The sequence below is a fragment of the Pseudoalteromonas sp. SR44-2 genome, from assembly GCF_014163745.1.
GTDB classification, from domain to species: Bacteria; Pseudomonadota; Gammaproteobacteria; order Enterobacterales; family Alteromonadaceae; genus Pseudoalteromonas; species Pseudoalteromonas distincta.
Window position 1 is genome coordinate 1 of record NZ_JACJDW010000009.1, and the last position, 57,671, is coordinate 57,671.

The following is a 57,671-nucleotide window of genomic DNA, read 5'->3' on the forward strand; positions in this document are numbered from 1 at the left end:
CCAGTTCGAGTCTGGGAGGGGCCACCACTTTTACAAATTTCCCAAGTAAATACCTATCCAAATTATTTAAAGCTACATTAATTTAATATTGTGTAATTTTTATTCTTTAGTTACCCCTAATAATAAACGTAATCTAAATAAAATTAATCTATAGATTAAGTTAAGCTTTCTTAAATTTGGAATAGTGCGAATGCACTATTAAATTCCAGCGTTAGATCAGATGCTTTGCTTTATAAGTGACAGTGTTCAGCATTTAATTTCAGAAGACAAAAAAGCCCCTATTGGGGCTTTTTACTTACTAGTGTTTACTTTTATTGCTCAAAACTACAAGAGTTAACTAATTTTTACGGTATATCTCATGCTCAATATCGTAAATATTTACGCTTAGACTGTCTGATGCTCTGCAATATGTTTTTAAACATGAAAGTAGCAGTTCGCTTAACATTTGTTTTTGCTCAATTGAGCGTCCTGCCAAAATATGTACCGCGATATGTATAAACCCTGATTTTCCTGCGCCAAGTTGATATTGCTGATAAGCAATAGCACGTGTTTTTATGGTTTCTAATTCAAACAAGTTACTTTCGAAAGCGGTAGTATGAATTTTTTCTACCAGTACTTGAGGTAAAACGGGGAGGTCTTCTGAGTGTTCAATAATAATGTGCGGCATTTAGGCGTTTCCTATTATGAGTTACTACATGAGCGAGAGGTAATTGTACCAAATACAAGAGGGGTCACTAAACCCTGAGCTATCTAAAATCTTTACTTTAAACTAATTTAGTCGTATTTATTTTTGATGTTAGTATAAAAACAAACAGGTGAACCTTCGCTTAGTAACTTATCTACTAAGTTACCTATATATTGATTAAGGATAAGTATGAAATTACCACAAAAATTTAAACGTTTAGCTTTACTTGCAGGTGCAATTGTTACGTTAAGTGCTTGCTCTGACGATGTTGCGTCGGTAAGCCTTGGGTTATTTACAACTAAAGATGTTGTGGTGAATTCGCAGCAAGATCCTATTGTTGAGGGCGTTACTTGTCATATTAGTCATATAGAGGCTAATTTGGACTTTTCTGATCCCTCTGATATGTCTATAGCGTGTCGTCAAACGGGGCCAATTACAGCGCAGCAGCTACAAAAAATAGACCGTAGCAAGTCGGGCGAAGTGATCTTTAAATCATCTAAAAGTATATTATTTAAATCACTAAAAGTGCGTCGTATTTACGATGCTGAAAATCGTACTTTATTGTACTTATCGTACTCAACTAAAGAGTCCAGTGGTAGCCACCACCATGCGCTATCAACAGTGCCGCTATACAATACTCAAGCGTGGGACTGGGCGCTTACACAAAAAGACTAAGTTAGCACCTACGTAAGCACCTAAACTAAAACCTAAAAGAGCACACTATGTTAGCTTTATTTAAATCAAAGCCATTATTAGAGCAGCAAGAGCAGCAATGGCTTATTGATACATTTATTTGGGCTGTAGAAAACTTTGATGCTGAGTTTTTTACAAAGCACACTCAAATAATACTGCCAACGGCCACTTTTTTCCCTGATTCGGTATCGAGCATTGAAGAAATGGCGAGCAATGTTTTTAACCGCGTTACTAATTACGCGGGTATGAACGCATGGCCTATCCAACTAGTTGCACCGCAGCAATTACAACCGCAAGTTTTTCCACACTTCGAATTTAGCAATGAAATACGTGGCGAAGGCAGCCATTTAATTGTGCCGCCAAGCCATACGATTAATATTTCTTTTAATCCTAATCAGATTAATCAGCCACAAGATTTAGTGGCAAGTTATGCGGGTACTCTGGCCACCATACTTATTCATCACGTTGGGGTGCTGCCGCCTGGTGGTAGGGAGTATTTACCACAAGCTGCTGATGCACTTGCTTGTTTTTTAGGGTTTGGTGTGATGATGAGCAACACGGTGTATCAGTTTAAAGGCGGGTGTGGCTCTTGCTATAACCCATACGCTAACCGTGAAGCTAAGTTAAGTGAAACGCATACGGTATTTATGCATGCCCTAATTAGTTACTTTAAAAACGATAAGGTGTCTAAAAAACATTTAAAGCCGCATTTACGTGGCCAGTTTAAAAAAGCACAAAAAGAAATTAAAGCATTGGTAAATAACTCGGCCAACCCGCTGTTATTAGCTTATTCGCCAAACTAGCAAGGATTTGCGTGGAATACTTAGATGAATTTTTACTGATTGTTATTGCTCATTTTTTTGCAGTAGCAAGCCCTGGGCCCGACTTTGCCGTAGTACTTAAGCAAAGTGTGCAACAAGGAAGGCGCAATGCATTGTGGACAAGCGCCGGTGTTGGCGCTGCTATTTTACTGCACGTTGCCTATTGCGTTTTAGGTGTTGCGCTTATTTTAACGCAATCGCCTAGTTTATTTATGGCGCTGAAGTACCTTGCTGGTGCATATTTAGCTTACTTAGGCGTACAAGCTCTTAGAGCTGCAAAACCGCCTGCAAGTAATGAAGGCGAGGCTGTAAAAGATGTTGAAAACAAAACCGTTCAAGAGGAACCCGTTTGGGTGGCTTTTAGGCGCGGCTTTTTCACCAATGCATTAAACCCAAAAGCCACGTTATTTTTTATGTCGTTATTTACACTCGTGATTAGCCCAACAACACCTACTAGCGTACAGGTCGGCTACGGCGTGTACATGGCATTGGCTACTTGGGCGTGGTTTTCAATGCTTTCAATGATGCTTTCTCGCGATAATGTAAGGGGCTTTTTCCAACAACGCGGTTATTGGTTTGACCGTGGAATTGGCATTATTTTAATTGCACTTGCAGTACGTGTTGTTATTTAACTTATTCAAAAAGCGCAGGAGATAAAAATGCCGCTATATAATTTCTCGTTTGGTTCTAATATGTCATCTACCCGTTTGTTAGCGCGCTTGCCCAATGTAAAGCGTGTAGGAACTGCGGTACTTAAAGGCTACGAGCTTACTTTTGATATGCTATTTAAAGATGGCTCAGGTAAATGCAGTATTTGTCCAAGCGATAAAGAAGATGCATTGGTTTACGGCGTTATTTATGAGCTCAATGAAGAAGAAAAAGCTATTTTAGACAGTATTGAAGGGCCAGGTTACGATTGTGTAGATATAGCCCCAACGCTTTTAACGGGTGAGACTGTAGCCGCACATTGTTATATAGCTAATACCCATGACAGCGATGTACTCCCATATGATTGGTATATAAAACACGTTCATCGCGGTTCACTTGAAGCGGGCGTACCAAAAGAATACAGTGATGCCATATTAAATCGCGCACAAAAAAGCGACACCAATCAAGAGCGCGCAGCAATTGAATTTGCAGTTCATCAAAAATAATAAAATAGGATTGATATGAAATTAACCAAACTTGCCGCAATTGCACTATTAGCAGGCACTACGTTTAGCAGCTGGGCACAAGTTGATACCAACAAAATTGACGACGTAATTAAAGCGTCAATGGCACGTTTTGACGTACCCGGTATGGCAGTTGCCATTGTTGAAAATGATAAAGTAATATTTGCTAAAGGCTTTGGTGTAACTAATCTCGATACCAACAAAAAAGTAAACAAAGACACTTTATTTGGTATTGCTTCAAACACAAAAGCATTCACTACTGCGGCACTGGCAAAGTTGGTTGATGAAGGTAAATTAAGCTGGGATGACCGCGTAATTGATCATTTACCAGAGTTTAGATTGTACGATTCGTACGTAACACGCGAAATGCGTATTCGTGACTTATTAAGTCATCGCAGTGGGCTAGGGCTTGGGCAAGGCGATTTAATGATTTGGCCAAGCACGGATAAGCCCGTTGATGAAATTTTAGCGGGATTACAGTATTTAAAACCAGCGAGCAGCTTTCGTAGTAAGTACGCTTATAACAACTTGATGTTTGTTACCGCTGGCGAAGTGGTTGCACGTGTGTCGGGTATGAGCTGGAACGATTACATCGAAAAAAATATATTACAGCCGCTACACATGGACAACTCACGCGCAGGTTTTTCACGCATCCCAAAAAGCAACACTAACTGGGCAACAGGTCATATTCCTATGGATGGCTCACTTCATCCCTTTTTTGTGAACTACCTTGAGGACTTTAGAGGCGCAGGCGCCATTGCTTCAAGTGTAAGCGATATGAGTCAATGGCTACGTACGCAATTAGCAGGCGGTAAAATGCCAAGTGGCGAGCAGCTATTTAGTGAAAAGCAACAAGCGCAAATGTGGCACCCACATATTACGTCTATGGCGTCTAAAAGTGCGTTTGAATCGTATCATCAGCTGTTTAGGGGTTATGGGTTAGGCTGGAGTATTGAAGACTACCACGGCTTTAAAAAGCTAGGTCACGGCGGTGGTATTTTGGGAATGGTATCGCAAGTTACTTTACTGCCTGAGAAAAAACTCGGTATTGTTATTTTATCTAATCAACAAGCTTTTGGTGCGCTTTCGGCAGTAACCCATGAAGTGCTTGAAGATGCACTTGAGCTTGAAGATAAAGACTGGGTAGAAGATTTAGCTAAAAGTCATTTTGAAGGCAAACAGCAAGCATATGCTAATTCAAAACCAGAAGCGCCCGCTGACTACCAACCACAATTACCAAATATTAATTACACCGGAACATTGCACGATGACTGGTATGGCGATGTAATTATTGAGCAGCTTGATAGTAAATTGCATATTGATTTTACGCATACCAAGCGCTTAAAAGGCACACTTGAGCATTACACTGGTAATACATTTATAGTTAAGTGGGATGAAAAACTGCTTGAAGCGGATGCGTTTATTCGTTTTGAAATGAGCTCACAAAACCGTGTAAACAGCGCTAAAATGCGTGCAGTATCAACACAAGTTACCGACTTTAGCTTTGACTTTAGAAACCTACATTTAAAAGCAAAATAGCTAATAATATTGATATTCAAGGTATCGATATTTAAAGTATTGATATAAACCAAAGTCGCAAAGCCACCCATCGGTGGCTTTGCTATATTAAGTTTTTACACCTTGTAAGGGACTTTTTATGCGTACCGCTGTTATTTCTCATCCTCATTGCCGTAAGCATAAAATGATAGACGACCACCCCGAGTGCCCAGAGCGTCTAGATGCCATAACCGATAGATTACTTGCCAGCGGCGTAGATGTTGGCTTAACACACCTACAAGCACCCAAGGCCGAGCGTGAACATTATTTACTTGCTCACGATGAAGCTTTACTTAAACACGTAGAAAATACGCTACCAACAGAAGGGCTCGCTAATTTAGATGGCGATACGTGGCTGTGCCCCGATTCGTTTAAAGCGATTGAGCGGGCAGTAGGTGCAGGATTGTTAGCGGTTGATGAAATACTTGCCGATAAACTCGATGCTGCTTTTTGCTCAGTGCGCCCGCCAGGGCATCACGCTAATAAAAACTCATCATCTGGGTTTTGTGTGTTTAATAACTTAGCTATTGCTGTTAAGTACGCACAAAGCAAAGGGGTTAAGCGCATTGCTATTGCGGATTTTGATGTACACCACGGTAATGGCACGCAAGATATTTTTATTGATGACGAAAATGTACTCCTTTGTTCGTTATTTCAGTATCCGTTTTATCCAAATACAGCGGTTAAAAATAATAGTCATATAGTTAATTCACCTCTGCCAATTGCCAGTAATGGCGACGATTTAAAAGAGGTGTTTGCTCAGCAATGGCTACCAAAATTAAAAGCGTTTAAACCTGAATTACTTTTTATAAGCGCAGGGTTCGATGCTCACCTAGAAGATGATATGGCAAGCTTAAAATTTGTTGAAGATGACTATATTTGGCTTACCGAGCAACTATGTGGTGTTGCTAAAGAGGGCGGTTGTAAAGGGGTTATTTCGTATTTAGAAGGTGGCTATGCGCTATCAGCTTTAGGTCGCAGTGCTGTAGCGCATATAAAAGTGCTTACTGAGGTTTAAATAAAGAGAGTGTTTATAGCCCTAGTAAATCAAACGCCTGCGCTGTGCTCAGGGTTTTGACTTTACCAAGGCAGCATTGTCCTTCATTTAATAAGTAAGCTGTAACAAGCTGTGCTAGTTGCTCGCCATTCAATTTAGGGCAAACAGTGCCTTGTAAATTAAGGTAGTCACCTTGCTTGTTAAGTACTCGCACATCGCTTAGCTCACTTTGCGTAACGCTGTGCAAGCACTCTTGTTGCTCTTGTTGGTTATGGGCTATCTCAAGCTCATTATAAATAACCAATAATTGTGGGTAGCTGTTTAACATGGCCCGTTAGCCTACGGTGACTTCATAAGACGTAAATTTACGTATATTAATAACGCCCTTTTCAAAGATTAAGTACTGACCTTTAATACCTTGTAAAACACCACTTACAACAGGGTCTTTGTCAAAGTTAAATGAGCTAATTTTTGTTGGGTATTCGGTTACTGGAAAGTTTAAATTAACCACATCTTCATCAAGTTGCTCTATTGCTGTTGCGCCAAATAATTCACTGAGCTCGTTTAGCTTTTCACTAATTTGTGGTATCAGCTCGGCTGCCGCTGCCTTTAAGTCAATTGCGTCGTTTTGACCTTTTAGCATATTGCGCCAATTAGTTTTGTCGGCAATAAATTCAGCCAATGCAACTTCTACTAAACCAGATTGCAGGCGAGTTTGCACTTTAAAAATAGGTAATGCCTGAGTCGCGCCTTGATCAACCCAGCGAGTCGGTATTTGTGTGTGGCGGGTAATACCTACTTTTAATCCAGAGGTATTAGCGAGATACACATAGTGTGGGATCATGCAGTTTTCTTCGCCCCACTGTGGCTCTCGGCAAGTGCCTTGATCGTAGTGGCAGGTTTCTGGTTTCATTATGCACATATCGCAACTAGCAAGCTTTCGCATACATACAAAACAGTGACCTTGAGAATAGCTTTTTTTGGTTTTTTTACCGCAGTTAGAACATAAAATAGTGCCACTAAAGGTAAGCGTAAGCTCCTTACCTATAAATGCATTTAAGTCTACTAAGTGTTCACCTACAGGTAAGTGATATTGTACTGGTTCGGTTAAGCTCGATTTTAGTTTACGCAGTGTGCCTTGCATCTTTACTTGGCCCCTAAAGATGTTAAAAAGAGGAGTCTAACATTTTTAAGCTATATTGGCTTTTTAAGAAGTGTAAATAGTCGGTGTAAGGCAGTGCTTTTGCGTATAAATAACCTTGGGCGGAATCAGCGTTCATATCTTTGAGCAAGTGATGGATTTCTTGGGTTTCTACTCCCTCAATTGTTATTGATAAATTGAGGTTATGCGCCATATCAATGGCAGTTTGTACAATAACTTGGTGAGTTGGGTTATTAGGCAAATCAAAAACAAATGACTTATCTATTTTAAGCTCACTAAAGTGATAATTAACTAAGTAGCTAAGTGACGCGTAGCCTGTCCCAAAGTCATCCAGTACTACTTTAATACCTAATGAGGTTAGCTCATCAACTAACTTTATAAGTGCATCCTGGCTATCTACGAAGGCCGATTCGGTTAGTTCAAATTTAAGTAAGTGTGCCGGCACTTGGTATTTAATTAAAATATTTTCTACTTTTTCGGCTAAATTATTTATGGTTAAGTTTTTAGCACTTAAATTTACGCTAATTGTGTGCTCGTTATAGCCATTTTTTGTAAGCTCAACTATGTCTTTACAGGCTTGCTCTATTACCCACAGTGTTAGCTCGTTAATAATACCTGTGTGTTCAGCAAGTGTTATTAGCTCTTCAATTGATAAGTTGCTGTAAGTTGGGTCGGGCCAACGTAATAAAGCTTCAGCACCACTTACGTGGTTACTTAATAAGTTTATTTGAGGTTGGTAATAAAGCGCCAGTTGATTTGTTTTGATTGCTTGTTGCAGCTTAGCGGCTAGAGCAACGTCCATCATCAGATTATTACCGTTTGACGATGACCCAACTTGATTAACGCTACCTTTTGCTTTTTTAAGCGCTAAATAACCACGCTTTAACCAATATTCAAAGTCGTTAGTCTTGCCTGCACTACTAATACCTATACTGTAACTAAGCTGCAGGTTTAGCCCTTTAATTTCATATTGTTTTGGTAGGCTACTAATTATTTTAGTCAGTAGTGCTTCTAGCATTTCTTGGTTTTGTGTTTTTGTAGAAATACAGGCAAATACACCACTGCTTAAATCGGCTAAGCGAGGACTGGTGTTTAAATCTGTTTCGAGGTTTGTAAATTCACGTTCATGGCTGAGTTCTAATTCAAGCTCTTTGGCTATATGCTTTATAAGTGTGTAGCCCTGAGAAGAGGTAATAATCGTATTGAGTGAATTAAAGTGACGTATTTTTATTAAACATAACGTTGTTGAGCGGTTTTGGCTCTGTAGTGCCATAAATGCTTGTTTTAGCTTGGAGCTATTAAGTAATCGTGTTTGTTGTGTATGCGTGGCATGATAAAGCGCACGTTCTCGCTGATACCTTACCCTGTCTGCTAATGCCATCGCCATTAAAATAACTTCACACAAAATAGCGACTAAAAAGGCATGGCGGGTTGCAAAGGTATACGGTAAAACACCAGTGAGTTCCATAGGTTGAATTGCCGCACCAAAAATTAGCGGTATCCATGATAAAACATAAAATTTAGCCCACCTAAAACCACTGCGTAACTTGTTATATATTAAAATAATACAGGTAATATAAAGCAGTACCATTACACCAAAAAAGATAGGAGCCGCTATATTTTCAGGAATAAACAAGCTACATACAGCAAAAGTAAACATAAGCCAAAGTAGAGCTATGCTCATTTTGTAACGCCAACATTTATCTTTATGATAGCGCAAAAACATGGTGCAAAAAGCAAGGGTGAAAAAGGCGACCCCATAATTACTAAATACAATTTGTTCGTGAATAAAGAGCTGCCATTGCTTAGGCCATAAATAAAAACCAAAGCCCAGTACTGCACCCATTAGTGTAATAGCGCTGACGATGTAGCCAATATAAATTAAATAAACACGGTCTTTTATACCAAAATAAAGCACCAAGTTATAAAGCGCAGCCATCAATAGCACGCCTACAAAAATACCCCAGATCCCAGTTTGAGATCGCACTAAGTCAATAAACTCTTTATCACGATACAAGTTTACAGGTGTTTTACTTATGCCGATTGTGTCTATTTTTATTACTAGGCGTTGTGATGATTTTCTTTCTACTAAAAAGCGAATATGCGGTACGCTGTATTCAAACAAAGAGAGGGCTTCTTCTTTATCGCCGAGTTTGTATGTTTCAACTAGTTTGTTATTTTTATCGAGGCGATAAACTGTAAGGTGATCGACCATAGGGTTGTCAAAATGTGCCACAACATTTTGCTTGTTAAGGCTTTTATTTTCTAAATCAAGAAACAACCAATAATTTTGTTGGCTAAAGCTCCATGGAACATCTGAAAATGGTTGATGAGTAAGTAATTCAGGTTGGTTAATGATGGTATCGAATGTTTTAGTTTTGGTTTTGTCAATATAGTAGGCGTAATCGAGGTACATTGGAGCCGTTTTATCAATTGTATATCGTGTAGGCACGACTAAGTTTGATGCCAATGTACTGATTATAAAAAATATAAAAATCAGTATGGCAACAGCAATTGCATGGTAACGTAAAGCTCTTAGTTCCAACGTTAATTTACTTTTAAAAAACCTTTTAATTAGTGTAGCACTAAAAAAGCGCAGGGAAACTGCGCTTTTTTAGTTAAATTAATTGGTTATACCAATGAATAGGTATTATAGGCTATTGCTCGCGTGCAATAGCACGGTAAGCTATATCTGTACGATATTCCATACCATCCCAGCTAATTTGTTTAACAAGCTCATAGGCGCGTTGCTGCGCTTGCGTAACAGTGTTACCAAGTGCTGTTGCGCATAATACGCGACCGCCTGCGGTTACAACGTCATTGCCACTTTGTTTAGTACCCGCATGAAACACTTTTTCACCTGCAGGGTAATCCACTTTTAGCCCCGAAATAGCGTCACCTTTAGGGTAATCACCAGGGTAGCCTTTAGCGGCAAGTACAACACCAACGGCTGCGCGTGGGTCAAACTCAATTGTTGTTTTATCAAGTTCTACACGGTTAGCAGCTTCAATCAATTCAACCAAATCTGATTGCAAACGTAGCATCATTGGTTGAGTTTCAGGATCGCCAAAGCGACAATTGTACTCAATTACTTTAGGGGTGCCTGTTTCGTCAATCATTAAACCTGCATATAAAAAGCCGGTGTACGGATGGCCTTCGCTTGCCATGCCTTCTACCGTAGGGTAGATCACTTCGTTCATAATACGCTGGTGGATTTCATCAGTAACAACTGGTGCAGGTGAGTATGCACCCATGCCACCCGTGTTAGGACCCGCATCGCCATTGTAAGCGCGTTTATGATCTTGGCTGGTTGCAAATGGTAATACGTTTTTACCATCAACCATTACGATGAAAGACGCTTCTTCACCGTCTAAAAACTCTTCAATAACAACACGACTTCCCGCATCGCCAAAAGCATTACCCGCAAGCATATCGCGAATCGCTTCTTCGGCATCGGCCTCCGTCATGGCTACAATTACGCCTTTACCCGCAGCCAAACCATCTGCTTTTACAACAATTGGCGCGCCTTTCTCTTTTAAATAAGCAATGGCAGGCTCAATTTGTTCAAACGTTTGGTAGTCGCCCGTTGGGATTTTATGACGTGCTAAAAAGTCTTTAGTAAACGATTTCGAACCTTCAAGCTGAGCTGCGCCCGCCGTTGGTCCAAAAATAGCCATGTTATGTTCACGAAACTTATCAACAACACCCAGTACTAACGGTATTTCTGGACCTACAATAGTAAGCTCTACCTTATTTTGCTGTGCAAAATTAAGTAAACCATCTAAGTCGTCAACGTTTATTGCTACGTTTTCAAGTTTTGGTTCAAGTGCAGTACCTGCATTACCAGGGGCTACAAATACAGTATTTACTTTGGTGTTTTGAGCGGCTTTAAACGCAAGTGCGTGTTCGCGGCCGCCGCTGCCAATGACTAAAACATTCATGGCGAAAATTCCTATTTAAAGCGGTTTCTTAAATTTCAGCGTCATGCGGTCGCTTTCACCAATGGCTTTATATTTGTCAGCATCTTGTTCGCCGAGTCTTAAGCTTGGTGGTAGCGTCCATACACCTTTAGGGTGATCGGCTGTATCTTTTGGATTTGCATTTATTTCACTGCTTGCTACTAATTCAAACCCAGCTTGTTCAGCAAGGTCTACTACGTAGCTCTGCTTCATATAACCTGATGTTTTTTGATCTTCATCAGCACGTTCTTCAGCTAAACGGTGTTCAACTAAACCTAATGTACCACCTGGTTTAAGGGCTTTATAAAAAGCTTGGAATGCACTTAATGCACCGCTTTTATCTTTGCCCATATACCAGTTATGTACATTACGAAATGTTAAAACCATATCGGCACTGCCAGCTGGCGCAATATCTAAATGTGTTACAGGTGCAAATTCAGTAATTTTAACGCTACTAAAGCGCTCATCTTCAGCTACTTTTTGTTTAAAGCCTGCAAGAGAGCGTTGGTAGTAGCCAACTGATGAATCAGCAGGAAAGTGCGCGGCATAATAAGTGCCTTGCTCTTTTAATGCTGGCGCTAAAATTTCACTATACCAACCACCACCGGGTGCAATTTCAACAACTGTCATGGTTGGTTTAAAGCCAAAAAATGCAAGTGTTTGAGCTGGGTGACGATATTCATCACGAGCGCTGTTTTTAGCATTGCGTTCGCTTGATTGAAGTGCATGTTCAAGGCTTGATTCGTGGTTATGGCTAAGCGCCATAGTCGATGTCATTGTTAGTGTGGCTACAAGTAGCGATTTTAGCGCAAATTTCATTGTTTGTTCCTTCACATTATAATTTTAAATAGGTTATTGAATAATCAGAATACGTGAATTTATAGCAAACAAAAAGGGTTAAACCAACGTTTAACCCTTTGTGTGATTAGTGGCGGAAATGGCGCATACCAGTTAGTACCATTGCCATGCCAGCTTCATCAGCAGCTGCAATCACTTCTTCATCACGCATCGAGCCTCCAGGCTGAATTACCGCAGTAATGCCAGCGGCTGCTGCTGCGTCAATGCCATCACGGAATGGGAAGAATGCGTCAGACGCCATAACTGAACCTTTAACTTCAAGGTTTTCGTCGGCGGCTTTTATACCTGCAATTTTAGCTGAGTATACGCGACTCATTTGGCCTGCGCCCACACCAATGGTCATACCGTCACGGGCATAAACAATTGCGTTTGATTTAACAAACTTAGCTACTTTCCAGCAAAACAGTAAATCTTTAAGTTCTTGCTCAGAAGGCTGGCGCTTAGAAACAACTTTTAAGTCGCCTTGCGTTACCATGCCTAAGTCGCGGTCTTGAACTAAAATACCGCCGTTAACGCGTTTAATATCTTGGCCTGCGGCTTTACCTGTCCACTGTCCACACTCTAATAGGCGCACGTTCTTTTTAGCTTCAACAATTTTTGCAGCGTCGCTCGAAATACTAGGTGCAATAATTACTTCAACAAACTGACGGTCAACAATTGCTTGTGCAGTTGCTGCATCTAGCTCTCGGTTAAAGGCAATAATGCCACCAAATGCTGATGTAGGGTCTGTTTTAAAAGCGCGCTCGTATGCTTGTAGAATATTGTCCCCAATTGAAACACCACACGGATTAGCATGTTTTACAATTACGCACGCAGGTACGTCAAATTCTTTAACACATTCAAGTGCTGCATCGGTATCTGCAATGTTGTTAAACGAAAGGGCCTTACCTTGCAATTGAGTTGCTGTTGCAACTGATGCTTCAGCAATGTCATTTTCAACATAAAAAGCAGCATCTTGATGTGAGTTTTCACCGTAACGCATATCTTGCTTTTTAGTGAACTGCATATTGATAGTACGTGGGAATTTAGTCTCTACAGCAGCTTCCTCGGTGTAATCAGGCACCATTTTACCGAAGTAGTTAGCAATCATGCCATCGTATTGTGCAGTGTGCTCGTAGGCGGCAATCGCTAAATCAAAACGTGTTTTGTACGTTGTTGAACCATTGTTGTTTTGCATTTCACTAATAACACGGTCGTAGTCGCTCGCGTTTACCACGATTGTTACATCTTTGTGGTTTTTAGCTGCTGCACGAACCATTGTAGGGCCGCCAATATCAATATTTTCAATGGCATCTTCAAGGCTGCAGTTTTCTTGAGCGACTGTATTCGCAAAGGGGTATAAGTTAACTACAACTATGTCGATAGCAGAAATGTTGTTATCTGCCATTACGCTTTCATCTTGTCCGCGACGGGCTAATATGCCGCCGTGAATTTTTGGGTGAAGAGTTTTTACGCGACCATCCATGATTTCAGGGTGGCCTGTGTGATCTGATACTTCAGTCACTTTTATGGCGTTATCAGCAAGTAGTTTACATGTGCCGCCAGTTGATAAAATATCAACGCCTTGCGCTTCAAGTGCGCGGGCAAATTCAACAATACCGGTTTTATCAGACACACTTAATAGTGCGCGACGAATGGGACGATGAGTATCCATTGTAGTTTGATTTCCTCAGTTAATGAGCTAGCTTAGAAGCGGGCATTTTAACTGATTACTACTCAAAAAACGACTTATAAAGGCTCAATAAGCGTGAGCATTTTGCAATTTAGTTAATAAACTGTAGGCATAAAAAAAGCACCCTAAGGTGCTTTTTTTGCATAATACCAGTTGTATTGGATTAGTAAGTAGTAATAACGATAGAAAAACAAGTCTATAACAAGGCAAAAATTTTGCAGTGTAGTTATTCTACATAAAAAATTTTTAACTACGTTATGGGCTTGTTTAGCTCGTTAGAATACTTACGCTTTCAATATAATTGGTATTAGTTCATGCCGTATTTTTTAAGCTTTTTACGTAAAGTACCACGGTTGATACCTAGTAAAATTGCTGCACGAGTTTGGTTACCACGTGTATATGTCATTACTTCTTCAAGTAATGGCGCTTCTAGCTCTGAAAGAACAAGGTCGTAAACGTCTTGCACATCTTGACCGTTAAGCTGCTTTAAATAGTGGTGAACAGCTTTTTTTACTGCATCACGCAATGGCTGCGGTTTCTCGTGTGACTGAACATGAGGGTTAGTGATAAATGGAGAAGTCACGTTTTGTTCGAACATTATTAAGTCTCTTTCTTTCTTAGTTAGCTGCTAGTGTTTTAAAGTATTGCTCTAATGCGACGACCTGTGCCTGTGGGTTGTCGAGCGCATTAAATACTCGCCTAAACTGACCATCACTGTCATGGGTTTGCAAATACCAAGATACATGTTTGCGAGCAATTCGCGCTCCCATTGGCTCACCGTAAAACATATGGAGGTTTGTTAAATGCTCCATTAATATACTGCGCACCTCTGCAATAGCAGGTGGCTGTAAATGTTCCCCAGTTCGCAAATAGTGGTCTATCTCCCTAAATATCCAAGGGCGACCTTGGGCGGCTCGGCCAATCATAATGGCATCTGCACCCGTATAGTCTAAAACCTGTTTTGCTTTTTCTGGTGATGTAATATCACCATTGGCAACAACAGGAATCGACACTGAACGTTTTATATCCCTAATCGTGGCGTACTCAGCATCACCTTTGTACATACATGCGCGCGTACGCCCATGTACAGCAAGTGATGCAATGCCATAACGTTCAGCTATTCTCGCAATCTCTACACCATTACGGTTATCCGGATCCCATCCTGTACGGATTTTAAGTGTCACAGGTATATCAACAGCATTAACGACTGCATCAATAATCTCTTCCACAAGTTCAGGAAACTGTAATAAGGCAGAGCCTGCGAGTTTCTTGTTCACTTTTTTTGCTGGGCACCCCATATTGATATCTATGATCTGTGCACCATTAGCAACATTGAATTGTGCGGCCTGCGCCATAAGCTCAGGATCTGCTCCTGCAATTTGCACCGCGCGTATACCCGACTCACCGCTGTGATCCATACGGTTCATCGACTTTTCTGTTTTCCAAACCTTAGGATTTGACGATAGCATTTCAGACACAGCTAAGCCCGCACCTAAGCGTCGACAAAGTTGTCTGAATGGTCTGTCTGTAATGCCTGCCATTGGCGCGACAATTACATTATTCTCAAGTTGGTATTTACCGATACGCACTATATTCAATAGGCCTCTTTTCAAGGGGCGCTAAGTTTACGGTTTTTTTCACAAAAATCAAAGGCTATAAATTGAACAAAAGTAACTTTTTTTTGCCCTTTTCGTATTGACATTTGATAACCACATGACAAGTAGGTTGATTTGTTTGAAATTCATACAGATTTTATTTTTTATAAGATAACTAGAAAATTTTTGGATATGTAAAAAAATAGTAAAGCCTGTTAAATACAGGCTTTACATGCATGTTTTGAGTTAATGCTCTAGATTTGATTGTTCGATTTATTACGCTTTTTTAGTGCCACTTACTCGAGTCCAATCACCTTCAACGGCAATGTCATCTAGTTCAATGAACGGTGCATAAATGTCAGCAACCGATTGCGCTTGTTCTTCTAAAATACCCGACATGGCAATTTTACCACCTGGCTTTAATAACCCTAAAATCACACTATGTAATTCGCGAAGTGGCTGGGCTAAAATATTTGCCACTACTATATCTGCACTAAACTCAGGTTGGTTTTCTGGAAGGTATACTTCGAGTTTGTCTGCAACACCATTTCGGTTCGCGTTATCAAGGCTTGCTTCAAGCGCTTGAGGGTCAATATCTATCCCAATCATACGCTCTGCACCTAGTTTTATAGCTGCAATACCTAAAATGCCTGAACCACAACCAAAATCAACAACCGTTTTACCCGTCAGATCTTGGCTTTCTAACCATTTAAGGCACAAGGCCGTTGTTGCATGTGTGCCCGTGCCAAAAGCAAGGCCAGGGTCTAGCAATACATTTACAGCATCAGGGTCAGGAATATCGCGCCAGCTTGGGCAAATCCATAGTTTTTCACCAAATTGAATAGGGTGGAAGTTATCCATCCATTCACGTTCCCAGTCTTTATCTTCAAGTTGCTCGATTTTGTATACTAAATTGTCTTTTAGCTCATCATGGCGCTTTAATAACGCAACGACTGCGTTCATATCATGATTAGCTTCGAACAAGCCAATAACTGTGGTATCAGCCCAGAACACAACAGTGCCAATTTTAGGCTCGTAGATAGGGGTGTCTTTTGCGTCAATAAAGGTTACTGAAGCACTACCAGCTTCCATTAATAGATCGCTTACGGCATCAGCTGTTGCAGCATTGGCATTAATACGAATTTGGATCCAAGCCATGGTTATTTCCTTCAAATAGAAAAAAGGCCGCTATAGCGGCCTTTTTAGTTTATATAGTAGCGCTAAATTATTTAGCGTCTAAAAAGCTTTTCAGTAAATCTGAGCGAGAAGGGTGGCGTAATTTACGCAGCGCTTTCGCTTCTATTTGACGAATACGTTCACGTGTTACGTCAAACTGTTTACCTACTTCTTCTAAGGTGTGGTCGGTATTCATATCAATACCAAAACGCATACGTAGTACTTTAGCTTCACGAGCTGTTAAGCCTGCAAGTACATCGTTAGTTGCGCCACGAAGAGATTCCATTGTTGCCGAATCGATTGGCGAATCAATAGTTGTATCTTCGATAAAGTCACCTAAGTGAGAATCTTCATCATCACCGATTGGTGTTTCCATTGAAATTGGCTCTTTAGCAATCTTAAGTACCTTACGGATTTTATCCTCAGGCATCATCATGCGTTCTGCTAATTCTTCTGGATTTGGCTCACGACCCATTTCTTGTAACATTTGACGAGAGATACGGTTAAGTTTATTAATCGTTTCAATCATATGTACAGGGATACGGATTGTTCTTGCTTGGTCAGCAATAGAGCGTGTGATTGCTTGACGTATCCACCACGTAGCATAAGTAGAGAACTTATAACCACGGCGATATTCAAACTTATCAACCGCTTTCATCAGACCAATGTTACCTTCTTGGATTAAATCTAAGAATTGTAAGCCACGGTTTGTGTATTTTTTAGCAATTGAGATTACAAGACGTAAGTTAGCTTCAACCATTTCTTTTTTCGCACGGCGTGCTTTCGCTTCACCTATGCTCATTCGACGGTTGATGTCTTTAATACGCTCAATGCTTAAACCTGTTGTTTGTTCAATAACAGATAATTTATTAATGCTACGAATGATTTCTGGCTTAACTTCTTCAAGTTTAGCTGAATACTTTTCGTTACCTGAAATTTCTAAATCAACCCAAGAAGCGTCAGTTTCGTTATTAGCAAAATGCTTAACGAATGTTTTCTTTGGTAATTTAGCAATTTGAACAGCTTGCTTCATGATTAGGCGTTCTTGAACACGAACACGATCCATCATTTCACGCATGTTATTTACCATGCGGTCAAACTGTTTAGGTATTAATTTAAATGTTCTGAAAAGCTCACCAATTTCAAAAATGGCTGCTTGTGATTCAGGATGCGAACGACCTTTAGCTTCAAACGTATCACGTGCTTTATTATATAAATCACGTAAATTTTCAAAATGAATACGAGCTTCTTCAGGATCTGGCCCTGTGTCTATCTCTTCTTCATCTTCATCATCGCTATCAGCATCATCTTTGTCATCTTTATCGTCGTCCTCAAGTTGCTTAGCACTTAATTCTGAACCGATGTTAGTTGCTGAAATTGGCGCTGTATCTTCATTAGGATCGATAAAGCCAACGATAATATCGCTTAAACGCATTTCTTCAGCTTCAAACTTATCCCACTGCTCTAGTAGGTAAGTGATTGCTTCAGGGTACTCTGCAACAGAAATCTGTACTTGATTAATGCCTTCTTCAATACGTTTAGCGATTACAATTTCGCCTTCACGTGTAAGAAGCTCAACAGTACCCATTTCGCGCATGTACATGCGAACTGGATCCGTTGTACGGCCGATTTCTTTTTCTACAGTCGCAAGGGCTGCAGCGGCAGCTTCAGCTGCGTCTTCGTCTGTCGTTGTTTCTTGCATCATTAATTCATCAGCATCAGGCGCGTTTTCGCTAACCTTGATACCCATGTCATTAATCATGCTTATGATATCTTCTACTTGATCTGAGTCTATAATGTCTTGTGGAAGGTGATCATTTACTTCTGCAAAAGTTAAGTAGCCTTGCTCTTTACCTTTCTGAATCAGAAGTTTTAATTGTGACTGAGGAGTTGGATCCATAGAGATTGTTTCTTCCACTCTGATAAGTTGATACAACAGGCGCCATCATGTAGTTTGCATTAAAGCTAACTAGAATAATGTGACGCAGTGAATAGCACAGTATAACAGTTTAAATCAATTTTGACTAGGGTCTGTCGGTCTTTCAGGATTAAAGTTTGTTCTATCCAAGGGTGGTTTAATCGCGGCGCGAGGTTTGTAACCTAGTGGGCTAAGTAAAAACCGAGCAACAAAGAATAAACCTCCCTTGGGTCGAACCCAAAGGGCAGCGCGTGTTTGGCATTTATGCTGCGTTATCGCCTATTTATGTGGAATAACCACACTACATAGGCTCTGTCTTGCCTAAATACCAAACACACTGCTGTAAACTTAACCTCGAAAGATAAACAGACCCTAGCTGTTAGTCGCTTTTAACGCTGTCATTAACAAATGACACTCAAGCCTTTCATCGCTACTAAGGCCTTGTGTCTTGTCCTTTATTAATAGGGTCTCGAGTCGATAATTTAAACACTGATCTTCAATAAACTTGAAAGTATTTTTAAAAACCGTCTCTAAACGTTCTTCATTTATCTCATGTTGCCACGTTGCAAGCTTGATTAATGGCTCGTAATCTTCAGTTCCTCGAAAAAACTCGAGCAGTTGCGCAGTGGTCACATTTTCTTTTTCTAAAGCTTGTTCTTGTAATCGTAATAACAGCCCTATGCCAGCAATGTTCATTTGTGCAAGCTCAGGTAAATACGGCACACTTTTAGCTAAATTAGGGTGCTGGATCAATATACCGATAGCTTGGCGCATAGGTGTTATTTTAAATTTACGTTCAATAGAGTGTTGTTGTTTAGGCGTTTTTAAACGGCTATTCAACTGCTCACGCGTTCTGCCAATTAAGCGTCCTAATTGTTCAAGAATGTTTTCTTGATAAAACTCACTTGGAATTTTTTCAATTAGTGGAAGTGCTGCACTAAGAAGTTTAGCTTTTCCTGAATCGAGTGTTAAATCAACTTCTTGGCTTAATTTATTAAACAATACTTTGGTAAAGTCATCTGCTTGGCTTAGGCGCAATTCGAATTGCTCCTTACCTTCTTTTTGTACAAGCGAGTCAGGGTCTTCGCCATCTGGTAAAAATGCAAATTGTAGTGCTTTACCATCGTTTAAATAAGGGAGTGCATTTTCAAGTGCCCGCCAAGCTGCATCACGGCCAGCCCTGTCGCCATCGTAACAACAGATTACTTTATCAGTAGTTCTAAATAAAGTGTGCATGTGCTCGCTTGTTGTTGCTGTCCCCAGTGATGCAACTGCATATTCAATCCCTTGCTCAGCAAGAGCCACCACATCCATATAACCTTCAACAATCATTACATGGTCAAGTTTTTTATGGGCTTGCTTTGCTTCGTAAAGTCCATAAAGCTCAAAGCCTTTATGGAAAATTCGGGTTTCTGGCGAGTTTAGATATTTTGGCCCTTGGTCGGCTTGCATTACACGCCCACCAAATGCAATAACGCGTCCGCGTTTATCGCGAATAGGGAACATTAGGCGATCGCGGAAAAAATCAAATTGTCTGCCTGGTGTTTTTTCTGAAGCTAGCTTTAGCTCAACTAATTGCTCTTTTTGTTCTTTATTACGACCAAGCTGTAGGCATAGCCCATCCCATTCACTGGGAGCGTAGCCAATCATAAATTTTTTAACAGTTTCACCGCTTAAACCACGGCCTTTAACATACTCAATAACAGCAGCAGAATTACTATGGTGTTTTAATTGGTGCTGATAAAAGCGAGCAGTATGAAGCATTAAGTCGTAATCGGAGCGCTTTTGCGCAGCCGTACGCTCTGGTGCTGAATTTGCGCCTTGTTCTCGAGGTACTTCTAAGTTAAGCATGCTAGCTATTTCTTCAATAGCATCTACAAACTCTAGCTTTTCGTACTCCATTACAAACGAAATTGCATTACCATTAGCGCCACACCCAAAGCAGTGATAAAACTGTTTGTCTTGAGATACGGTAAACGATGGGGACTTTTCGTTATGAAATGGGCAGCAAGCTTGATAATCCTTACCTGCTTTTTTTAGACCTACTTTTGAGTCTATCAGGTCGACAATATCGGTTCTGGCAAGTAAATCGTCTATAAAGTTACGTGGGATCTTTCCGGCCATTAGTAAAATACAGTCCTGAAATAATAAGAAGAAGAACGAATATGAAATTTACTTTTTTATACTTGCTTGATGCGAAATATAGTGTGCTTTAACTTACCAAAATGACAGCGAAATAAATAGGGAAGCTATAAAAAATTTCATTTTAAAGTAACCTAATCGGTGTACTTTTTATTAAAGTTAAAAACAAAGAAACCGAGCGCTAGGCTCGGTTTACTTCAATCATACTTTAATGTATGTGGGAGTATTAGGCAGTTAATCGTTGCTTAATTAAACCAGAAATCTTACCCATATCGGCTCGACCTTCAGCTTTGCTTTTGATTACACCCATTACCTTACCCATGTCTTGCATACCTGCTGCATTAGTATCAGCAATAGCCGCGTCAATGAGAGCAATTATTTCTTCTTCACTCAATTGTTGAGGTAAAAAAGTTTCAAGCGCTACTATTTCATTGGCTTCAATATCAGCTAAATCATCACGCCCAGCATCTTTGTACTGAGTGTAAGAGTCACGACGTTGTTTAACAAGCTTCACTATAACGGAGGTAATACCTGCGTCGTCTAGCGTTATTTGCTCGTCAATTTCACGTTGCTTGATTGCAGCAAGTACCATACGAATAGGGTTAAGACGTTGCTTGTCTTTAGCTCTCATCGCATCTTTTTGCGCATCTTTTAGCGTTATTAAAAGGCTCATTTATACAAGACCTAATATATTAGTATAATTTAACGCGACGAGCGTTATCACGAGAAAGTTTTTTCATGTGACGTTTAACTGCAGCAGCTTTTTTACGCTTACGCTCAGCTGTTGGTTTTTCATAGTGCTCGCGACGACGAACTTCTGAAAGGATTCCTGCTTTTTCACATGAACGCTTGAAGCGACGAAGTGCTACGTCAAACGGTTCGTTCTCTCTTACTTTAATTACTGGCATTAAAAATTCACCTACCTAAATTATGAGCGTTGCTCAAGTTGATCAAACATTGATCAAGTGGTTCAAAAATGGTGCGGTATTGTAATCCGAAGCAACACCACATGTAAAGGACAATATTAACAGAAACGCATTACGTTAAACAGTATTAATTTGCTTGGCGCTGGTACAGTTGGCAAAGTACTTGTCCCGCCTTTTTTTCTTTAATTAACAACCAGTTGGTTGGTGTTTCTAAGGCGGCTAGCTCTGCCTCTACTTCAACATAAATTAAAGCGTCGTTGCTTAACCATTGGTTTTTTTCTAATAAATTGCAGGTTGTTTGCGCTAAATCTTTACGAAATGGTGGGTCAACAAATACAAGATTAAAAGCTTCGTTTGTGTTTTTTTGCTCTAAAAAGGAGAGCGAATTGGTATGTTTAATGTATGCGTTGTCGAGCTTTAAAGTGCTAATATTTTGTTCTAATTGCTTAGCAGCTAATGAGTCGAGCTCGATGAATGTAGCGCTTTTAGCAAATCGAGATAGTGCTTCAAATCCCAATCCACCAGAACCGGCAAAACAATCAAGTACATTTGCGTCACGCGTATCTTGCATTAGCCAATTAAATACAGTTTCTTTAATTCGATCGGTAGTAGGTCTCAAGCCTTCTACGTTTTTAACAGGGAGTTTACGGCCTCTAAATTGACCACTAATCACTCTAATAAAGCCATCACTGGGCTTGTTAGTAGCTTTATTTTGCGTTGTTTTTTTTCTCATTTAGCTCACTAAAAAATGGTATATGGTATCTAGCTCAGATAATATTATGGGCGATTACGTGTAGCTTCATTTTTCAACCGCATTAAAAGTGTTACTATTGAACACTTACGTTTTGAATGGTTGTATTTATTAGCAACTATTGCTGGGCATTGCCAAGCTATTTCAAATTTTAGTTTATCAGATTTTTATAAGTGGTTATTAGCAAGTATGACAAAAAAAAGTAAATTCATGTCGTGGCTCGGTTTTGGCAAGTCAGATAAAAAAGAAGCAGAGCAAAAAGCAGCAGCTGATAAACAACAAGTATTAGCGCAAGAAGAGGCGCAGAAGCTAGAGCAAGAAAAACTAGCGCAGCAAGCTGAAGCTGACCGTTTAAAAGCTGAGGCTGAAACAGAGCGCTTAGAGCAAGAGCGTATCGCTGCTGAAAAAATTGAAGCAACACGTTTAGAGCAAGAAAAACTAGCGCAAGAGCAAGCTGAAGCTGAACGGTTAAAAGCAGAGGCTGAAACAGAGCGTTTAGAACAAGAACGCCAGCGTGCTGAAAACGCGGAAAAGATTGCCATTGAGCAGGCCAATGCTGAATTGCTTGCAAAACAGCAAGCAGATGCCGAGGCGCAAAGACAAGAACATGCGCAACGTTTAGCCGATCAAGAAAAAGAGATGCGCTTAGAGCAAGAACGATTAGCGGCAGAAAAAGTAGAGGCTGAGCGACTAGAGCAAATACGCCTTGAAAAACAAGATGAGGCAATCAAAGCCGAAAAGCTGGCAATAGAGCAAGCGAATGCTGATTTATTAGCAAAAGAACAAGCGGATGCTGAAGCTCAAAGGCAAGAGCAAGCGAAGCGCTTAGCAGAACAAGAAGCGCAGACGCTTTTAGAGCAAGAACGCATTGCGGCTGAAAAAGCAGAAAATGAGCGCTTAGAGCAAGTACGTATTGCAGCTGAAAAAGCAGAGCATGAACGCTTAGAGCAAGAACGCCTTGTAGCTGAAAAAGCAGAGAATGAACGATTAGAGCAAGAACGCCTTGCAGCTGAACAAGCAGAAAATGAGCGTTTAGAACAAGAACGCCTTGCAGCTGAAAAGGCAGAGAATGAACGCTTAGAGCAAGAACGTATTGCAGCTGAAGAAGCAGAAAACGAGCGTTTAGAACAAGAACGCCTTGCAGCTGAAAAAGCAGAAAATGAGCGTTTAGAACAAGAACGCCTTGCAGCTGAAAAAGCAGAAAATGAGCGTTTAGAGCAAGAGCGCCTTGCAGCTGAAAAAGCAGAAAATGAGCGTTTAGAGCAAGAACGTATTGCAGCTGAAGAAGCAGAAAATGAGCGTTTAGAACAAGAACGTATCATAGCAGAACTTGCAATTGAAGAAGCTAAAAAAGCCGAAAAGCCAAAAAAAGAAGGGTTTTTCTCTCGCCTTAAAAAAGGCTTGTTAAAGACTCGCGTTAATATAGGTTCTGGTTTTGCGTCTATTTTTAGTGGAAAAAAAATAGACGACGAATTATTTGAAGATCTTGAAACTCAATTACTCACCGCCGATTTAGGCGTTGATACCACCATGAAGTTGATTGATCGTTTAACTGATGCAGCGAACCGTAAACAGTTAAAAGATGGTGATGCGCTTTATGAGTTAATGAAACAAGAAATGGCTGCGATGCTTAAAACGGCAGAACAGCCTTTAGTCATAAGCGAAGATAAAAAGCCGTTTGTTATTTTAATGGTAGGCGTAAATGGTGTTGGTAAAACAACGACTATTGGTAAAATGGCTAAGCAATTTCAAAACGAAGGCAAGTCGGTTATGCTGGCTGCTGGTGATACGTTTAGAGCGGCAGCTGTTGAGCAGCTTCAGGTTTGGGGTGAACGTAACAGCATTCCCGTTATTGCACAGCATACAGGTGCAGATAGTGCATCAGTTGTGTTTGATGCATTCCAAGCGGCTAAAGCACGTAATATAGATGTGTTAATTGCTGATACAGCTGGGCGCTTGCAAAATAAAGATAATTTAATGCAAGAGCTTGAAAAAATAGCTCGTGTAATGAAAAAGATTGATCCTGATGCGCCGCACGAAGTGATGCTAACTATCGATGCAGGCACAGGGCAAAATGCAATTAGCCAAGTAAACCTGTTTAATCAATGTGTTGGTTTAACTGGTATTACGCTTTCAAAACTTGATGGAACTGCAAAGGGTGGTGTTATTTTTGCGGTTGCAGATAAGTTTAATATTCCAATTCGTTACATTGGTGTTGGTGAAGGTATTGATGATTTACGCGCTTTTAAAAGCGATGATTTTATTGATGCGTTATTTAGCCAAGATGAGGACGACGTTTAATTTACCAAAAAAGGGAGCTAGCTCCCTTTTTAATTGCGAGGAATACTAATTTCGTTAATGTGTTAATGGAGTTGGCATAATAAAAAGATGATAAATTTTCAGCAAGTAAGTAAGACCTATCCTGGAGGGCACCGCGCCCTCGAAAAAGTTAATTTTCATATTAAACCGGGTGAACTTGCCTTTTTAACTGGCCACAGTGGTGCGGGTAAAAGTACGTTGCTTAAGTTAATTAGCTTAATGGAACGTCCTTCAGCAGGTAGTGTATTTATCAACGGTGTTGATTTAAACAAAGTAAACTCGCGTCAAATTCCTTATGCTCGTCGTGATATAGGTATTATTTTTCAAAATCATAGGTTATTAGAACGCTACACTATTTTTGATAACGTGGCATTACCTCTCATTATTGAGGGGACTCACCATAAGCAAATAGCTAAACGGGTCCATGGCGCGCTTGACAAGGTAGGCTTAATTGACAAAGTGAAATGTCATCCTTCAATGCTCTCTGGAGGCGAACAACAACGTGTTGGTATTGCCAGAGCTATTGTAAACTCCCCACCAATTTTACTAGCTGATGAACCAACTGGTAATCTTGACCCAGAGCTTTCAATGGAAATACTCAAGTTGTTTGAAGACTTTAATAAACACGGTACCACTGTTCTTATCGCAACGCATGATTTGGGTTTGGTTGCACGTATGAAGTACCGTAGCTTAACCTTAAAAGATGGCCGTATGCTTCAAGACCCGCTTGCTGAGGGGGCACTATGAGTTTACTTTTTAAAGGTCGCCAAAATAGTAACGACAAGCAAAAAAAATCAGTATTAGCTGGCAGTTATTTTTTTATTATTAATATTTTTCGCCAAGGTGTGCATAGCTTAGGTGAAATGTGGCGCACACCGCTTGCATCTATGATGACTATCGCTGTACTTGGTTTGAGCCTAACGTTACCTGCAACACTTTACTTGGTCGTTAAAAACGTACAGCAAGTGAGTAGTGGCTTTGAAGAGGCGAGTGAAATATCGTTGTTCGTAAAAGAAAGTATGAACGAGCAAGAAACGCAAACATTAGTAAAGCGTTTAGCACTTTACCCAGAAGTGGAAAGTGTTGAATTTATTTCAAAACAACAGGCATTAACTGAATTTAAAGATGTATCTGGCTTTGGGCAAGCTTTGGAGTATTTAGATAAAAATCCATTACCGGATGTGGTACTCGTTACTCCAACAAAACGTCACAGACACCCAAATGCCGCTAAAGTACTGCTAACTAAATTAGAAAGTGAACGTGAAGTTGATTTTGGTAAGCTCGATATAGCCTGGTTAGAGCGTTTAAATGCATTACTAGATTTACTTAAAGAAAGTGTAATAACCATCGCATTATTACTACTTACCTCAGTGACACTTATTATTGGTAACACCATTCGTTTGTCGATCATGGATAAAAAAGAAGAAATACAAGTAATGAAGTTAGTAGGCGCAACGAACACCTTTATACATGCCCCATTTTTGTGGACCGGTATTTGGTATGGTGTAATAGGTGGTTTGTTTGCCTTTATATGCGTAGGACTGATGATGTGGTGGCTTTCAAGCGCTGTGAGCAGTGTGGCGGGGGTGTATCAAACAAGTTTTTCGTTAATAGGATTATCGCTTAATGAACTCGGCTTTTTAGTGTTGCTTGCAACAAGCTTAGGATTTGTAGGCTCGTACCTTTCTGTAAATCGATATATTAAAGAAATAGAACCCGATAAAGTATAAAAAACCCTGCAAACTATAAGTGAACCAACCCAGCTTGATATGCGTATCGTATCGGACTGGGTTGTACCTCCCGTTATTAAAACTGTCATATTTGTGTACTATCCTCCCATAAAGTAATGAGTTGTAAATAAGGTGATGCGGTTAGGTTAATTGGCTGCAATCCCTCAATTCATCACTTATTCAGTCGCTTGTAGTAGACTAAACACATACTAAAAACTGCTTGATTTATACTTTTAAAAAGTTTTAAATTGGGGTTAGCACTCTTAGAGAAAGAGTGCTAAGATAGTTTCAAATGTTTATCACCGAGGTGAAAAATGAGTAAAGATTTATACGCAATGGCACTTACAGTCGGACAACAAAGCGCAAGCATGGACGGTTACCTTCAAGCGGTAAGCACTATTCCTATGCTTAAAGTTGAACAAGAGCAAGAACTTGCTAAAAGACTTCAGGAAGAAGGCGATCTTAGTGCTGCCAAGCAACTCATTATGTCGCATTTACGCTTTGTAGCACATATTGCTAAAAGCTACTCGGGATACGGCTTACCACAAGCTGACCTTATTCAAGAAGGTAATATAGGCCTGATGAAAGCGGTTAAACGTTTTGACCCTACAGTGGGTGTACGTTTAGTGTCGTTTGCAGTGCATTGGATTAAAGCCGAAATTCACGAGTTTGTTCTTAAAAACTGGCGCATAGTTAAAGTTGCAACCACTAAAGCGCAACGTAAATTGTTTTTTAATCTTCGTAAAAACAAAAAGCGTTTAGGCTGGTTCAACCAAGCTGAGGTTAGCACTGTTGCTAGCGAGCTAGGTGTGAGTGAAAAAGAAGTACGTGAAATGGAATCGCGCATGAGCGGCCAAGACATGGGCTTTGACCTAACTGGTGACGACAACGACGATGCACCAACAAGTACATACTCTCCAGTACAGTATTTAACAGATGGCGCAGCTGACTTAGCTGACGACGTTGAACAAGAGCAGTGGAAAGAGCAAGCGCATACCCGTTTATTTAGCGCACTTAAAACACTAGATGAGCGTTCGCAAGATATTGTTAGCGCTCGTTGGTTGTCTGATGATAAAGCAACCCTTCAGGAGCTTGCACAAAAGTACAGTGTATCTGCTGAGCGTGTTCGTCAGCTTGAAAAAACAGCGATGAAAAAATTACAAAGCGCTATGAGCTAATATTGCTCAAGCAGCAAAATTTAAAAAGCCCTGCATGAAAATGCGGGGCTTTTTGCTTTTGAGTAGGTTGGTTTGGGCGAAGCGAAACCCAACGATAAAATATCTAATTAAGTAATACCGATACTCTGCATTATTGAATGGTTATACCAATCCGCAATAATACTTAATCATTTTGCGGGGCTAAACGTGTCGCTACCTGCGTTAAAAAATTCTCATTTAGAGCAACTAAATAGCGAATTTTTGCCTAGCTATCAACACGTTTTTCCGCCCTCAAAATAGACCACTTAATTAAGCGAATTGGTATTAGTTTATTATTCGGATATAGCATTATTTAAAGCTTATATTACCGAGCACTCACTCCTTTTCCCTCAGCATGCGCTAACTGAATGTATTTACGTTCAACTAATTGCGAAACCGGTACGAGTTCAAAACCTTGCTTAGTTAGCTCTGGTAAGGCATGGCGTAAAAACTCGATGGTTTCAGGGTAGGGGTGAGCAATTGCAATGGCAAAGTTATGTTTTGTAGCTTTGTGTTTTAATTCATCTAACCTAAATTGGAGTTGTTCTGGTGTAGTTATATTGTCTAAAAATACTTGGCGACTAATATTAGCAACACCCAAAAAGTTAGCGGCATTTTGTGCCTGGCTCAAATCGGTTGTGCGACTATCTAAAAAATATAAATGACGCTTTTTAAGTACTTCCATTGTCCACTTCATAGCTTGGCTTTTTTGTGTAAGCGCTGAGCCCATGTGGTTATTAACGCCTTTAACTTGCGGTAAACTAGCGAGAGCGGTTCCAAGAGTTTGCTGAAGCTGCTCTTTATTCATATTTAAAGTAAGCGCACCAGGCCCTAGTTCTTTACCGTTAAGTGCTTGCATAGGCACATGAAGCAATAACTCTTTATTTGATTGACTGGCAAGTGTTGCAAAAATTTGCGAATAAGGGGTATGGGGCAAAATTGAATACGACAATTGCCCAGGTAAGGAAAGGAACTCTAAGTCCCGTTGATGATAGCCTATATCGTCTATCACTATTGCTATTTGCTTGGCGCTAATTGTTGCAGAGCTAAAACAAATAGCTAATGTTAGCCATTTTATTATTTTCACGTTTATAGTTTTTATTATCTTTTTAGCTTTATTTATACAGCTTATACAAGCTATTGCATGCTGAGTAATTGTTTAGCTTTAACCAACTGTAAATCGGTTAGATTACCAGTAAGTAATTGCGCATTATTGTTAGTGTGTTCATTTTTTATTATAACGGCTTTATTACTTTGTGAAAGGTTTGTTTGATTAACCGCCACATCTGGGGTTATTCCTATTCCATCAATCGATTTACCTAACGGTGTGAAGTATTTAGCTGTGGTGAGCTTTAATGCGGTATTACCATCACCAAGTGGAATGAGTGATTGTACAGAGCCTTTCCCAAAAGATTGGCTGCCAACAATGGTTGCTCGTTTATTATCTTTAAGTGCTGCTGCAAGTATTTCGGCTGCAGAGGCTGAATTTTCGTTTATAAGCACAACTATGGGCGCATTTTTTAGAATGTCTCCACGCTTTGCATAAAATGCTTGGTTGGCATCGTAAAAACGTCCTTTAGTCGTCACTATAGTGCCACTTTGTAAAAATAGGTCTGATACCGCCACTGCGCTTTGTAATGTCCCCCCTGGGTTATCACGTAAATCAATTACTAAGCCTTTAAGTGGGTAGCCAAAATGATTTTGCAGGGCGGCAACTTGTAGTGCAACTTCATGTAATGTGTGGTTAGAGAAGCTATTGATAGCTATGTAACCAGTTCCAAAATCTAAAAGTTCGCTTGTTACACTTTCGAGGTTTATCTGGCTACGTGTAACATGAAAAGTGAGTGGGTTTTTATTGTTATCGCGATTTACAATTATATCTATATTCGAAAATTCACTGTCTCTTATTAATGTTGCTACTTCGTCGATAGTACGGTTTTGGGCTGCGTTGTTGTTTACACTTACAATAATATCACCTGGTAAAATACCTGCTGCTTTTGCGGGCGAATTATTAACCACGTTAACAATAGTCATATTCTTGTCTATGTTCTTAACTTCTATACCAATACCTGTGTAACGACCATTTGTGTTATCAAATAATGAGGCTAATTCATACTCATTTAAGTACTTAGAATAGGAGTCGAGTTTTGAATATAAACGCTCAAACTGCTGGTTGTTATATTTAATATGGTGGCTATTTTGTAAGGTGAGATCTTCAACGTAATAGGTATGAATGTTAAAGAGTATTTCGTCTATTTGTTGTCTTTTAAGATCTTTAATTGAGCTTGCTAGTGCATTACTAGTAAAGGTAATTAGGGTTAGTAATACAAGTAAGTACAGACTTATATAAAAGTCTGCACTTTTTTTATTAACGGTATATATTGTGTGTTTTTTAGTTGTCATCAGCTGCTCCAGGGCGGTGCAGCGATTTATCTAATTAAATACGTTTGCACCATTTTACAGGATTTACTGCGCGTCCTTTGTGGCGTATTTCAAAGTATAGACCAGAACTTGCCTGTCCGCCGCTTTGGCCTACCAAAGCGAGGGTTTCGCCTTCACGTACCATATCGCCTACATCTCTTAGTAGCGTTTGAGCGTGGCCATATAGACTCATAAAACCTTCACCATGGTCTACAACAATTACCCACCCATAACCTTTTAGCCAATCGGCAAATACAACTTGCCCGTTATGTACGCTATTAATATTAGTGCCTTCTTTTGCACCAATTAATACGCCTTTCCAATCAATACCACCATGTTTACGTTGGCCGAATGTGTGCTCTAACTTGCCTTTGCTCGGCCAGTCTAATTTGCCCTTACTCTTATTTAGGCCAAGTAATTCTATTTTTTGTGTTTTTTCTTTTTCGAGCTCTTTAATCGTTGTTACTAAAGTTTGTTGGTTTTCTTTTAAATAATTTATTGAGCTTTTAGTGCTGTTGAGCTGAGCTTGTAAGTTTTTAAGATTAGCTTGGCGTTCACTTTGTGCATTGAGTAATGCAGTTTGACGCCTTTTTTGCTCATCAAATAAAAGCTCTAGTTTTTCTTGTGTTTTAACAAGCTCTTCTTGGTTTTGTGCTATTTGCTGTTGAAGATCTTTTAGATCTTCGATTTGTTCAATACGGGCTTTATTTAAGTAGTTGTAATAGCTAAGTGTGCGCTCAAACTTGGCTGTGTCTTCTTGATTCAACAGCATTTTAGAATAGTCGTCGCCACCGGCCATATAGGCACTTTTAAGTTGCGCGGCTAAAATTTTCTGAAACTGAGTGTGTTTTTTATCAAGCTCATCGGCTTTACTCTGTAACTCTTTTTGCTGTGTTTTAGTCTCTTTTACGGATTGCTCTGCCATGTTAAGTGCTTTAGCATTTTTAGCTATATCGAGTTCATGGCTTTTTAGATTTTTTTGTAGGGACGCTATTTTTTTTCTTTGGGCGTTATATTCAGCTTGGCTCTGCTCAAGTGCATTCTGAACTTCTGATAAGTCTTTTTTAGTACGATCTTCATTAGCAACTGCAGATGCAGCCACTAATGAAGTTAGTATCAAACCGCACTTAATTAACCGGTTAATACGTTTATTCATGTGTTATTTCAACATCATGATAGGCGTACCAGTCATTTCTTTTGGTTGCTCCATACCCATTAAGTGAAGCATTGTTGGTGCTACATCACTTAAGGCTTTACCTTGCATTGGCTCTGCATCGCGACCAACATAAATAAAATGTACAGGTTCGCTAGTGTGGGCAGTATGTGCTTGGCCTGTTTTGAGATCAGCCATTTGCTCAGCATTACCATGATCGGCTGTAATTAGTGCTTCACCACCAAACTCTTCTAGTGCATCAACAACACGTCCGATACAGCTATCTACAGCTTCACAAGCTTTAACCGCGGCTTCAAATACACCTGAGTGACCAACCATATCGCCATTAGGGTAGTTACAAATAATAGCATCGTATTTACCGCTTTTAATTGCTGATACTAGTTTGTCGGTTAGCATTTCTGAGTTCATTTCAGGTTGTAGGTCATAGGTTGCCACTTGCGGCGAAGGAATTAGCTCGCGTGTCTCACCTTCAAATTCACTTTCGCGCCCGCCACTAAAGAAAAACGTAACGTGTGCGTATTTTTCGGTTTCTGAAATACGAAGCTGTGTTTTATTATTTTTTTCAAACCATTCACCAAGTACATTTATTAGTGGTGTAGGTCCAAATGCAACAGGTGCGTCTATATCGGCTGCATACTCAGTCATCATTACAAATGCGCTAAGCTCTGGTGTTCTTTTTTTAGTAAAACCATCAAATTTAGGCTCAACAAAAGCGCGGGTAATTTCGCGAGCTCTATCTGCTCTAAAGTTAGCAAAAATAACGGTGTCGCCATCGTTTATTGAAGCAGGAGTGGCGCCTGTTGGCGTAATAGTCGTAGCTGCTACAAACTCGTCGTTCTCGTCGCGTTCGTACGCTGCATTAAGTGCTTCAACACCATTATCAAAATTAAAGTCGCCTTCGGCGAGCGTCATTACGTTGTAAGCTTTTTCTACACGGTTCCAACGGTTGTCTCTGTCCATTGCGTAGTAACGGCCAATAAGTGATGCTAAACGTCCACACTTAAGTTTACTAAATAACGCTTCAATTCGTTCGATTGATGCTTTTGCGCTACGTGGAGGAGTGTCACGGCCATCTAAAAATGCATGGAAATAGACTTCTTTAGCACCACGTTTTGCAGCAAGCTCGATACTTGCAACTATATGATCTTCATGGCTATGCACACCACCTGGGCTTAAAAGACCCATTATGTGAACCGCTTTACCAGCACTTACTGCTTTGTCTATGTTTTCAACTAAGGCTGGGGTTGAATCAAACTCGCCATCGTTAATTGCTTTGGTAATACGAGTAAAATCTTGATACACAATGCGCCCAGCACCTAAGTTTACATGGCCAACTTCTGAGTTACCCATTTGACCATCAGGAAGACCAACATCTAAACCCGAAGCTGATATTAATGTGTGTGGGCGGGTGGCCCATAAATTGTCTAATACGGGTGTGTTGGCTGCAAGAATAGCATTACTTTGCGTATCTTCGCGGTGTCCCCAACCGTCTAAAATCATTAATACCAGTGGTTTTTTATGCTCTGTCATAATAGCTCCTGAAAATTAGTATCTGTTGATGGATACTGTGCACCTAAAAAGGTTTATTAGCGTGGTTTTAGCATACCGTGTTTTTAAGCTAGGATCAGCATTGAAAACAAGATATTAAATATTTTTACTTATACCTTATTGACTAACATGAACTCTGCTTGAGATAGATTTATTATCCAGAGTTCTGTTAACTATATATGGGGGGCTTTATCGTTTTTTAAACGTCTCTAAGTGCTCCTAAACTCGCATTTTAGGTTGGTTTGGGTATACTTGCGTGGCTAAAGTACAAAATCCTTAAAATATTAGGGCGTGTTGCACTTTGGTGGTTGAATTTGCAGCAGTATGTTTGGTTTTTAGGCAAGGCAGAGCCTATGAAGTGTGGTTACTCCCCATAAATAGGCGATAACGTAGCATAAATACCAAACATACGCTGCCCGTTGGGTTCTTTCTAGGGACTATTACCTCTTTGTTGCTCGGTTTTTACTTAGCCCACTAGGTTACAAATCTCGCGCCGCGATTTAATCGCCCCTAGATTGAACAAATTTCAATCCACAAAGGCCAACACGCCCTAGGTTTAAAACATAATTTCATAGTGGAAGTAGAATGGATCAATATATTGAATTTATTACAAATCATCCCATTTTAAGCCTTGCTTGGGTTGGTATTGTTTTCCTTATAGTTAGTGGCTGGATAAAAAGTAAGCTTTCAGCTGTTCGTCAAATAAATCCCCAGCAGCTTACGTTACTTATTAACCGTGATGACGGTCAAGTAATCGATATACGTGCGCAAAAAGAGTTTAATGCAGGGCGTATTTCTGGTGCTGAGCACTTAAGCCCAGAGAATGCGAAAAAATCTGACTTTTCAAGCCTTGAAAAGTACAAGACTAAACCCATTATAGTTGTATGTACTACAGGTATGACTGCCCAAAGTACTGCAGCCGCTATGAGTAAAGCTGGTTTTGAACGAGTTTACTTATTAGCAGGTGGCATGGGTGCGTGGCAATCTGCCAGCTTACCAACTACAACAGGTCGCTAATCAGTTTAGCTAGGCCGATAGAGGATTTATTATGAGTAATGTTGTTTTATACACCAAGGCGTATTGTCCATTTTGTCAGCGTGCTCTTTCGCTTTTAAACAGCAAAGGCGTTGAATACACAAATTATGATATTGGTGTGCAGCCTGAGCTACGCGATGAAATGATTGCCAAAGCAGGTGGTGCAAGCACAGTACCGCAAATTTTTATTAATGATGAACATATCGGTGGCTGCGACGACATGATGGCTATTGAAGCTCAAGGTAAACTTGACGCTAAGCTAAACGCTTAATTTAATTATAATAACGAACAAGTTAGGAATAACAATGAACGAAGAAAATCAAAACGTAGCAGCTGCAGAAGCTGGCGCACAATTTACTATTCAACGCATTTACACTAAAGATGTATCGTTTGAAACGCCAAACTCTCCGGCCATCTTTCAAAAAGAATGGACGCCAGAAGTTAAGCTAGACCTAGATACACGCTCAAACAAATTGGACGAAGGTGTATTTGAAGTTGTTTTAGCGCTAACTGTAACTGCATCTATTGGTGAAGAAACTGCGTTCTTATGTGAAATTCAACAAGCAGGTATTTTTACTATTGCTGAAGTTGAAGAAGTGCAACTTGCGCACATGCTAGGTGCATTTTGTCCTAACGTATTATTCCCATATGCACGTGAAGCTGTTTCAAACCTTGTTAACCGTGGTACTTTCCCACAGCTTAACCTTGCGCCAGTTAATTTTGATGCGTTATTTGCACAATACATGCAACAACGTACTGCGCAAGCTGACCAGGCTTCAGCAGACGCATAACTTATGAGTACAGCAACTACAGCTGTTACTGTATTAGGGGCGGGGTCTTACGGCACCGCCCTTGCTATTTGTTTAGCCCGAAATGGTCACCAAGTGACACTTTGGGGAAGAAATAGCGACGACGTTGCCACGCTTGCAGCTGAGCGGAAAAATCAACGTTACTTACCTGATGCTCCTTTCCCAGATACTCTTACTCTTGAAGCTAACTTACAAAATGCCGTTGCTAGCAGTGCTATTGTACTTGTTGTTGTGCCAAGCCATGCGTTTGGCGACACGCTTGCGCAGATAAAACCTGCATTGCAAGACGGTGCTAAAGTAGCGTGGGCAACTAAAGGGCTTGAGCCTAATACTGGACGTTTGTTACAAGAAGTTGCTTTGCAAGAATTGGGTGATGACATTCCACTTGCAGTACTTTCGGGTCCTACGTTTGCAAAAGAAATGGCGATGGGGTCACCTACAGCTATTTCAGTGTCTTCAACGTCACCTGAATTTGCTCAGCAGCTAGCTGATTTACTTCATTGTGGTCGCTCATTCCGTGTGTATAACAATGATGACTTTATCGGTATACAGCTCGGTGGTGCGGTTAAAAATGTAATTGCAATTGGTGCCGGTATTTCGGACGGTGTAGGTTTTGGTGCTAATGCGCGTACCGCGCTCATTACCCGAGGCCTTGCAGAGCTGACTCGTTTAGGTTGTGCTCTGGGCGCTAAGCCAGAAACCTTTATGGGAATGGCAGGCCTTGGTGATTTAATACTAACCTGTACAGATAACCAATCACGTAATCGTCGATTTGGTTTGGCGTTAGGTAAAGGCGAGAGTGTTGATGCTGCTATTGAGTCTATTGGCCAAGTAGTTGAAGGCTTTAGAAACACTAAAGAAGTGTATTTACTAGCGCAGCGTGCTGGCGTAGAAATGCCAATCACTGAGCAAATTTATAAAGTACTTTATGAAAATAAAGACATGAAAGAAGCCGCTATGGCTCTTTTAGGACGAGAACAACGCGCTGAATAAGCGCTTGAGCTAGGCCTTAACTAAAAAACCGACATTATGTCGGTTTTTTATTGCCTAACGGATTATATTTACTGCGCGTTAGGGAAGCCCAACTGACGCCACGACTCGTAAACAAATACGGCGACTGCATTTGACAGGTTCATACTACGGCTATTTGCTTGCATAGGAATACGTACACGCTGATCGTTTGGTAATGCTTGAATCATTTCATCAGGCAGGCCGCGTGTTTCAGGACCAAACACTAAACAGTCGCCAGCTTCGTAACTTGCTTCATGATGAAACTGACTGCCTTTAGTTGTACAGGCATACACTTTTTTAGGTTTGCATTTTTCAAGGTAGTCCTCAAATGAGGCATGGCGTTGAACATGGCTAAATTCATGGTAATCAAGGCCCGCACGTTTCACGCGTTTATCGTCCCATTCAAAACCTAACGGCTCAATTAAATGTAATGCATAGCCAGTATTGGCACATAGGCGAATAATATTACCTGTGTTAGGCGGTATTTCAGGTTGGTATAAAACAATATCCAGCATAATGAGCCTTATAAAATAATCTGTAGTTTGACGAAGGGCAGTATACACGAAACCTTTTAAAAAAATGATATACTCAACACATTCAATACAGTGATTAATGGATACACGCGTGCATAACCGCAGCTACGAATTTTGGGTTAAAACTTCCAGCATTGTTACCATGGTCATGGTTAGTTTAATGATTGGTGCAAAAACATGGGCCTGGCTGGCTTCGGGCTCGGCTTCAATGCTTGGCTCGTTAACTGATTCGTTAATGGATATTACAGCCACCGCTATGAGCTTTTTAGTGTTGGGTTACGCACTGCGCCCAGCAGATGATGATCATAGGTTTGGGCACGGAAAAGCTGAAGCACTTGCAGGACTTGGCCAAGCCGCATTTATTGCAGGCTCAGGTTGCCTACTTGCTTTTCATGGTATTGAGCGATTATTTAACCCTATACAGTTAAGCCATTCTTTATTAGGTGTGTGGGTAAGTATTTTTGCTATTGCGTGTACGCTCGTCATTGTATTTGTACAAAACAAAGTAGTTAAATATACCGATTCAATTGCTATAAAAGCCGACTCAGTACATTACAAAGGCGATTTAATATTAAACGCTGCTGTGCTATTAGCTATTTTGTTAGCTTATTATGGCGTGTTGTATGCCGATCCGGTTTTTGCAATAGGTGTAGCGGGTTACTTACTTTATAACAGTTGGGATATAGCTCGCGATAGTGCCGATCATTTAATGGATAAAGAGCTTCCTGACGATGAAAAACAAAGCATATTTGACATAGCCAAGGCCCATGCTGACGTACATGGTGTGCATGATATTCGTACTCGCCAAGGTGGAAAAGTTAAGTTTATTCAAATGCACTTAGAGCTTGATGATCATTTAAGCTTAATTCGCGCGCATAACGTGGCTGATGAAGTAGAGGCAATGCTCAAAGAACGTTTTGAGTCGGAGGTAGATATACTGATCCACCTCGACCCTTTGTCAGTACTTGTTAAGCCGTCACTGACTCACAAAATTGATAAAAGTTAGTTAATAGCGGCTTTCGAATTTCGTCACGTTCAAAAAGTAGCTCGTGTTTAGCCCCTTCAAAACTCTCAATCGTTGCATGAGCATGCCTTTTTGCAATACTGTACTGTGCTTCGTTGTTTACCACTGTATCGCTAGCTGCGCTTGCTATAAAAAAAGGGATTGGTACGTTTAGGTTATCAATAGAGTTTAAAAACGATATTGTAGCTGCTAGCCAGCCAAACGTAACGCCACCTAATTGTATGTTAGGTTCTAATTTATAGGTTTGCCTAAAGTAGGTGTAACGCTTCTCGCTGCTAGTAAGTACGTTTTCGGTAAATGGGATCGGGTTGTAATTGCCTTGTCCAAATGCATAGCAAGAGTGTAAACCAAGTAAAGTGGTTAATTTAACAATAAACTTCGTTGGTATTTTTGGTACGTCTTTTGTAAAAATATCAAACATAGGAGCAGACAAAAACACGCCTTTATAGCTATTTTCAAATTTTGCTAAATAATCAATAGCAATGGCGCCACCCATTGAATGAGCCAGCATGACTTTTTTACCTTGCCAATGCTTTGAAACTATTTGCTGATCAAAGTTATTTAGGTCACTGCTATAGTTATTATAATGTTTTACAAAGCCTTTATGTTTATTTTTAAGGTGCCTGTAAGAGCGGCCCTGACCTTGATGATCCATAATAAACACAGCAAAATTATTACAATACAGCTCCCAGAGCAGTTCTTTATATTTTTCTAGGCCTTCAATACGCCCTGTACTTACTACTATTGCGGTTGTCGCGTTTTTAGGGATTGCGTATGCGTAAAATAGCTTTCCTGATCGCGTATCTAAGTAGCTTTTAATTAAATTTTCAGTATAAAAAACATTAATGGCCTCTTGATTGCTCTCAAGCTGGGCTTCTGAACTATAAAACATGCTTTACTCTTTTATTAATGGCAAGGTTATATTAGCACATAAGCCACCTAGTTCTTTATTTGATAATACTAAACTGCCGCCATGCGCAGTAATAGCATTTTTAGCAATCGCCAGCCCTAAACCCGTGCCGCCACTGACGCGATCCCGCGCATCTGATTGCCTAAAAAAGGGCTCACAAAGCTTGCTCAGTTGGTCGTCGGGCACACCTGAGCCATCATCACATATTTCTATATAAATGGCATCTGTGTGCTTTAGAGTAATGCTAATTGTATTGTTTGCGTATTTAATAGCGTTGCGAAGTAGGTTTTCAAGCGCACTGGCAATAAGTGTTTCGTCGCAATTAATATTTACGTCTACAGCGCCCACTATATTGAGCTGCTTATTGTTTTGTTTTGCTTCAAACTGCGCATCGTTAATAACGTGATCTACAATTATTTGTAATGATTGTTTTTGCAGAGAAAGCGCTTGGCTTTTTGCTTCTAAGCGAGAAACTTGCAGCACATCGGCAATCATCTTATCAAGCTGGTTTGCTTCTTTTTCTATGCGTAATAAATACGATTGGCTAGCGTCGTTAGCTTGCATTTGCGCAAGACCGGTAGCCATTTTTAAACGCGTAAGAGGCGAGCGTAACTCATGTGATATGTCGGCTAATAAGCGTTTTTGTGAACTAATTAAAAGCTCTAACTGATTGGCCATGCTGTTAAAGTCTCGCCCAAGTATTCCTAGCTCATCTTTTCGGTTTACAGAAATGTCGGCTCTTGCGCTTAGGTTGCCCGCTGATAGTTTAATAGCTGCTTTTTTAAGACTATTTATAGGGGCTATTAAGTTACGGCTAAATACAAAGCTTAAAATAAGAGAGGCAACAATTGCGATGACTATTTTCATCCAATTAGGCATAAGCTTAAAGCGCATTAATAGCGGTGGTTGATGGTTAATATCTATTTCATAAAGATAAAAACTCCCTTCAGGCACGTTTATATTAACAGGGCCGAAGGCTTGATATTTTTCAGTAAAAATAATTTGTGGTGACATATTTTGAGTAAAGTTTAATAAACTTAAGTCGATGCTCTCTGGCACCTCTTTACTGCTAAGAGAGTCCTCGCTTTGAGCTGCGCTTAAGTATAAAAGCTTACGCTTTGATAGGCGAGGGTGTACTAATACATCGCTTAGGCTGCGCTTATGTTTAATAGCAGTGCGCTCAATACTTTTGGCGGTGTATATTAGGTTTTTTTTCATAGGGCCATAAAGAGGCTCGTTAGTTACCGCGTTAATAGCGGTAATGTTACTTAAAAATATAAGCGCTGCAACGGTGCCGATTATAGTTAACCAAAACCAAATAAATATTTTAAAAAACAGGTAGTGCCCAGGATGTTTTAACCAAGCAAAGTAAGTGCTTTTATTCGCCTTGGATAAAGACATAACCCGTACCTCGCATTGTTTTAATTCGCTCACCTGGAATATGCTCTGCTATTTTTTTGCGGATATTACTTACATGCATATCGATAGAGCGATCAAAAGAAGCTAAACGCCTACCTAGTACTTCTTCACTAATTTGCTCTTTACTAACCACTTCACCTGCATTTTTACACAATAGCGTGAGTATTTCGTACTCTGTACCAGTAAGCGTTAGTGTAGAGCCGTCTATTGAGGCCTCTCGCGCTGCTAGGTTAACAGTAATGCCATTAACGAGTAACTTACTCGTTGTAGCTAAATTTAAGCTATTAATGTGCTCTATACGGCGAGTTATCGCTTTTACGCGGGCTAGTAATTCACGATGATTAAAAGGCTTTGGAATGTAATCGTCAGCGCCTAGCTCTAGACCAAAAATACGGTCAAAGTCTTCACCTTTTGCTGTAAGCATTATTACCGGTGTGAGTTTTGTTTGCCTAAGTTGTTTAAGTACTTCAAAACCATCAAGCGTTGGTAGCATTACATCTAGCAATATCAGGGCGTAGTCATTTGCTTGTGCTAGTTTAAGGCCTTGCTCACCGTCGTGTACGCTTTGTATTTCAAACCCTTGGGCAGTTAAATATTCACTTAATAGCTCACAAAGGCCAGTGTCGTCATCAATCATTAATAGTTTCATTTACAAACCCTTAGAGTTGTTTATAGCGTTATTTTACCCGCTAAATAGGGCAAAGGTGAATCTTTACACAACCTTTACACTGCTTTGCGTTACTTTGCGTTGAGTTAGGTATAGTTAACTCAGTTGATTAAGCAGTTACAAACAACCGAACTGAACCAATAGTTAAACCAAATAATTAAGGTAATGATTATGACTAAATTAAACACACTTTCAAAATTAGTACTTATCTGTGGCTTAGCAACAGCAACGCTTGGTGCTGGTAGCGTATTAGCTAAAGGCGATGGGCATAAGCAAGGCCATTCTCAAGCTCGTTTTTTACTTTCTGAGCGCGGCGTTGAAAAATTAAACCTAACAGATGAGCAGCAAACTAAGCTAAAGGCTATTTTTGAAGCGCAAAAAACACAAATGAAAGCACTGCGTGGCGGCGATAAAGAAGCCCGTAAAGCGATGCGTGAAGCGCACAAAGCAAAAATGGATGCGTTACTTTCTGCTGCAACATTTGACGAAAATGCAGCAAAAGAGCTATTAAATGAACGTCATGAAAAAGGTGAGCAATTTGGTTTAATTAAACTAAAAACACAACACCAAGTAATGCAAGTGCTTAACGCTGAGCAAAAAGAGAAGTTTGCTAAAATGCAAAAGCGTATGAATAAAAAGCATCGTAAACAAAAAAGCTAATTTTACTTTTTTGCAAATACTAAAAAACCAGCGTAATGCTGGTTTTTGTATTTAGGGCATTATGAAGATAAATTATTTAAAAAAGTCATCTTCATTTTTAGCCATCATTGCTTCAATATCTTCAATCATGTCTTGGCTAAACTCTTGTGCCGAGGTGATTGGTGCAGAAATTTTATTATTTTCGAATGACCATTCACCTAAATCAATTAGTTGGCAGCGCTTTGAGCAAAAAGGGCGAAATGGGCTTTGCTCTGACCATTCAACTTTAGTTTTACAGGTTGGGCAGTTTACAACAGTAGGCATAAATTACTCTCTACAAATTTTTGGTGTATATTACATTACTTAGATATGAGTCTCTAGCTTAAAGCTTAGAGCCTTATATCTTTTACTGCGAGCCTTTAAAAATTAGTTACGCGGTTAATTTCACCAAGGGATGTAAGGCCATCGGCTGCTTTACGTAAACCCGATAAACGTAAATTATTAAAACCGGCTTTAAGTGATACCTCTGCTATTTCAAGCGAATTACCACCGCGCATAATAATTTGGGCTATTTCAGGAGTAATTTGCATTACTTCGTAAATACCCACACGCCCTTTGTAACCATCAGTACAGCTATCACACCCTTTAGGCATATATAACGTCATTTTTTTAATTTGCTCGGCGCTAAATCCTTGGCGAGCAAGTTCTTCGCTCGGAAGTTGTTCTGGCGTTTTACATTTAGGGCACAAGCGACGTGCTAAACGCTGGGCTATTATTAAGCTAATCGAACTTGCTACGTTATAAGCGGGTACACCCATATTTAATAAACGAGTGATTGTTTCCGGCGCTGAGTTTGTATGCAATGTTGATAAAACCAAGTGACCTGTTTGCGCCGCTTTTATTGATATTTCTGCGGTCTCTAAGTCACGTATTTCACCTACCATAACTACATCAGGATCTTGACGTAAAAATGCGCGTAGTGCGTTGGCAAAAGTCATATCGGCTTTAATATTAATTTGTACTTGGTTTACACCTTCAAGGTTAATCTCAACCGGATCTTCCGCAGTACTAATATTACGCTCAGGCTGGTTTAATATATTTAAACCTGTGTATAGCGATACTGTTTTACCAGAACCGGTTGGCCCTGTTACAAGTATCATCCCTTGAGGCTGGGCAAGCGCATCCATGTAGAGTTTTTTCTGCTCAGGCTCATAGCCTAATACATCAATGCCTAACATAGCGCTTGATGAATCAAGGATACGCATTACAATTTTTTCGCCCCACAAGGTAGGCATGGTACTTACACGAAAGTCGATACTTTTGCGCTCAGTAATTTTTAGCTTTATACGACCATCTTGTGGTTTGCGTTTTTCGGCAATATCGAGTCGCGACATTACTTTAATACGCGCAGAAAGCTTGGTGGCTAATGTATTAGGTGGGCTTGCCACTTCATGCAAAATGCCATCAATACGAAAGCGAATACGGTACTTGTGCTCATACGGTTCAAAGTGTAAATCAGAGGCGCCTTTTTTAATGGCATCCATTAAAATTTTGTTGATATATACGATGATAGGCGCATCATCTTTGTCGTCATCTTGTGGTGCTGTATCTCTTTGGCTTTCTGAATCTAAGTCAGCAAATTCTTGAAACTCGTCATCAGTTAGATTTAAGCTGCCAGTGGCATCTAGTAATTGCTCAATTTTGTTATCGAGTTGAATATAATCAACAACAACAATTTCGCATGAGAGGCCAGTACTAAACTCAAAGTTTTCGAATGCACCGTAATCTGTTGGGTCTGATGCTGCTATATAAACTTTTCGATCTTTTTGAACAAGCGGTAAAATATGATGTTTACGTATGAGTTTTTCTTTTACGAGATCGGCCGGGATTCTTGTAGGATCAAAGTCTTTTAAATCAAAATAAGGTACGCGAAACAAATCAATACATTGTTCAGCTAAATCTTTACTATCGATTTTTCCACATTTAGAAATAAGCTCAGCTGTTGAGGCAAATTCATTTTGTTTGTTTTTAACCGTGTCGGCATCAATGCGGCCAAGGGTTATAAATTTTCTCAATAACGGTGAGTTAATATTCATTGCGCACCTGTTTTATTCCTTCAATAGTAAGCAATTTATCAGAAAAAAGAAGGGGATTACATCACCTTTCATTCTTTGTTGTGATTTTGCTAACTAAAATACGAGTTTGTGTGAGTTAGGACAGTGTTAAAGTGAGTTAGTTTTGTTGTGTAATGCATATTGTAGATACTTTTTATGTAGATCAACAAGTTCTATATGCACTAGGTTTAAGCTGCGGTCGTTATTTAAAATATCATCCGCTTTTTGCTGTTTATCGGCACGTGACATTTGCGAGGCAATAATACTTTTAACTTGCTCACTACTTGTGTTGTCACGTTTTGCTGTACGCGCTACTTGTACAGAGGTTGGTACGTCAATAAGTAGGGTATGGTCGCAATATTTATCAAGGTTGTTTTCAAACAATAAAGGCGCTACTAAAACAACATAAGGGCTAGTTGCATTATTTAAATCGTTTAGTATTTTTACCCGAATAAGAGGGTGCAGTAACGCATTAAGCCATTCTTTGTCATTGTTGTTAGTAAATATTTTTGTGCGCAATTCTGCTCTATTTAATGTGCCATCAGGCAATAAAATATCCTCACCAAAGTGTTGGGTAATCGCTTTTAGCCCTTTGCTATTTGGGAGTACGACTTCGCGCGCAATTATATCGGCATCAACTATTGTAATACCAAGTTCTTCAAACATATTGCTTACGGCCGTTTTGCCACAGCCAATACCGCCTGTTAAACCTAATACCCAGCTGTTTACTTTAGTAATTTGCTCACTCATTTTAATAACCAATTAAATTAAAATAAGCGCCTTGAATTTGGTTGCCCCAAAGCATGGTGATCCAGCCTGCTATCGCTAAATAAGGCCCAAAAGGGATAGGGGTCGCTTTGTCTTTACCTTGTATGCTCAACAGCGCAATACCTATAATGGCACCCACTACGCTCGAAAGCAGAATAATAGTAAGTAATGACTGCCAGCCAAGTAAAGCACCAAATACAGCGAGTAGTTTAAAGTCGCCATAACCCATGCCTTCTTTACCGGTTAATAACTTAAATAGCCAAAACACACTCCATAGACTTAAATAACCGCAAGCTGCGCCAATAATGGCATCAGTAGGCGTAATTGTGTAACCTAATACCGAGGCAATAAGTGCAAGCCATACAAGCGGTAATGTAAGCTGGTCTGGCAGTAACATGTGATCAATATCAATAAAGGTTAGTGCTACTAAAACCCACGTTACAAAAATATATAAAAGGGCTTGTTCGGTCGCACCAAAGCTATAGGCAACAATTAAACTTAATAGGGCAGTAATTAGCTCTACAGCAGGGTATCGGGCCGAAATAGGATTACTGCAACTTGCGCATTTACCTTTAAGTATTAACCAACTGATAATAGGAATATTCTGCCAAGGCTTAATGGCTGTTTTGCATTTAGGGCAGGTAGAGTTGGGTTTTAGTAAGTTAAAAGGCTTATTGATATTGGCTTGTTTAGACTTCTTAGCTGTAAGCTCATCATCTAGCAATATACGGCATTCGCTTTGCCACTCAAGTTGCATCATTAGCGGTAAGCGATAAATAACCACATTTAAAAAACTACCAATACATAAACTAATTAAGCCAATAGTGGTTAAATAAAACCACAACTGGCTTTGCATTACTTCAATAATACTTTGCATTCTATTACCTGAAAATTATTTTAAAAATTAAGCGTTTAAAAATTAAGTGAAATTATTATCACAAAGAGAAGTGAAAGAGAGTAAATGAGAAAACATTAATAGCTATACCTTAACAAAAAAGTAAACCTCTCTTTTATTTCCTGTAAATTGTTATTTTTAGTAATTAAATAACAGAGCCAAGTTGGAAAATAGGTAAGTACATCGCAACAATTAAGCCACCAACAAGTACACCTAGTACGGCCATAATAAGTGGCTCAAGTAGGCTTGAAAGGCCGTCTACTGCGTCATCAACTTCTTGCTCGTAAATAGTCGCTACTTTAGCAAGCATACCGTCTAGCGATCCTGACTCTTCACCAATCGCTACCATTTGAATAACCATATCAGGGAATATTTTTGAGTTACGCATTGCCCAGTTCATTTGATTACCAGAGCTCACTTCAACTTTAATATCTAAAATGGCATATCGATAAACAGCGTTACCGGAAGCGCCTGCGGCAGAGTCAAGCGCATCAACCAGCGGCACACCTGCAGCAAACGTAGTCGAAAGAGTTCGTGCATAGCGAGCAACTGCTGCTTTATTTAAAATCATTCCAATAACAGGCAGTTTAAGTATAGCTCGGTCGGTTGCATCTCTGAGTTTTAAACTTCTAAGCTTGGCTTCTTTAAAAGCGTATCCAAAAGCTACAATAGCGATTAGTATCATCCACCAATATGCTTGCATAAAGTCTGATATGCCAATAACAAACAAAGTGAATGCAGGAAGCTCTGCCCCAAAACCTGCAAATATATCTTGAAACTGCGGCACTACAAATATTAATAGTATTGAGGTTACAATGCCGGCAATTACTAATACTGAAATAGGATAGAACATCGCTTTTTTAATTTTTGATTTTAGCGCTTCGGACTTTTCTTTATATAAAGCAACTCGGTCAAATATTTTATCAAGTGCACCAGATTGCTCGCCAGAGGCCACAAGGTCGCAATATAAATCATCAAAATAACGTGGGTGTTTTCTAAGTGCTGTAGATAGTGGTTGACCCGCTTTTACTTCATCAGCAATAGTCTCCATTAATTTGGCTACACTTTTATTGGTCGAGCCAGAGCCAATCATTTCAATGGCCTGTATTAAAGGAACGCCCGCCATCAACATAGTCGCAATTTGGCGAGTAAGTAGTGCTATATCTTTAGGGGTTACCTTTTGAACACTTTGAATACCAAACAGTGGTTTTGCTTTACGCTTCACTTTTGAGGGAGTGATACCTTGCTTTCGAAGCTGAGCTTTTACTAGTGCAATACTATTACCTGTAAGCTCACCTTCAAGTTTCTTCCCTCGTGCACTAACGCCTACCCACTGAAAAGTATCGAGGCCTTTATCTTGTTGTTTTTTTGCCATTAAGGGTACCCAGCTGAATTTGGTTTAAAACTTCATTATTATAAGCATAACTTAAACTAATGATTCTTGGTAGAAAAGTTGAAGCGCTTTAAAATCGCTGTCCTACGGACCAAAATCTAGGTCCATAAATATAGCCCTTATCTGGGTCAATATTATTATAAATACTTATCGCTTTTTGTAAGTAAAGGTACCATGTAAAAACAAATAAAATGGCTATTAAAGCTTTTAAGTATTTATTTATGGTAAGGCTTTGGCCTCTTTTTTTATCAACTCTACCAAGTAGCAACCCCCACATTATAAATAAGAGTGTTTGCGAAACCGGCATTACATGCACACCAGAAAATAGTGAGTATGTAATACCTATAGCAAAAGAGTAAAAGAGGCTTTCAGTAATGATATCTTTTTTATGTTGCTTTAAATGTGTAATCGCTTTTCTAAAGGTTGTAAAAACAACTGTTAAAATACATATAAGGGCGATTAGTCCCCATTCATTTAAAATTTCAATTACCGAATTATGAGGGTGACTAAAAGGAGCTGAACTGCCAAGTGACATTTCAAACACTCCAGGACCATTGCCGATAAATAAATGCTTTAAAGATAGATTAGAAAGAGTATTAAACCATAAATCAATTCGGCCTGAGGAGGATGTGCGTAGCATTTCAGTACCTCCTTTATTTAATGAATCCAGAACATAAAAAGTAATACAGCTTAAAGCAAGGCAGACTAATCCAATAAGTACTTGTTTTTTTAGTGTGGTTTTTAAAGCGAGAGCAAAAATAGAGATGGCTAAAAATGAGAGTAAAGCCCCACGAGCTTGGCCAATAAATATAAGTAATAAGTTTAAAAATAAAATAATAAATACGATACGCTGTATGCTTTTAAATTTTAGGAGTAACACTAAAAATGGAAGAATAAATACCTGTACTTGATTAAAAAAGCGAATATTAATAAAGCCTGAGTAAATTATGTATGGATTTAAAGGTTGCTGCTCAGAAAGTATAAAAATTATATTAAGTAGGCATATTAAAGTTAGGCTTGTATGAGTTATCAATAATGCATAAATGATAAATAAAACAGGTTTCTTATCATTTATAGTGCTTACATAGTACATGGTTAAAATAAGTAAACTTATATGAAACGTGTACAGCAGACTAAAACTTTGCTCCATACTCATCAATGCAGATAAGCAGCCACTGAAAATAAAAATTAAGTACAACACACTACTTTTATTATTTAGTGAAAGCTTAAAAGTAGGTTTTTTATTACCTAAAAAAGCTGTAAGCACTAGTAGGCTTGTGATAAGTAAAAAAGCTATTTGAATGATACGTTGGTGGTTATGGTAATCGTAGGAAACTATTGGTATTAAAGGTATTAGCACACATAGAAAAAACAAGCTGATGAGTGATGGTTTTATTATATTTACTATTTTCATGAATGCTGGTTCTTACGCATTAAAAAAGCGCCAAACAAGGCGCTTTTTAGTAATCAATAAATGATTAAGATTGTGGACAGCTTTTAGGAGCTAAGGTTTTATCACTAGCACCTGTAGTTGCACAAGACCAACCGCCAGCAGTAGTGCGAGTCCATTTTATTATCGCTGAACTTACTTGAGTCGGTGCATTTAATATAGTGCACTGTATGCCTGTTGCATCTGTTTCTATAGTACAGTTTTCAGTAGTACCTTCTAGACCAACAAGTTCATTCGTTGGTGTAGTCCCGCTATTAGAAGTAATTTCAAAACCTGTTCTACCAGCTGAAATCTCAGACAAACCAGCTGTTAATTTAGCTGTTGCTTGATAGTTCGAATACGCAGGCAGTGCAATTGCAGCAAGAATACCGATGATTGCTACTACAATCATTAATTCAATTAGGGTGAAACCCTGTTGTTTTTGAGTCATTGTTTTCATGTTTCCTCTCCTAAAGGATAGATTTTTGTAACTTAAATCACTTAAGCGGCAAAATGCCTCACTTAATTTAACTGATTTACTTTACAGTTTTACTTAAAATTAATTTTATTACACTTTAGCTTTAGAGTATGAAACACAAAAGCCGAATGTGAATTCATTATGTTTAATACTAATTATAAAAGTTTACTAAGTGCACTACATGTTGTAGCAACAAAGTATAGGCATAAAGTAAGTAGTTTAGTTGCTTTAGTTTTTAATTATGTCTTTAAAAAGTAAAGGTACTAGTTATTTATGACTACCTTTTTAAATAAAATAGTACAACAGAATTAGTCTACCATTTTATTTTAGTATTTAGCACGTATCTTATTATAAAAAAGCGATTTAATTTAACAATTTGTTACAAAGTAAGCCTTTTGGGTTATTTAATGCTTTTTTACTTAACTTGTCAATTAATTAGCGGTATTAATTACCCATTATTGCTTTAAAATTGTTCAAAACGCATCGATAAATCGATTGATTGTAAGTTTTTTGTTAATGCTCCGCTTGATATAAAATCGACACCTGCTTGTGAATAAGTTTTGAGCGTTTCTAGGGTCATATTGCCTGAAACCTCTAATTTTGCGCGCTTATTGGTTAAAATTACGGCTTGCTTAATTTGCTCTACACTAAAATTGTCTAGCATAATTATGTCGGCGCCAGCTTCAATTGCTTGCTTAAGTTCAGGGAGTGACTCTACTTCGACTTCGACAGGTTTGTTTGGGTGATTTTGTTTAGCTTGAGTAACGGCTTTGTTTATTGTGCCACAAGCCGCTATATGATTTTCTTTAATTAAAAATGCGTCAAATAAACCAATACGGTGATTTGCCCCCCCACCACATTTTACTGCGTATTTTTGAAGTGCTCTAAGGCCTGGTATGGTTTTGCGTGTATCGAGTAGTTGCGTTGTTGTGCCGCTTAGCTCTTTTACATAATGTGCTGTAGTAGTGGCTGTACCCGATAACGTTTGTACAAAGTTAAGTGCAGTACGCTCGGCAGTTAATATTGAACGCGCTGAACCAGTGGCTGTAAATAATGTGCTGTTTGCTTTAACTGCGTCGCCATCATTAATAAGTACATTAACCTTAACGCTTGGGTCTACTTGTTTAAATACTTCAAGGATGATGTCTTTTCCACAAAAAATGCAGTCTTCGCGGGTGATTACTTTGGCGCTTGCTTGCTCATTTTGAGGGATCAATTGCGCGGTAATATCGCCTTCTTGTGCGGTTTGATAATTTAAATCTTCGTCAAGTGCTAGAGTAACAAGCTGAGTAATAAGAGTGTGCGAAATAGACATGGAATGCTCATAAGCGTTAATAAATTAAGCAAATTTTACTATGTTTATAAAAGAAAGAGAAGCGATTGCCTTTTCACCAATATAAAGATAAGCGCTTGAAGTAAATTAGTATCTACGTGTGGGTTTGTATTATCTGTAGGTGAGGTTTTATACCTCGCTTTTAATTTCAAAAGTTACGTTACATGAGCAGACGTAAATTAACACCTACGTGTGGGTTTGAATTATTTACAGGTAGGGTTTTATACCTGTTTGTTACTATCATTGTTTTAATAAATACTTTAGCATCAGTGCTATGTATATCTTGATATTTATATAATAAACGTATCATGAAAATAGATTTAAACGGTGTTTTAAGTACTGTAGCGCAGCGGCCTTGTTCGCATTTTGATGAGCGCCCTGATGAGGCTGATATTTCTCTATTGGTTATTCACAATATATCTTTGCCAGCCGGGCAGTTTGGTACCTCTTTTGTTGATGAGTTATTTATGGGTAGCATTGATTGTAATGTTCACTCGAGTTTTAGTGACTTAAAAAATTTACGTGTATCGGCCCATTGCTTTATAAAGCGTACCGGTGAGGTTATACAATACGTGCCTTTTGAAAAGCGTGCTTGGCATGCTGGCCAATCTGAGTTTGAGGGCGTTTCTGCTTGTAATAACTTTAGCATTGGCATTGAGCTTGAAGGTACCGACACCACGCCATACTCTTTAGCGCAATACGAAGTATTAACTACACTTAGTAAATCTATAATACAACGCTATCCAAAAATTACCCCTTCGCGTATTGTTGGGCATTGCGATATTGCCCCGGGACGTAAAACCGATCCTGGCAGAAGCTTTAATTGGCCATTGTTTTTTAATATGCTTGAACAACTAAGTTAAGAGAGTTATTCCCATGATTTTAGTTTCTATAATAATTGCATTAATACTGGAGCGTTTAGGGGCACGGTCTAATTACTGGCAGATAAGCTACTACACAAATGGTTATTTAAATCGCTCTAATAAGCTACTAGGTGACAAAGGATTATTTAGTTCTGCACCGGGCTTTTTAATTTGGCTTTTACTCCCAGTAATAGCAATAGCGTTTATTTATTGTTTATCTGATTTTGTACTATGGCAGTTAGCTATTAATATTGCTGTGCTTTTGGTTTGCTTTGGTTGTGCCAAGCAGCGTGCTTTATATAAGTCTTACTTAAATGCCTTAACGCGAGATGACGGTACTGCTGCATCTTTATATGCGTTGCAAATAGGTCAAAAGCGTACTGATGATCAAGATGGTGGCGAAACCTTTGGGCAAACATTGGCCTGGGTAAACTTTAGATTTTACTGTGCGGTGATTTTTTGGTTTGTTGTTTTAGGCGCGCCGGGCGCAGTTTTATATGCACTGGTACGTACTTTAGCTGATTTAGTACGAGATGATCATAAAGTAATATTTGCTAAGCGTTTTAAACTTATACATAAACTACTGTTCTGGCTTGACTGGTTGCCTGCACGCATCACCAGCTTTGGTTATTTAGTAATAGGTAACTTTAATAAAGGCACAAGTTGTTGGCTACGTTACGTACTTAACTTTAAATCTCCAAATCGCGAAGTAGTAACATGTACTGCACTTGCTGCAGAGCAAGTTGAAAAGCGTTATTACGGCTGTACCTACGAAGCCACGTGTATGATTAAACTTGTTAAGCGCAATGTATTATTTTACTTAGTACTTATAGCGTTGCTTACATTATTTGGTGGGCTGTCTTAAGTTGATGCCTTTTTAATAAAGTACCTTATGCAATGTAAGGTGCTTTAATCTCTTCCTGCAGTTTTTAAATTCAATAAAATAGAGCTAATATTCTAATTCATTCTGGTCAGACCAATTGTTTTCATCCCAAATACGTTATAGCAATTTTTGCAAATTGCGCATTGTTTGATCTTCGTTCAAAATGCGTTACGCTACTTTAATTGCTCAAACTACCTGTAAATTGACAGCTAATAGTGTTTTTGATACCGTATTGAAAATTTTTGGTATGACCAATTTACCTTTTGGGTAAATCATACTACTTAAAGCCCCGTTTTATGGGCTCTTGGTATTTATACAACGCGGACGTTGATTCATGTCTTTAAAGATTAAAGCAGCAAAATTATCTGATGTTATTTTACAGCAACTTGAGAATATGATTCTTGAAGGCTCGTTAGCACCAGGTGAAAAGTTGCCACCAGAGCGTGAACTAGCAAAGCAGTTTGAAGTGTCTCGCCCGTCACTGCGTGAGGCAATTCAAAAATTAGAAGCGAAAGGTTTAGTTACGCGTCGCCAAGGTGGCGGCACGTTTGTAAAAAATCAGCTCGAAGAAGGGCTTACAGATCCACTTTTTGATTTGATTAGTAAGCACCCTGAGTCGCAGTTTGATTTACTTGAATTTCGTCATGCATTAGAAGGGATTGCTGCTTACTACGCAGCACTGCGCGGGACCAGCAACGATTTTAGCAAAGTAAAACAAAGCTTTGATGAAATTGCCTTAGTTAATGATGATTTACAGCAAAAAGCAAAAGCAATTAATGCATTTCACTTTAGCGTGGCAGAAGCCTCGCACAATGTGGTGTTACTGCATTTAGTTAGAGGTATGAAAGCGCTGCTTGAGCAAAATGTATTGCAAAATTTAACTGTTCTATTAAAAAAGTCAGATATTAGCAGTCAGTTAGCCCAACACAGGCGTTTATTAATGGATGCCGTTATTGACGGTAATCCAGAACAAGCCCGTTTAGCAAGTAATGCGCACTTAGCATTTATCGAAGAAGCACTACTTGAAGCAGGCAAAGAACATTCGCGAATTGAACGTAGTTTAAGACGCACTAAACAAAATTAAGTTAGTACATAACTACTTTGAACACACAAATTAAGTAGCTGTGATATTAAATTAACAATATTCGTATTTTAAACATAAGGAAACCTCCATATGTCTGAAGTCAATAAAATTGACGTAGACGCGCTAGAAACACAAGAGTGGTTACAAGCTCTTGAATCAGTTGTGCGCGAAGAAGGTGTTGAACGAGCTCAGTTTTTACTTGAGCAAGTATTAGAGCAAGCCCGTTTAGACGGCGTTGATATGCCAACGGGTATTACCACGAACTACGTTAATACTATTCCTGTAGATCAAGAGCCTGCTTACCCAGGTGATGTAAATCTTGAACGTCGTATTCGTTCAATTATACGTTGGAACGCGATTATGATCGTTCTACGTGCATCTAAAAAAGATCTCGACTTAGGCGGCCATATGGCGTCTTACCAATCATCTGCTGCATTTTATGAAGTGTGTTTTAACCACTTCTTTAAAGCACCAAATGAGGTAGACGGTGGTGACTTAGTTTATTACCAAGGTCATATTTCTCCAGGTATTTACGCACGAGCATTTGTTGAAGGTCGTTTATCGGCTGCGCAACTAGATAACTTCCGCCAAGAAGTTGATGGCGAAGGCTTACCATCGTACCCACACCCTAAGTTGATGCCTGAATTTTGGCAGTTCCCTACGGTATCAATGGGCTTAGGTCCTATTTCATCAATTTATCAAGCACGCTTCTTAAAATACTTAGATGGTCGTGGCTTAAAAGACACTAAAAACCAACGTGTATATGCGTTTTTAGGTGACGGTGAAATGGATGAGCCAGAATCACGTGGTGCTATTTCTTTCGCTGCACGTGAAAAATTAGATAACCTTTGTTATTTAATTAACTGTAACTTACAGCGTTTAGACGGCCCAGTTATGGGTAACGGTAAAATCATTCAAGAGTTAGAAGGCTTGTTTAAAGGCGCTGGCTGGAACGTAATTAAACTAGTGTGGGGCAGCGGTTGGGATATTCTGCTTGCTAAAGACACAACAGGTAAATTACTACAATTGATGAACGAAACAATTGATGGCGATTACCAAACTTATAAAGCTAAAGATGGTGCATACGTGCGTGAGCATTTCTTTGGTCGCTACCCTGAAACAGCTGCCCTTGTTGCAGATATGACAGATGACGAAATTTTTGCGCTTAAGCGTGGTGGTCATGAGCCATCAAAACTATTTGCTGCATTTAAAAAAGCAGAAGAAACAAAAGGTCGTCCAACTGTAATTCTTGCTAAAACTGTAAAAGGTTACGGCATGGGCGAAGCCGCTGAAGGTAAAAACATTGCGCACCAAGTGAAAAAAATGGACATGTCGCATGTTGCACATTTACGTTCACGCCTTGGTCTTGATGACTTAGTATCTGAAGAGCAATTAAAAGAATTACCATACCTAGAGCTTGAAAAAGGTTCACCAGAGTACAAGTACCTACATGCGCGTCGTGATGAGCTTAAAGGTTACACACCTAAGCGTATCCCACGTTTTAGTGAAAAACTTACGTTGCCAGAAGTAGATGCATTTAAGCCACTACTTGAAGAGCAAAAGCGTGATATATCTACTACTATGGGCTTTGTTCGTGCACTTAATATCTTATTAAAAGATAAAGGCATTGGTAAAAATATCGTACCAATTATTGCAGATGAAGCGCGTACATTTGGTATGGAAGGTTTATTCCGTCAAATCGGTATTTACAATCCGCATGGCCAAAACTACACGCCACAGGATCGTGATATTGTTTCTTACTATAAAGAAGCAACTTCAGGTCAAGTATTGCAAGAAGGTATCAATGAGTTAGGTGCAATGTCGTCATGGGTTGCTGCTGCAACTTCATACAGCACTAACGATTTACCAATGATCCCATTCTACATTTACTACTCTATGTTTGGTTTCCAACGTGTTGGCGACATGGCATGGATGGCGGGCGATCAACAAGCACGTGGTTTCTTATTAGGTGCTACAGCGGGTCGTACAACGCTAAATGGTGAAGGCTTACAACACGAAGATGGTCACAGCCACATTCTTGCAAACACGGTTCCTAACTGTGTTTCTTATGACCCAACTTACGCGTTTGAAGTTGCAGTTATTGTACAAGACGGTATTCGTCGTATGTACGGTGACGACCAAGAAAATATTTACTACTACCTAACGCTTATGAACGAAAACTACCATCAGCCAGCTATGCCAGAAGGCGCTGAAGAAGGTATTCGTAAAGGTATTTACAAGCTTGAAAGTTACGAAGGTAAAAAAGCCAACGTACAGCTATTAAGCTCAGGTACTATTATGACTGAAGTGCGCAAAGCTGCTTCAATCTTAAGCGAAGAATATGGTATTGCATCAGATGTTTACTCAGTAACATCTTTCAATGAGCTAACGCGTGATGGTCAAGATGTTGAGCGTTTCAACATGCTTAATCCTGAAAGCGAGCAAAAAACAGCATTTATCACAAGCGTATTAAACGACTCTGTGACTGTTGCAGCAACGGATTACATGAAAAACTACGCAGAACAAGCGCGTTCATTCATTCCAAGCAGCAACTACAAAGTGTTAGGTACAGATGGTTACGGTCGTTCTGATAGCCGTGAAAACCTGCGTCGTCACTTTGAAGTTAACGCAAGCTACGTTGTTGTTGCTACGTTATCTGAACTTGCTAAACGCGGTGAAGTTGAGAAGTCAGTAGTTGTTGAAGCACTTAAAAAGTTCAACATCGACACTAACAAACTTAACCCACTGTACGCATAAGAGGTTTGCAATGAGTATTGAAATTAAAGTACCTGATATTGGTGACGATGAAGTAGAAGTAACTGAAATATTAGTAAGCGTTGGCGATAAAGTAGATGTTGACCAATCATTACTAAATGTTGAAGGCGACAAAGCATCAATGGAAATACCTGCTTCTCAAGCGGGGACTGTAAAAGAGATTAAAGTTAACGTTGGCGACACCGTTACAACAGGCTCTTTAGTATTTTTGTTTGAAGGCGAGAGTGAAGGCACTGATGAGAAAAATACATCAGCCGCTGCTCCAGCCAAATCTGAAGATGCAGCACCAGCTGCTTCTACAGGTTCTTCAATTAAAGAAGTAACGGTACCAGATATTGGAGATGATGAAGTTGAAGTAACTGAAATCATGGTTGCTGTTGGTGACACTGTTGAAGAAGAGCAATCTATCTTAAACGTGGAAGGCGACAAGGCAGCAATGGAAGTTCCAGCTCCATTTGCCGGCACAGTTAAAGAAATTAAAGTAGCCGCTGGCGACACAGTTAAAACTGGCTCGTTAGTGTTTGTTTTTGAAGTAGCAGGAAGTGAATCTGCAGCACCGGCTAAAGAGTCGGCTCCTGTAGAAGCGCCAGCTGAGAGCTCAACAGCAAGTTCAGCACCAAGCACTAAAGAAGTTAATGTACCTGATATTGGTGGCGATGAAGTTGAAGTAACTGAAATTATGGTTGCCGTTGGCGATACGGTTTCAGAAGATCAATCAATCTTAAACGTTGAAGGCGACAAAGCTGCAATGGAAGTACCAGCTCCATTTGCAGGTACAGTTAAAGAAATTAAAGTAGCTGCAGGCGATAAAGTATCGACTGGTTCATTAATTTTTGTATTTGAAGTTGCAGGCAGTGCGCCAGCGGCATCTGCACCAGCTGAAAAATCAGCACCTGCAGCAGCGGCTAAAACTGAGTCAGCACCGGCTCAAGCGGCACCTGCAAAAGCAAGTAATGAAAGCTTCACAGAGAACAGCGCGTATGCTCATGCATCACCCGTTGTTCGCCGTTTAGCGCGTGAGTTTGGTATTAACCTAGCTAACGTTAAAGGCACTGGTCGCAAAGCCCGTATAGTTAAAGAAGACGTGCAAAACTACGTTAAAAACTTAGTTAAGCAAGTTGAATCTGGTCAATTATCTGCAGGTAGTAGCGCAGGTGGTAGTGAGCTTGGTCTTATTCCATGGCCTAAAGTAGATTTTGCTAAATTTGGCGAAATTGAAGAGAAAAAACTGTCTCGCATTCAAAAGCTATCAGGTAAAAACTTACACCGTAACTGGGTACAAATCCCACATGTTACACAGTTTGATGAAGCTGATATCACAAGTCTTGAAGTATTCCGTAAAGAGCAAAATGCACTTAGCGAGAAGAAAAAGCTTGGCGTTAAAATCACACCACTTGTGTTTGTGATGAAAGCAGCGGCTAAAGCACTCGCTGACTTCCCAACATTTAACTCTTCACTGTCTAGCGACGGCGAAAGTTTAATTCTTAAGAAGTACATTAACATTGGTGTTGCTGTTGATACGCCAAATGGTTTAGTAGTGCCAGTGTTTAAAGATGTTGATAAAAAAGGCATTATTGAATTATCACGTGAACTAATGGAAGTATCTGTTAAAGCACGTGACGGTAAGCTTACATCGTCTGATATGCAAGGCGGCTGTTTTACTATCTCTAGCCTTGGCGGTATCGGCGGTACGGCATTTACGCCGATTGTTAATGCGCCAGAAGTTGCTATTTTAGGTGTATCTAAATCTGAAATGAAACCTAAATGGAATGGCAAAGAGTTTGAACCAAAACTAATGGTTCCGCTGTCTATGTCATACGACCATAGGGTTATTGACGGAGCATTAGCTGCACGCTTTACTGTGACTCTTGCAAGTTACATGAGCGATATTCGCCAGTTGGTGATGTAACCAGTTTAGTAAAATTGGTATACGCAATAAAATAAATAGAATCAAATCCCAGCCAGTTGTTTTTAGCTGGGATTTTTACCATTTGCAATGATACAATCTTTGTACGAATTGCATCACTTTGTGCGCTGCTCACTCTTTCTGCCTTGCAGAAACATGGCAGTTAAATTTTAGGGCAGTGTCCCGTTCAAACAATTAAGGTAAAAGCATGAGCAACGAATTAAAAACTCAAGTTGTTGTACTAGGCGGTGGTCCTGGTGGTTATTCTGCGGCTTTCCGTGCTGCTGACTTGGGCTTAGAAGTTACATTAGTAGAATCTCGCGAAACATTAGGTGGCGTATGTCTTAATGTTGGTTGTATTCCTTCTAAAGCACTTTTACACGTAGCTAAAGTGATTGATGACGCAGCAGAAATGTCATCTCACGGTGTTACTTTTGGCGCACCAAAAATCGATCTTGATCAAGTTCGTACTTGGAAAGATTCTGTAGTTGGCCAGTTAACTGGTGGACTAGAAGGTATGGCCAAAATGCGTAAAGTGAAAGTTGTATCTGGATACGGCAAATTCACTGGCAGCAATACTTTAGTAGTTGAAGGCGCAGACGGCGCTACAACTATCACGTTTGATAACGCGATTATTGCAGCAGGTTCTAAACCAGTTAACTTACCTTTCATCCCAGAAGATGACCGTGTAATTGATTCAACTGGCGCACTAGAACTTAAAGACGTACCAGAAAAACTACTTGTATTGGGTGGTGGCATTATCGGTCTTGAAATGGGTACGGTTTACCGTGCGCTAGGTTCTGCAATTGATGTTGTAGAATTTGCTGATCAATTAGTACCAGCAGCTGATAAAGACATTATCAAAATTTACCAAAAATACGTAAGCAAAAAATTCAACGTAATGCTTTCAACTAAAGTTGTTGGTGTTGAAGCTAAAGAAGACGGCTTATACGTAACGTTTGAAGGTAAAAACGCACCAGCAGAACCAGTACGTTACGACAAAGTACTTGTTGCGGTTGGCCGTACTCCAAACGGTAACTTACTTGATGCTGAAAAAGCGGGCGTAAACGTTGATGAGCGTGGCTTTATTAATGTTGATAAGCAATTACGTACTAACGTAAGCCATATTTTTGCAATTGGTGACTTAGTTGGACAGCCTATGCTTGCGCATAAAGCGGTTCATGAAGGTCATGTTGCTGCAGAAGTTATTTCTGGTCAGAAGCATTTCTTC

General features: G+C 39.6%; 53 protein-coding genes (1 of these 53 running past the window's edge). 22 read left to right on the forward strand and 31 right to left on the reverse strand.

Annotated elements, in window-relative coordinates:
• Positions 1 to 337: 337 nt before the first annotated feature.
• Positions 338 to 667 (reverse strand): 5-carboxymethyl-2-hydroxymuconate Delta-isomerase, encoded by a 330-nt coding sequence (locus H5115_RS07395; RefSeq protein WP_002957818.1) that lies wholly within the window; start codon positions 665 to 667, stop codon positions 338 to 340.
• Positions 668 to 874: 207 nt separating this feature from the next.
• Between H5115_RS07395 and H5115_RS07400 the strand changes: the two genes are divergently transcribed.
• The 6 genes from H5115_RS07400 to H5115_RS07425 all read left to right on the forward strand — a co-directional run bounded on the left by H5115_RS07400 (position 875) and on the right by H5115_RS07425 (position 5,946).
• The gene (locus tag H5115_RS07400) at positions 875 to 1,360 is read left to right on the forward strand and encodes a CreA family protein (RefSeq protein ID WP_002957817.1); all 486 of its coding nucleotides are present in this window, start codon (positions 875 to 877) and stop codon (positions 1,358 to 1,360) included.
• A gap of 47 nt (positions 1,361 to 1,407) precedes the next feature.
• Entirely contained in the window at positions 1,408 to 2,181 is a 774-nt protein-coding gene (locus H5115_RS07405) for a hypothetical protein (RefSeq protein ID WP_002957816.1), read from the forward strand.
• Between the two features lie 11 nt (positions 2,182 to 2,192).
• Complete coding sequence (locus H5115_RS07410) at positions 2,193 to 2,831, forward strand: LysE family transporter (protein ID WP_182695498.1); 639 nt, start codon at positions 2,193 to 2,195, stop codon at positions 2,829 to 2,831.
• A gap of 27 nt (positions 2,832 to 2,858) precedes the next feature.
• A complete protein-coding gene (locus tag H5115_RS07415; protein WP_182754534.1) occupies positions 2,859 to 3,353 on the forward strand; it encodes a gamma-glutamylcyclotransferase family protein in 495 nt (164 codons plus the stop codon).
• 15 nt (positions 3,354 to 3,368) lie between these two features.
• Entirely contained in the window at positions 3,369 to 4,910 is a 1,542-nt protein-coding gene (locus H5115_RS07420) for a serine hydrolase (protein ID WP_182754536.1), read from the forward strand.
• 118 nt (positions 4,911 to 5,028) lie between these two features.
• On the forward strand, positions 5,029 to 5,946 hold the full coding sequence (locus H5115_RS07425; RefSeq protein WP_076925013.1) for a histone deacetylase family protein: 918 nt from the start codon (positions 5,029 to 5,031) through the stop codon (positions 5,944 to 5,946).
• A 13-nt stretch (positions 5,947 to 5,959) separates the two neighbouring features.
• Here the strand turns inward: H5115_RS07425 and H5115_RS07430 are convergent, their stop codons facing one another.
• From H5115_RS07430 to rsmD, 14 genes are all read right to left on the reverse strand, one after another.
• Positions 5,960 to 6,253 carry a hypothetical protein gene (locus H5115_RS07430; RefSeq protein WP_182675548.1) on the reverse strand — a complete coding sequence of 98 codons (294 nt, stop codon included), beginning with the start codon at positions 6,251 to 6,253 and terminating at the stop codon, positions 5,960 to 5,962.
• A 6-nt stretch (positions 6,254 to 6,259) separates the two neighbouring features.
• On the reverse strand, positions 6,260 to 7,069 hold the full coding sequence (locus H5115_RS07435) for a DUF2797 domain-containing protein (RefSeq protein ID WP_182675549.1): 810 nt from the start codon (positions 7,067 to 7,069) through the stop codon (positions 6,260 to 6,262).
• A gap of 22 nt (positions 7,070 to 7,091) precedes the next feature.
• Positions 7,092 to 9,632: an EAL domain-containing protein gene (locus H5115_RS07440; protein ID WP_182754537.1), complete on the reverse strand. Its 2,541-nt coding sequence runs from the start codon at positions 9,630 to 9,632 to the stop codon at positions 7,092 to 7,094.
• Positions 9,633 to 9,744: 112 nt separating this feature from the next.
• The gene (gene purD / locus H5115_RS07445) at positions 9,745 to 11,028 is read right to left on the reverse strand and encodes a phosphoribosylamine--glycine ligase (protein WP_182754539.1); all 1,284 of its coding nucleotides are present in this window, start codon (positions 11,026 to 11,028) and stop codon (positions 9,745 to 9,747) included.
• 15 nt (positions 11,029 to 11,043) lie between these two features.
• Positions 11,044 to 11,865 carry a class I SAM-dependent methyltransferase gene (locus tag H5115_RS07450; RefSeq protein WP_182671440.1) on the reverse strand — a complete coding sequence of 274 codons (822 nt, stop codon included), beginning with the start codon at positions 11,863 to 11,865 and terminating at the stop codon, positions 11,044 to 11,046.
• Between the two features lie 106 nt (positions 11,866 to 11,971).
• Positions 11,972 to 13,558: a bifunctional phosphoribosylaminoimidazolecarboxamide formyltransferase/IMP cyclohydrolase gene (purH, locus tag H5115_RS07455; RefSeq protein WP_024603688.1), complete on the reverse strand. Its 1,587-nt coding sequence runs from the start codon at positions 13,556 to 13,558 to the stop codon at positions 11,972 to 11,974.
• Positions 13,559 to 13,883: 325 nt separating this feature from the next.
• Positions 13,884 to 14,174 (reverse strand): DNA-binding transcriptional regulator Fis, encoded by a 291-nt coding sequence (fis, locus tag H5115_RS07460; protein ID WP_002957804.1) that lies wholly within the window; start codon positions 14,172 to 14,174, stop codon positions 13,884 to 13,886.
• Between the two features lie 19 nt (positions 14,175 to 14,193).
• Positions 14,194 to 15,165: a tRNA dihydrouridine synthase DusB gene (gene dusB / locus H5115_RS07465; RefSeq protein WP_024603689.1), complete on the reverse strand. Its 972-nt coding sequence runs from the start codon at positions 15,163 to 15,165 to the stop codon at positions 14,194 to 14,196.
• 282 nt (positions 15,166 to 15,447) lie between these two features.
• Positions 15,448 to 16,329, reverse strand: a complete 882-nt coding sequence (gene prmA / locus H5115_RS07470) for a 50S ribosomal protein L11 methyltransferase (protein ID WP_002957801.1) — start codon at positions 16,327 to 16,329, stop codon at positions 15,448 to 15,450.
• Between the two features lie 67 nt (positions 16,330 to 16,396).
• Complete coding sequence (gene rpoD, locus H5115_RS07475; protein WP_002957800.1) at positions 16,397 to 18,247, reverse strand: RNA polymerase sigma factor RpoD; 1,851 nt, start codon at positions 18,245 to 18,247, stop codon at positions 16,397 to 16,399.
• Between the two features lie 390 nt (positions 18,248 to 18,637).
• On the reverse strand, positions 18,638 to 20,389 hold the full coding sequence (gene dnaG, locus H5115_RS07480) for a DNA primase (protein WP_165744708.1): 1,752 nt from the start codon (positions 20,387 to 20,389) through the stop codon (positions 18,638 to 18,640).
• A gap of 244 nt (positions 20,390 to 20,633) precedes the next feature.
• Positions 20,634 to 21,080: a GatB/YqeY domain-containing protein gene (locus tag H5115_RS07485; RefSeq protein ID WP_182671436.1), complete on the reverse strand. Its 447-nt coding sequence runs from the start codon at positions 21,078 to 21,080 to the stop codon at positions 20,634 to 20,636.
• 19 nt (positions 21,081 to 21,099) lie between these two features.
• Positions 21,100 to 21,315: a 30S ribosomal protein S21 gene (gene rpsU / locus H5115_RS07490; RefSeq protein ID WP_002957797.1), complete on the reverse strand. Its 216-nt coding sequence runs from the start codon at positions 21,313 to 21,315 to the stop codon at positions 21,100 to 21,102.
• 145 nt (positions 21,316 to 21,460) lie between these two features.
• A complete protein-coding gene (gene rsmD, locus H5115_RS07495; protein WP_182754541.1) occupies positions 21,461 to 22,066 on the reverse strand; it encodes a 16S rRNA (guanine(966)-N(2))-methyltransferase RsmD in 606 nt (201 codons plus the stop codon).
• 207 nt (positions 22,067 to 22,273) lie between these two features.
• On the opposite strand from rsmD, the gene ftsY reads away from it, so the two are divergent.
• The 4 genes from ftsY (at position 22,274) to rpoH (ending at position 27,311) form a co-directional block, all read left to right on the forward strand.
• Positions 22,274 to 24,385 carry a signal recognition particle-docking protein FtsY gene (gene ftsY, locus H5115_RS07500; protein WP_182754543.1) on the forward strand — a complete coding sequence of 704 codons (2,112 nt, stop codon included), beginning with the start codon at positions 22,274 to 22,276 and terminating at the stop codon, positions 24,383 to 24,385.
• Positions 24,386 to 24,472: 87 nt separating this feature from the next.
• Entirely contained in the window at positions 24,473 to 25,150 is a 678-nt protein-coding gene (gene ftsE / locus H5115_RS07505) for a cell division ATP-binding protein FtsE (protein WP_002957793.1), read from the forward strand.
• Positions 25,147 to 26,133, forward strand: coding sequence for a permease-like cell division protein FtsX (gene ftsX, locus H5115_RS07510; protein WP_165744576.1), 987 nt, complete (start codon positions 25,147 to 25,149; stop codon positions 26,131 to 26,133). Before ftsE ends, ftsX begins: the two co-directional genes overlap by 4 nt.
• Positions 26,134 to 26,447: 314 nt before the next feature.
• Complete coding sequence (gene rpoH / locus H5115_RS07515; RefSeq protein ID WP_002957791.1) at positions 26,448 to 27,311, forward strand: RNA polymerase sigma factor RpoH; 864 nt, start codon at positions 26,448 to 26,450, stop codon at positions 27,309 to 27,311.
• Positions 27,312 to 27,654: 343 nt separating this feature from the next.
• Here the strand turns inward: rpoH and H5115_RS07520 are convergent, their stop codons facing one another.
• From H5115_RS07520 to gpmM, 4 genes are read right to left on the reverse strand one after another with little or no spacing between them, the layout of a single operon-like run.
• Positions 27,655 to 28,416 (reverse strand): divergent polysaccharide deacetylase family protein, encoded by a 762-nt coding sequence (locus tag H5115_RS07520; RefSeq protein ID WP_182754545.1) that lies wholly within the window; start codon positions 28,414 to 28,416, stop codon positions 27,655 to 27,657.
• A 50-nt stretch (positions 28,417 to 28,466) separates the two neighbouring features.
• The gene (locus tag H5115_RS07525; RefSeq protein ID WP_182754547.1) at positions 28,467 to 29,732 is read right to left on the reverse strand and encodes a S41 family peptidase; all 1,266 of its coding nucleotides are present in this window, start codon (positions 29,730 to 29,732) and stop codon (positions 28,467 to 28,469) included.
• A 34-nt stretch (positions 29,733 to 29,766) separates the two neighbouring features.
• Complete coding sequence (locus H5115_RS07530; protein ID WP_182754549.1) at positions 29,767 to 30,906, reverse strand: murein hydrolase activator EnvC; 1,140 nt, start codon at positions 30,904 to 30,906, stop codon at positions 29,767 to 29,769.
• Positions 30,907 to 30,909: 3 nt separating this feature from the next.
• The gene (gene gpmM, locus H5115_RS07535; RefSeq protein ID WP_182754551.1) at positions 30,910 to 32,454 is read right to left on the reverse strand and encodes a 2,3-bisphosphoglycerate-independent phosphoglycerate mutase; all 1,545 of its coding nucleotides are present in this window, start codon (positions 32,452 to 32,454) and stop codon (positions 30,910 to 30,912) included.
• 603 nt (positions 32,455 to 33,057) lie between these two features.
• Here gpmM and H5115_RS07540 point away from each other — a divergent pair.
• From H5115_RS07540 to gpsA, 4 genes are read left to right on the forward strand one after another with little or no spacing between them, the layout of a single operon-like run.
• The gene (locus H5115_RS07540; RefSeq protein ID WP_149593821.1) at positions 33,058 to 33,489 is read left to right on the forward strand and encodes a rhodanese-like domain-containing protein; all 432 of its coding nucleotides are present in this window, start codon (positions 33,058 to 33,060) and stop codon (positions 33,487 to 33,489) included.
• 31 nt (positions 33,490 to 33,520) lie between these two features.
• Positions 33,521 to 33,778: a glutaredoxin 3 gene (gene grxC, locus H5115_RS07545; protein WP_002957783.1), complete on the forward strand. Its 258-nt coding sequence runs from the start codon at positions 33,521 to 33,523 to the stop codon at positions 33,776 to 33,778.
• Positions 33,779 to 33,812: 34 nt separating this feature from the next.
• On the forward strand, positions 33,813 to 34,298 hold the full coding sequence (gene secB, locus H5115_RS07550; protein WP_002957782.1) for a protein-export chaperone SecB: 486 nt from the start codon (positions 33,813 to 33,815) through the stop codon (positions 34,296 to 34,298).
• Positions 34,299 to 34,301: 3 nt separating this feature from the next.
• The gene (gpsA, locus tag H5115_RS07555) at positions 34,302 to 35,309 is read left to right on the forward strand and encodes an NAD(P)H-dependent glycerol-3-phosphate dehydrogenase (RefSeq protein ID WP_149593822.1); all 1,008 of its coding nucleotides are present in this window, start codon (positions 34,302 to 34,304) and stop codon (positions 35,307 to 35,309) included.
• 68 nt (positions 35,310 to 35,377) lie between these two features.
• Here the strand turns inward: gpsA and trmL are convergent, their stop codons facing one another.
• Positions 35,378 to 35,842 (reverse strand): tRNA (uridine(34)/cytosine(34)/5-carboxymethylaminomethyluridine(34)-2'-O)-methyltransferase TrmL, encoded by a 465-nt coding sequence (gene trmL, locus H5115_RS07560; protein ID WP_002957780.1) that lies wholly within the window; start codon positions 35,840 to 35,842, stop codon positions 35,378 to 35,380.
• 160 nt (positions 35,843 to 36,002) lie between these two features.
• Between trmL and H5115_RS07565 the strand changes: the two genes are divergently transcribed.
• Complete coding sequence (locus H5115_RS07565; RefSeq protein WP_182754661.1) at positions 36,003 to 36,866, forward strand: cation diffusion facilitator family transporter; 864 nt, start codon at positions 36,003 to 36,005, stop codon at positions 36,864 to 36,866.
• On the opposite strand, the gene H5115_RS07570 is transcribed toward H5115_RS07565, so the two are convergent.
• From H5115_RS07570 to H5115_RS07580, 3 genes are read right to left on the reverse strand one after another with little or no spacing between them, the layout of a single operon-like run.
• Positions 36,829 to 37,776, reverse strand: coding sequence for an alpha/beta fold hydrolase (locus H5115_RS07570; protein WP_182754553.1), 948 nt, complete (start codon positions 37,774 to 37,776; stop codon positions 36,829 to 36,831). The genes H5115_RS07565 and H5115_RS07570 overlap by 38 nt on opposite strands.
• A 3-nt stretch (positions 37,777 to 37,779) precedes the next feature.
• On the reverse strand, positions 37,780 to 39,195 hold the full coding sequence (locus tag H5115_RS07575; protein WP_002957777.1) for an ATP-binding protein: 1,416 nt from the start codon (positions 39,193 to 39,195) through the stop codon (positions 37,780 to 37,782).
• Positions 39,173 to 39,862 carry a response regulator gene (locus H5115_RS07580; RefSeq protein WP_182754555.1) on the reverse strand — a complete coding sequence of 230 codons (690 nt, stop codon included), beginning with the start codon at positions 39,860 to 39,862 and terminating at the stop codon, positions 39,173 to 39,175. Before H5115_RS07580 ends, H5115_RS07575 begins: the two co-directional genes overlap by 23 nt.
• 189 nt (positions 39,863 to 40,051) lie before the next feature.
• Between H5115_RS07580 and H5115_RS07585 the strand changes: the two genes are divergently transcribed.
• Positions 40,052 to 40,540, forward strand: a complete 489-nt coding sequence (locus tag H5115_RS07585; RefSeq protein ID WP_182754557.1) for a periplasmic heavy metal sensor — start codon at positions 40,052 to 40,054, stop codon at positions 40,538 to 40,540.
• A 72-nt stretch (positions 40,541 to 40,612) separates the two neighbouring features.
• Here H5115_RS07585 and yacG read toward each other — a convergent pair whose 3' ends face one another.
• The 8 genes from yacG to nadC all read right to left on the reverse strand — a co-directional run bounded on the left by yacG (position 40,613) and on the right by nadC (position 48,911).
• Positions 40,613 to 40,843, reverse strand: coding sequence for a DNA gyrase inhibitor YacG (gene yacG, locus H5115_RS07590; protein WP_024597564.1), 231 nt, complete (start codon positions 40,841 to 40,843; stop codon positions 40,613 to 40,615).
• Positions 40,844 to 40,938: 95 nt separating this feature from the next.
• On the reverse strand, positions 40,939 to 42,615 hold the full coding sequence (pilB, locus tag H5115_RS07595; protein ID WP_182754559.1) for a type IV-A pilus assembly ATPase PilB: 1,677 nt from the start codon (positions 42,613 to 42,615) through the stop codon (positions 40,939 to 40,941).
• 126 nt (positions 42,616 to 42,741) lie between these two features.
• On the reverse strand, positions 42,742 to 43,383 hold the full coding sequence (coaE, locus tag H5115_RS07600) for a dephospho-CoA kinase (protein ID WP_182754561.1): 642 nt from the start codon (positions 43,381 to 43,383) through the stop codon (positions 42,742 to 42,744).
• Position 43,384: 1 nt separating this feature from the next.
• Positions 43,385 to 44,278, reverse strand: a complete 894-nt coding sequence (locus H5115_RS07605) for an A24 family peptidase (protein WP_182754563.1) — start codon at positions 44,276 to 44,278, stop codon at positions 43,385 to 43,387.
• Positions 44,279 to 44,441: 163 nt separating this feature from the next.
• Positions 44,442 to 45,671, reverse strand: coding sequence for a type II secretion system F family protein (locus H5115_RS07610; protein ID WP_024597567.1), 1,230 nt, complete (start codon positions 45,669 to 45,671; stop codon positions 44,442 to 44,444).
• 88 nt (positions 45,672 to 45,759) lie between these two features.
• The gene (locus H5115_RS07615; RefSeq protein ID WP_182754565.1) at positions 45,760 to 47,103 is read right to left on the reverse strand and encodes an O-antigen ligase; all 1,344 of its coding nucleotides are present in this window, start codon (positions 47,101 to 47,103) and stop codon (positions 45,760 to 45,762) included.
• A 64-nt stretch (positions 47,104 to 47,167) separates the two neighbouring features.
• Complete coding sequence (locus tag H5115_RS07620; RefSeq protein ID WP_220487197.1) at positions 47,168 to 47,578, reverse strand: pilin; 411 nt, start codon at positions 47,576 to 47,578, stop codon at positions 47,168 to 47,170.
• A 481-nt stretch (positions 47,579 to 48,059) separates the two neighbouring features.
• Entirely contained in the window at positions 48,060 to 48,911 is an 852-nt protein-coding gene (nadC, locus tag H5115_RS07625) for a carboxylating nicotinate-nucleotide diphosphorylase (RefSeq protein WP_182754567.1), read from the reverse strand.
• Between the two features lie 326 nt (positions 48,912 to 49,237).
• On the opposite strand from nadC, the gene ampD reads away from it, so the two are divergent.
• From ampD to lpdA, 6 genes are all read left to right on the forward strand, one after another.
• Positions 49,238 to 49,792 (forward strand): 1,6-anhydro-N-acetylmuramyl-L-alanine amidase AmpD, encoded by a 555-nt coding sequence (gene ampD / locus H5115_RS07630; RefSeq protein ID WP_182754570.1) that lies wholly within the window; start codon positions 49,238 to 49,240, stop codon positions 49,790 to 49,792.
• A gap of 13 nt (positions 49,793 to 49,805) precedes the next feature.
• Positions 49,806 to 50,657, forward strand: a complete 852-nt coding sequence (gene ampE, locus H5115_RS07635; protein ID WP_039488272.1) for a beta-lactamase regulator AmpE — start codon at positions 49,806 to 49,808, stop codon at positions 50,655 to 50,657.
• 352 nt (positions 50,658 to 51,009) lie between these two features.
• A complete protein-coding gene (gene pdhR, locus H5115_RS07640) occupies positions 51,010 to 51,759 on the forward strand; it encodes a pyruvate dehydrogenase complex transcriptional repressor PdhR (protein WP_002957764.1) in 750 nt (249 codons plus the stop codon).
• Positions 51,760 to 51,849: 90 nt separating this feature from the next.
• A complete protein-coding gene (gene aceE, locus H5115_RS07645) occupies positions 51,850 to 54,516 on the forward strand; it encodes a pyruvate dehydrogenase (acetyl-transferring), homodimeric type (protein ID WP_182754572.1) in 2,667 nt (888 codons plus the stop codon).
• A 10-nt stretch (positions 54,517 to 54,526) separates the two neighbouring features.
• Positions 54,527 to 56,443, forward strand: coding sequence for a pyruvate dehydrogenase complex dihydrolipoyllysine-residue acetyltransferase (gene aceF, locus H5115_RS07650; RefSeq protein ID WP_182754574.1), 1,917 nt, complete (start codon positions 54,527 to 54,529; stop codon positions 56,441 to 56,443).
• Between the two features lie 205 nt (positions 56,444 to 56,648).
• A protein-coding gene (gene lpdA, locus H5115_RS07655; protein ID WP_002957761.1) for a dihydrolipoyl dehydrogenase crosses the window boundary here: on the forward strand, positions 56,649 to 57,671 show its 5' portion. It continues 402 nt past the right edge of the window; 1,023 of the gene's 1,425 nt are visible here — the first part of the coding sequence; it begins with the start codon at positions 56,649 to 56,651; the stop codon falls past the right edge of the window.

Bases quoted from the DNA above. Each gene is read 5' to 3' on its own strand.
- secB (WP_002957782.1), top strand. From the start codon at position 33,813: ATGAACGAAGAAAATCAAAACGTAGCAGCTGCAGAAGCTGGCGCACAA.
- ftsE (WP_002957793.1), top strand. From the start codon at position 24,473: ATGATAAATTTTCAGCAAGTAAGTAAGACCTATCCTGGAGGGCACCGC.
- H5115_RS07420 (WP_182754536.1), top strand. From the start codon at position 3,369: ATGAAATTAACCAAACTTGCCGCAATTGCACTATTAGCAGGCACTACG.
- yacG (WP_024597564.1), bottom strand. From the start codon at position 40,843: ATGCCTACTGTTGTAAACTGCCCAACCTGTAAAACTAAAGTTGAATGG.
- H5115_RS07605 (WP_182754563.1), bottom strand. From the start codon at position 44,278: ATGCAAAGTATTATTGAAGTAATGCAAAGCCAGTTGTGGTTTTATTTA.
- rsmD (WP_182754541.1), bottom strand. From the start codon at position 22,066: ATGAGAAAAAAAACAACGCAAAATAAAGCTACTAACAAGCCCAGTGAT.
- fis (WP_002957804.1), bottom strand. From the start codon at position 14,174: ATGTTCGAACAAAACGTGACTTCTCCATTTATCACTAACCCTCATGTT.
- H5115_RS07615 (WP_182754565.1), bottom strand. From the start codon at position 47,103: ATGAAAATAGTAAATATAATAAAACCATCACTCATCAGCTTGTTTTTT.
- prmA (WP_002957801.1), bottom strand. From the start codon at position 16,329: ATGGCTTGGATCCAAATTCGTATTAATGCCAATGCTGCAACAGCTGAT.
- coaE (WP_182754561.1), bottom strand. From the start codon at position 43,383: ATGAGTGAGCAAATTACTAAAGTAAACAGCTGGGTATTAGGTTTAACA.
- H5115_RS07620 (WP_220487197.1), bottom strand. From the start codon at position 47,578: ATGAAAACAATGACTCAAAAACAACAGGGTTTCACCCTAATTGAATTA.
- H5115_RS07400 (WP_002957817.1), top strand. From the start codon at position 875: ATGAAATTACCACAAAAATTTAAACGTTTAGCTTTACTTGCAGGTGCA.
- nadC (WP_182754567.1), bottom strand. From the start codon at position 48,911: ATGTCTATTTCGCACACTCTTATTACTCAGCTTGTTACTCTAGCACTT.
- H5115_RS07395 (WP_002957818.1), bottom strand. From the start codon at position 667: ATGCCGCACATTATTATTGAACACTCAGAAGACCTCCCCGTTTTACCT.
- H5115_RS07415 (WP_182754534.1), top strand. From the start codon at position 2,859: ATGCCGCTATATAATTTCTCGTTTGGTTCTAATATGTCATCTACCCGT.
- H5115_RS07425 (WP_076925013.1), top strand. From the start codon at position 5,029: ATGCGTACCGCTGTTATTTCTCATCCTCATTGCCGTAAGCATAAAATG.
- grxC (WP_002957783.1), top strand. From the start codon at position 33,521: ATGAGTAATGTTGTTTTATACACCAAGGCGTATTGTCCATTTTGTCAG.
- ampD (WP_182754570.1), top strand. From the start codon at position 49,238: ATGAAAATAGATTTAAACGGTGTTTTAAGTACTGTAGCGCAGCGGCCT.
- purH (WP_024603688.1), bottom strand. From the start codon at position 13,558: ATGGATACTCATCGTCCCATTCGTCGCGCACTATTAAGTGTGTCTGAT.
- gpsA (WP_149593822.1), top strand. From the start codon at position 34,302: ATGAGTACAGCAACTACAGCTGTTACTGTATTAGGGGCGGGGTCTTAC.
- H5115_RS07405 (WP_002957816.1), top strand. From the start codon at position 1,408: ATGTTAGCTTTATTTAAATCAAAGCCATTATTAGAGCAGCAAGAGCAG.
- rpsU (WP_002957797.1), bottom strand. From the start codon at position 21,315: ATGCCAGTAATTAAAGTAAGAGAGAACGAACCGTTTGACGTAGCACTT.
- H5115_RS07565 (WP_182754661.1), top strand. From the start codon at position 36,003: ATGGTCATGGTTAGTTTAATGATTGGTGCAAAAACATGGGCCTGGCTG.
- ampE (WP_039488272.1), top strand. From the start codon at position 49,806: ATGATTTTAGTTTCTATAATAATTGCATTAATACTGGAGCGTTTAGGG.
- dnaG (WP_165744708.1), bottom strand. From the start codon at position 20,389: ATGGCCGGAAAGATCCCACGTAACTTTATAGACGATTTACTTGCCAGA.
- gpmM (WP_182754551.1), bottom strand. From the start codon at position 32,454: ATGACAGAGCATAAAAAACCACTGGTATTAATGATTTTAGACGGTTGG.
- aceE (WP_182754572.1), top strand. From the start codon at position 51,850: ATGTCTGAAGTCAATAAAATTGACGTAGACGCGCTAGAAACACAAGAG.
- H5115_RS07575 (WP_002957777.1), bottom strand. From the start codon at position 39,195: ATGTCTTTATCCAAGGCGAATAAAAGCACTTACTTTGCTTGGTTAAAA.
- H5115_RS07435 (WP_182675549.1), bottom strand. From the start codon at position 7,069: ATGCAAGGCACACTGCGTAAACTAAAATCGAGCTTAACCGAACCAGTA.
- H5115_RS07430 (WP_182675548.1), bottom strand. From the start codon at position 6,253: ATGTTAAACAGCTACCCACAATTATTGGTTATTTATAATGAGCTTGAG.
- ftsX (WP_165744576.1), top strand. From the start codon at position 25,147: ATGAGTTTACTTTTTAAAGGTCGCCAAAATAGTAACGACAAGCAAAAA.
- H5115_RS07530 (WP_182754549.1), bottom strand. From the start codon at position 30,906: ATGAATAAACGTATTAACCGGTTAATTAAGTGCGGTTTGATACTAACT.
- ftsY (WP_182754543.1), top strand. From the start codon at position 22,274: ATGACAAAAAAAAGTAAATTCATGTCGTGGCTCGGTTTTGGCAAGTCA.
- pdhR (WP_002957764.1), top strand. From the start codon at position 51,010: ATGTCTTTAAAGATTAAAGCAGCAAAATTATCTGATGTTATTTTACAG.
- pilB (WP_182754559.1), bottom strand. From the start codon at position 42,615: ATGAATATTAACTCACCGTTATTGAGAAAATTTATAACCCTTGGCCGC.
- H5115_RS07525 (WP_182754547.1), bottom strand. From the start codon at position 29,732: ATGACAACTAAAAAACACACAATATATACCGTTAATAAAAAAAGTGCA.
- trmL (WP_002957780.1), bottom strand. From the start codon at position 35,842: ATGCTGGATATTGTTTTATACCAACCTGAAATACCGCCTAACACAGGT.
- H5115_RS07540 (WP_149593821.1), top strand. From the start codon at position 33,058: ATGGATCAATATATTGAATTTATTACAAATCATCCCATTTTAAGCCTT.
- H5115_RS07485 (WP_182671436.1), bottom strand. From the start codon at position 21,080: ATGAGCCTTTTAATAACGCTAAAAGATGCGCAAAAAGATGCGATGAGA.
- purD (WP_182754539.1), bottom strand. From the start codon at position 11,028: ATGAATGTTTTAGTCATTGGCAGCGGCGGCCGCGAACACGCACTTGCG.
- rpoD (WP_002957800.1), bottom strand. From the start codon at position 18,247: ATGGATCCAACTCCTCAGTCACAATTAAAACTTCTGATTCAGAAAGGT.
- H5115_RS07570 (WP_182754553.1), bottom strand. From the start codon at position 37,776: ATGTTTTATAGTTCAGAAGCCCAGCTTGAGAGCAATCAAGAGGCCATT.
- H5115_RS07585 (WP_182754557.1), top strand. From the start codon at position 40,052: ATGACTAAATTAAACACACTTTCAAAATTAGTACTTATCTGTGGCTTA.
- H5115_RS07610 (WP_024597567.1), bottom strand. From the start codon at position 45,671: ATGGCAAAAAAACAACAAGATAAAGGCCTCGATACTTTTCAGTGGGTA.
- aceF (WP_182754574.1), top strand. From the start codon at position 54,527: ATGAGTATTGAAATTAAAGTACCTGATATTGGTGACGATGAAGTAGAA.
- rpoH (WP_002957791.1), top strand. From the start codon at position 26,448: ATGAGTAAAGATTTATACGCAATGGCACTTACAGTCGGACAACAAAGC.
- H5115_RS07580 (WP_182754555.1), bottom strand. From the start codon at position 39,862: ATGAAACTATTAATGATTGATGACGACACTGGCCTTTGTGAGCTATTA.
- H5115_RS07450 (WP_182671440.1), bottom strand. From the start codon at position 11,865: ATGAAATTTGCGCTAAAATCGCTACTTGTAGCCACACTAACAATGACA.